58 protein-coding genes and 1 pseudogene (2 of these 59 only partly in view) are annotated in these 55,525 nt (G+C 66.5%); 18 read left to right on the top strand and 41 right to left on the bottom strand.

From position 1 onward, the window contains the following. The 4 genes from BLM15_RS28730 to BLM15_RS28715 form a co-directional block, all read right to left on the bottom strand. Positions 1-53, bottom strand: partial view of a DUF4164 family protein gene (locus tag BLM15_RS28730; protein ID WP_236846463.1) — the 5' portion only. It extends 256 nt beyond the left edge of the window; the window shows 53 of its 309 coding nt (coding positions 1-53); the start codon lies at positions 51-53; its stop codon lies off the left edge, out of view. 175 nt (positions 54-228) lie between these two features. After that, the gene (gene rcdA / locus BLM15_RS28725) at positions 229-756 is read right to left on the bottom strand and encodes a protease adaptor protein RcdA (RefSeq protein WP_126115949.1); all 528 of its coding nucleotides are present in this window, start codon (positions 754-756) and stop codon (positions 229-231) included. 364 nt (positions 757-1,120) lie between these two features. Beyond that, positions 1,121-1,417 (bottom strand): hypothetical protein, encoded by a 297-nt coding sequence (locus tag BLM15_RS28720; protein ID WP_126115948.1) that lies wholly within the window; start codon positions 1,415-1,417, stop codon positions 1,121-1,123. A gap of 294 nt (positions 1,418-1,711) precedes the next feature. Further along, entirely contained in the window at positions 1,712-1,912 is a 201-nt protein-coding gene (locus tag BLM15_RS28715; protein WP_126115947.1) for a DUF1192 domain-containing protein, read from the bottom strand. Between the two features lie 78 nt (positions 1,913-1,990). Between BLM15_RS28715 and BLM15_RS28710 the strand changes: the two genes are divergently transcribed. From BLM15_RS28710 to BLM15_RS28700, 3 genes are all read left to right on the top strand, one after another. Then, entirely contained in the window at positions 1,991-3,004 is a 1,014-nt protein-coding gene (locus BLM15_RS28710) for an NAD(P)H-quinone oxidoreductase (protein WP_126115946.1), read from the top strand. 148 nt (positions 3,005-3,152) lie between these two features. Continuing rightward, the gene (locus BLM15_RS28705; RefSeq protein ID WP_126115945.1) at positions 3,153-3,887 is read left to right on the top strand and encodes a DUF1013 domain-containing protein; all 735 of its coding nucleotides are present in this window, start codon (positions 3,153-3,155) and stop codon (positions 3,885-3,887) included. A gap of 37 nt (positions 3,888-3,924) precedes the next feature. Then, positions 3,925-4,809: an MBL fold metallo-hydrolase gene (locus tag BLM15_RS28700; RefSeq protein WP_126115944.1), complete on the top strand. Its 885-nt coding sequence runs from the start codon at positions 3,925-3,927 to the stop codon at positions 4,807-4,809. 15 nt (positions 4,810-4,824) lie between these two features. On the opposite strand, the gene BLM15_RS28695 is transcribed toward BLM15_RS28700, so the two are convergent. The 3 genes from BLM15_RS28695 to BLM15_RS28685 all read right to left on the bottom strand — a co-directional run bounded on the left by BLM15_RS28695 (position 4,825) and on the right by BLM15_RS28685 (position 8,851). After that, positions 4,825-6,519, bottom strand: coding sequence for a methyl-accepting chemotaxis protein (locus BLM15_RS28695; protein WP_126115943.1), 1,695 nt, complete (start codon positions 6,517-6,519; stop codon positions 4,825-4,827). After that, a complete protein-coding gene (locus BLM15_RS28690) occupies positions 6,516-6,839 on the bottom strand; it encodes a hypothetical protein (RefSeq protein WP_126115942.1) in 324 nt (107 codons plus the stop codon). Before BLM15_RS28690 ends, BLM15_RS28695 begins: the two co-directional genes overlap by 4 nt. A gap of 95 nt (positions 6,840-6,934) precedes the next feature. Beyond that, positions 6,935-8,851: a propionyl-CoA synthetase gene (locus BLM15_RS28685; protein ID WP_126115941.1), complete on the bottom strand. Its 1,917-nt coding sequence runs from the start codon at positions 8,849-8,851 to the stop codon at positions 6,935-6,937. 187 nt (positions 8,852-9,038) lie between these two features. Between BLM15_RS28685 and BLM15_RS28680 the strand changes: the two genes are divergently transcribed. Beyond that, positions 9,039-9,797, top strand: a complete 759-nt coding sequence (locus BLM15_RS28680) for a sulfite exporter TauE/SafE family protein (RefSeq protein ID WP_126115940.1) — start codon at positions 9,039-9,041, stop codon at positions 9,795-9,797. Positions 9,798-9,859: 62 nt separating this feature from the next. After that, complete coding sequence (locus BLM15_RS28675; RefSeq protein ID WP_126115939.1) at positions 9,860-11,488, top strand: acyl-CoA synthetase; 1,629 nt, start codon at positions 9,860-9,862, stop codon at positions 11,486-11,488. A 12-nt stretch (positions 11,489-11,500) separates the two neighbouring features. Here BLM15_RS28675 and BLM15_RS28670 read toward each other — a convergent pair whose 3' ends face one another. The 6 genes from BLM15_RS28670 to BLM15_RS28645 all read right to left on the bottom strand — a co-directional run bounded on the left by BLM15_RS28670 (position 11,501) and on the right by BLM15_RS28645 (position 16,628). Then, a complete protein-coding gene (locus BLM15_RS28670) occupies positions 11,501-12,403 on the bottom strand; it encodes a GGDEF domain-containing protein (protein WP_126115938.1) in 903 nt (300 codons plus the stop codon). A gap of 110 nt (positions 12,404-12,513) precedes the next feature. Continuing rightward, a complete protein-coding gene (argE, locus tag BLM15_RS28665) occupies positions 12,514-13,620 on the bottom strand; it encodes an acetylornithine deacetylase (RefSeq protein WP_126115937.1) in 1,107 nt (368 codons plus the stop codon). Between the two features lie 7 nt (positions 13,621-13,627). Further along, on the bottom strand, positions 13,628-14,575 hold the full coding sequence (locus BLM15_RS28660) for a DMT family transporter (RefSeq protein ID WP_126115936.1): 948 nt from the start codon (positions 14,573-14,575) through the stop codon (positions 13,628-13,630). A gap of 8 nt (positions 14,576-14,583) precedes the next feature. Then, a complete protein-coding gene (locus BLM15_RS28655; RefSeq protein ID WP_126115935.1) occupies positions 14,584-15,303 on the bottom strand; it encodes an alanyl-tRNA editing protein in 720 nt (239 codons plus the stop codon). A 68-nt stretch (positions 15,304-15,371) separates the two neighbouring features. Next, positions 15,372-16,217: a helix-turn-helix domain-containing protein gene (locus BLM15_RS28650; protein WP_126115934.1), complete on the bottom strand. Its 846-nt coding sequence runs from the start codon at positions 16,215-16,217 to the stop codon at positions 15,372-15,374. A gap of 222 nt (positions 16,218-16,439) precedes the next feature. Beyond that, the gene (locus BLM15_RS28645; RefSeq protein ID WP_110488658.1) at positions 16,440-16,628 is read right to left on the bottom strand and encodes a YdcH family protein; all 189 of its coding nucleotides are present in this window, start codon (positions 16,626-16,628) and stop codon (positions 16,440-16,442) included. Positions 16,629-16,859: 231 nt separating this feature from the next. Here BLM15_RS28645 and BLM15_RS28640 point away from each other — a divergent pair, with 231 nt between their 5' ends. The 5 genes from BLM15_RS28640 (at position 16,860) to BLM15_RS28620 (ending at position 20,225) form a co-directional block, all read left to right on the top strand. Further along, the gene (locus BLM15_RS28640; protein WP_110488657.1) at positions 16,860-17,078 is read left to right on the top strand and encodes a YdcH family protein; all 219 of its coding nucleotides are present in this window, start codon (positions 16,860-16,862) and stop codon (positions 17,076-17,078) included. Between the two features lie 102 nt (positions 17,079-17,180). Continuing rightward, complete coding sequence (purE, locus tag BLM15_RS28635) at positions 17,181-17,678, top strand: 5-(carboxyamino)imidazole ribonucleotide mutase (RefSeq protein ID WP_126115933.1); 498 nt, start codon at positions 17,181-17,183, stop codon at positions 17,676-17,678. After that, positions 17,675-18,775 (top strand): 5-(carboxyamino)imidazole ribonucleotide synthase, encoded by a 1,101-nt coding sequence (locus tag BLM15_RS28630; protein WP_126115932.1) that lies wholly within the window; start codon positions 17,675-17,677, stop codon positions 18,773-18,775. The genes purE and BLM15_RS28630 overlap by 4 nt, the downstream gene beginning before the upstream one ends. Positions 18,776-18,944: 169 nt before the next feature. Then, positions 18,945-19,199 carry a 30S ribosomal protein S21 gene (gene rpsU, locus BLM15_RS28625; RefSeq protein ID WP_126116403.1) on the top strand — a complete coding sequence of 85 codons (255 nt, stop codon included), beginning with the start codon at positions 18,945-18,947 and terminating at the stop codon, positions 19,197-19,199. 177 nt (positions 19,200-19,376) lie between these two features. Continuing rightward, positions 19,377-20,225 (top strand): tetratricopeptide repeat protein, encoded by an 849-nt coding sequence (locus tag BLM15_RS28620; RefSeq protein ID WP_236846462.1) that lies wholly within the window; start codon positions 19,377-19,379, stop codon positions 20,223-20,225. A gap of 10 nt (positions 20,226-20,235) precedes the next feature. Here BLM15_RS28620 and BLM15_RS28615 read toward each other — a convergent pair whose 3' ends face one another. The 9 genes from BLM15_RS28615 to BLM15_RS32250 all read right to left on the bottom strand — a co-directional run bounded on the left by BLM15_RS28615 (position 20,236) and on the right by BLM15_RS32250 (position 28,538). Continuing rightward, a complete protein-coding gene (locus BLM15_RS28615) occupies positions 20,236-21,090 on the bottom strand; it encodes an alpha/beta hydrolase (RefSeq protein WP_126116402.1) in 855 nt (284 codons plus the stop codon). A gap of 86 nt (positions 21,091-21,176) precedes the next feature. Then, entirely contained in the window at positions 21,177-22,583 is a 1,407-nt protein-coding gene (locus BLM15_RS28610) for an NAD(P)(+) transhydrogenase (Re/Si-specific) subunit beta (RefSeq protein WP_126115930.1), read from the bottom strand. A gap of 5 nt (positions 22,584-22,588) precedes the next feature. Beyond that, entirely contained in the window at positions 22,589-23,020 is a 432-nt protein-coding gene (locus BLM15_RS28605; protein WP_126115929.1) for an NAD(P) transhydrogenase subunit alpha part 2, read from the bottom strand. 25 nt (positions 23,021-23,045) lie between these two features. Beyond that, complete coding sequence (locus tag BLM15_RS28600) at positions 23,046-24,185, bottom strand: Re/Si-specific NAD(P)(+) transhydrogenase subunit alpha (protein WP_126115928.1); 1,140 nt, start codon at positions 24,183-24,185, stop codon at positions 23,046-23,048. 20 nt (positions 24,186-24,205) lie between these two features. Next, entirely contained in the window at positions 24,206-24,490 is a 285-nt protein-coding gene (locus tag BLM15_RS28595; protein ID WP_126115927.1) for an aa3-type cytochrome c oxidase subunit IV, read from the bottom strand. A gap of 238 nt (positions 24,491-24,728) precedes the next feature. Next, positions 24,729-26,093, bottom strand: coding sequence for an ABC1 kinase family protein (locus tag BLM15_RS28590; protein WP_126115926.1), 1,365 nt, complete (start codon positions 26,091-26,093; stop codon positions 24,729-24,731). Between the two features lie 74 nt (positions 26,094-26,167). Continuing rightward, positions 26,168-26,581 (bottom strand): OsmC family protein, encoded by a 414-nt coding sequence (locus BLM15_RS28585; protein WP_126115925.1) that lies wholly within the window; start codon positions 26,579-26,581, stop codon positions 26,168-26,170. A 68-nt stretch (positions 26,582-26,649) separates the two neighbouring features. Continuing rightward, entirely contained in the window at positions 26,650-27,525 is an 876-nt protein-coding gene (locus BLM15_RS28580; RefSeq protein ID WP_126115924.1) for a beta-keto acid cleavage family enzyme, read from the bottom strand. Beyond that, positions 27,522-28,538 (bottom strand): cupin domain-containing protein, encoded by a 1,017-nt coding sequence (locus BLM15_RS32250; RefSeq protein ID WP_126115923.1) that lies wholly within the window; start codon positions 28,536-28,538, stop codon positions 27,522-27,524. Before BLM15_RS32250 ends, BLM15_RS28580 begins: the two co-directional genes overlap by 4 nt. Before the next feature lie 203 nt (positions 28,539-28,741). On the opposite strand from BLM15_RS32250, the gene BLM15_RS28570 reads away from it, so the two are divergent. Next, entirely contained in the window at positions 28,742-31,099 is a 2,358-nt protein-coding gene (locus tag BLM15_RS28570) for a xanthine dehydrogenase family protein molybdopterin-binding subunit (protein ID WP_126115922.1), read from the top strand. A 167-nt stretch (positions 31,100-31,266) separates the two neighbouring features. Here the strand turns inward: BLM15_RS28570 and BLM15_RS28565 are convergent, their stop codons facing one another. The 13 genes and pseudogenes from BLM15_RS28565 to argH form a co-directional block, all read right to left on the bottom strand. Continuing rightward, positions 31,267-31,851 carry a GNAT family N-acetyltransferase gene (locus BLM15_RS28565; protein WP_206438584.1) on the bottom strand — a complete coding sequence of 195 codons (585 nt, stop codon included), beginning with the start codon at positions 31,849-31,851 and terminating at the stop codon, positions 31,267-31,269. A gap of 121 nt (positions 31,852-31,972) precedes the next feature. Further along, entirely contained in the window at positions 31,973-32,851 is an 879-nt protein-coding gene (locus BLM15_RS28560) for an alpha/beta fold hydrolase (RefSeq protein ID WP_126115920.1), read from the bottom strand. Positions 32,852-32,966: 115 nt separating this feature from the next. After that, positions 32,967-33,665, bottom strand: coding sequence for a hypothetical protein (locus tag BLM15_RS28555; RefSeq protein ID WP_126115919.1), 699 nt, complete (start codon positions 33,663-33,665; stop codon positions 32,967-32,969). Between the two features lie 63 nt (positions 33,666-33,728). After that, positions 33,729-34,391, bottom strand: a complete 663-nt coding sequence (gene trhA, locus BLM15_RS28550) for a PAQR family membrane homeostasis protein TrhA (protein ID WP_236846461.1) — start codon at positions 34,389-34,391, stop codon at positions 33,729-33,731. A gap of 144 nt (positions 34,392-34,535) precedes the next feature. After that, positions 34,536-35,150: a DUF4286 family protein gene (locus tag BLM15_RS28545; protein ID WP_126115917.1), complete on the bottom strand. Its 615-nt coding sequence runs from the start codon at positions 35,148-35,150 to the stop codon at positions 34,536-34,538. Beyond that, positions 35,147-36,151, bottom strand: a complete 1,005-nt coding sequence (locus BLM15_RS28540) for a zinc-dependent alcohol dehydrogenase (RefSeq protein WP_126115916.1) — start codon at positions 36,149-36,151, stop codon at positions 35,147-35,149. The genes BLM15_RS28545 and BLM15_RS28540 overlap by 4 nt, the downstream gene beginning before the upstream one ends. 10 nt (positions 36,152-36,161) lie before the next feature. Next, a complete protein-coding gene (locus BLM15_RS28535) occupies positions 36,162-37,142 on the bottom strand; it encodes a Bug family tripartite tricarboxylate transporter substrate binding protein (RefSeq protein WP_126115915.1) in 981 nt (326 codons plus the stop codon). 87 nt (positions 37,143-37,229) lie between these two features. After that, complete coding sequence (locus tag BLM15_RS32350) at positions 37,230-37,547, bottom strand: LysR substrate-binding domain-containing protein (RefSeq protein WP_442859474.1); 318 nt, start codon at positions 37,545-37,547, stop codon at positions 37,230-37,232. Positions 37,548-37,660: 113 nt separating this feature from the next. Continuing rightward, positions 37,661-38,083: pseudogene (locus BLM15_RS32345) on the bottom strand (LysR family transcriptional regulator); the annotation flags it as partial. Positions 38,084-38,202: 119 nt separating this feature from the next. Continuing rightward, entirely contained in the window at positions 38,203-39,033 is an 831-nt protein-coding gene (locus tag BLM15_RS28525) for an ABC transporter substrate-binding protein (protein ID WP_126115913.1), read from the bottom strand. Positions 39,034-39,077: 44 nt separating this feature from the next. Further along, positions 39,078-39,842 (bottom strand): amino acid ABC transporter ATP-binding protein, encoded by a 765-nt coding sequence (locus BLM15_RS28520; RefSeq protein ID WP_126116401.1) that lies wholly within the window; start codon positions 39,840-39,842, stop codon positions 39,078-39,080. 5 nt (positions 39,843-39,847) lie between these two features. Continuing rightward, a complete protein-coding gene (locus tag BLM15_RS28515) occupies positions 39,848-40,741 on the bottom strand; it encodes an amino acid ABC transporter permease (protein ID WP_126115912.1) in 894 nt (297 codons plus the stop codon). After that, positions 40,738-42,153 carry an argininosuccinate lyase gene (gene argH, locus BLM15_RS28510; RefSeq protein ID WP_126115911.1) on the bottom strand — a complete coding sequence of 472 codons (1,416 nt, stop codon included), beginning with the start codon at positions 42,151-42,153 and terminating at the stop codon, positions 40,738-40,740. The genes BLM15_RS28515 and argH overlap by 4 nt, the downstream gene beginning before the upstream one ends. A 93-nt stretch (positions 42,154-42,246) precedes the next feature. On the opposite strand from argH, the gene BLM15_RS28505 reads away from it, so the two are divergent. The 3 genes from BLM15_RS28505 to BLM15_RS28495 all read left to right on the top strand — a co-directional run bounded on the left by BLM15_RS28505 (position 42,247) and on the right by BLM15_RS28495 (position 45,654). Beyond that, positions 42,247-43,152, top strand: coding sequence for a LysR family transcriptional regulator (locus BLM15_RS28505; protein ID WP_126115910.1), 906 nt, complete (start codon positions 42,247-42,249; stop codon positions 43,150-43,152). A 55-nt stretch (positions 43,153-43,207) separates the two neighbouring features. Next, entirely contained in the window at positions 43,208-44,101 is an 894-nt protein-coding gene (rfbD, locus tag BLM15_RS28500) for a dTDP-4-dehydrorhamnose reductase (protein ID WP_126115909.1), read from the top strand. A 125-nt stretch (positions 44,102-44,226) separates the two neighbouring features. Beyond that, on the top strand, positions 44,227-45,654 hold the full coding sequence (locus tag BLM15_RS28495; protein WP_126115908.1) for an FAD-binding oxidoreductase: 1,428 nt from the start codon (positions 44,227-44,229) through the stop codon (positions 45,652-45,654). Positions 45,655-45,816: 162 nt separating this feature from the next. On the opposite strand, the gene BLM15_RS28490 is transcribed toward BLM15_RS28495, so the two are convergent. Both BLM15_RS28490 and BLM15_RS28485 read right to left on the bottom strand, forming a co-directional pair. Next, positions 45,817-47,490: a thiamine pyrophosphate-dependent enzyme gene (locus tag BLM15_RS28490; RefSeq protein ID WP_236846460.1), complete on the bottom strand. Its 1,674-nt coding sequence runs from the start codon at positions 47,488-47,490 to the stop codon at positions 45,817-45,819. Positions 47,491-47,535: 45 nt separating this feature from the next. Beyond that, the gene (locus tag BLM15_RS28485) at positions 47,536-48,705 is read right to left on the bottom strand and encodes an amino acid aminotransferase (RefSeq protein WP_126115907.1); all 1,170 of its coding nucleotides are present in this window, start codon (positions 48,703-48,705) and stop codon (positions 47,536-47,538) included. 152 nt (positions 48,706-48,857) lie between these two features. Here BLM15_RS28485 and BLM15_RS28480 point away from each other — a divergent pair, with 152 nt between their 5' ends. Next, positions 48,858-49,325 carry an Lrp/AsnC family transcriptional regulator gene (locus tag BLM15_RS28480; protein ID WP_126115906.1) on the top strand — a complete coding sequence of 156 codons (468 nt, stop codon included), beginning with the start codon at positions 48,858-48,860 and terminating at the stop codon, positions 49,323-49,325. A gap of 37 nt (positions 49,326-49,362) precedes the next feature. Here the strand turns inward: BLM15_RS28480 and hpaD are convergent, their stop codons facing one another. Genes hpaD through BLM15_RS28465 form a run of 3 tightly spaced genes read right to left on the bottom strand, consistent with a single transcriptional unit; the run spans position 49,363 to position 52,319 of the window. Then, positions 49,363-50,343 carry a 3,4-dihydroxyphenylacetate 2,3-dioxygenase gene (gene hpaD, locus BLM15_RS28475; protein ID WP_126115905.1) on the bottom strand — a complete coding sequence of 327 codons (981 nt, stop codon included), beginning with the start codon at positions 50,341-50,343 and terminating at the stop codon, positions 49,363-49,365. Positions 50,344-50,388: 45 nt separating this feature from the next. Then, entirely contained in the window at positions 50,389-51,927 is a 1,539-nt protein-coding gene (hpaE, locus tag BLM15_RS28470; protein ID WP_126115904.1) for a 5-carboxymethyl-2-hydroxymuconate semialdehyde dehydrogenase, read from the bottom strand. Then, on the bottom strand, positions 51,924-52,319 hold the full coding sequence (locus BLM15_RS28465) for a 5-carboxymethyl-2-hydroxymuconate Delta-isomerase (protein WP_164547676.1): 396 nt from the start codon (positions 52,317-52,319) through the stop codon (positions 51,924-51,926). The genes hpaE and BLM15_RS28465 overlap by 4 nt, the downstream gene beginning before the upstream one ends. 113 nt (positions 52,320-52,432) lie before the next feature. Between BLM15_RS28465 and hpaR the strand changes: the two genes are divergently transcribed. Next, positions 52,433-52,948 (top strand): homoprotocatechuate degradation operon regulator HpaR, encoded by a 516-nt coding sequence (gene hpaR, locus BLM15_RS28460; protein WP_442859408.1) that lies wholly within the window; start codon positions 52,433-52,435, stop codon positions 52,946-52,948. Positions 52,949-52,966: 18 nt separating this feature from the next. Here the strand turns inward: hpaR and BLM15_RS28455 are convergent, their stop codons facing one another. Then, positions 52,967-53,881 carry a dihydrodipicolinate synthase family protein gene (locus tag BLM15_RS28455; protein WP_126115901.1) on the bottom strand — a complete coding sequence of 305 codons (915 nt, stop codon included), beginning with the start codon at positions 53,879-53,881 and terminating at the stop codon, positions 52,967-52,969. 96 nt (positions 53,882-53,977) lie between these two features. Between BLM15_RS28455 and BLM15_RS28450 the strand changes: the two genes are divergently transcribed. Continuing rightward, on the top strand, positions 53,978-54,724 hold the full coding sequence (locus tag BLM15_RS28450) for a FadR/GntR family transcriptional regulator (RefSeq protein ID WP_126115900.1): 747 nt from the start codon (positions 53,978-53,980) through the stop codon (positions 54,722-54,724). Continuing rightward, a protein-coding gene (locus tag BLM15_RS28445; protein ID WP_126115899.1) for a tripartite tricarboxylate transporter substrate binding protein crosses the window boundary here: on the top strand, positions 54,721-55,525 show its 5' portion. 164 nt of this gene lie beyond the right edge of the window; the window shows 805 of its 969 coding nt (coding positions 1-805); its start codon is at positions 54,721-54,723; the stop codon falls past the right edge of the window. The genes BLM15_RS28450 and BLM15_RS28445 overlap by 4 nt, the downstream gene beginning before the upstream one ends.

Raw genomic sequence — 55,525 nt, 5'->3', positions numbered from 1 at the left:
CCGAGCGCGCTTTCGAGGCGCGACAGGGCGTGATCCAGTCCTGGAGACGCCACGCTTCTTCCTCTGCAGGCCGGCTGGAGCCGGCTCATCCGATTCGGAAGCCTAGTTTAACAAATATGACCGTGGAAAGCGCTTTGGGCGCTTTGCGCCCCGCGCAGCGGTCTGCGCAGTGGATATCCGGGGCAAGCTTGGCGCAGCCGGCCACCTGAATGGCGGCCAAGGCGGCTCTCAGCGCAGCAGGCCGAGCCGCGCCTGCAGGCTTTCGAGCTGGCCGCGCACCGGATTCGCCGCGACGGGTCGGCCCGTGCCGGACATCTGCTCATCGAGATTGCGGATGCGCTCCTGCAAGCGGACCGAACGGGCGACGAGGTCGCGCAGGCGCTGCGGCAGGCGTTCGGCCTCGGCGCTGGTCGGCTGCAGCATCGACTCGGCGATGCGCACCTTATTGTGCTCGTTGCGCGCCTGATCGGCGCTCATCTCGCCCTCGGCAACGGCGCGCTGCACCAGAAGCCAGGATGCGATCTGCATCAGACGCGTCGTCAGGCGCATGCTCTCGGTCGCATAAGTCAGCGAGACCTCGCGCGGCAGCGCCGCCGACTCGGCCCGCCCGTCGCCATCGAGATAGGAAGCGGTTGCCTCGACCAGCCCCATCCCCTCGCGGAACAGCTGCATGAACGCGTCCGATTTGACGAAGCCGCGCGCAAACGAGATCGCGCCGTCCTCGGCCTCGGGCCTCAGCATGGTCAAATCGGTCATACCCTGTCTCCAATCGGCACAATGGCGCGCGATCGAAAGACGCGACGCCGACTCCTGCCGGGACATCGCAAGGATAACGCCACAGCGTTGTCTGCGCCGCGGTAACGTGTCGTTAAGGTTAACGGTGCCATGGTCCGGCCCGGTGACGCCCTCGCCTCGCCCGGAAATCCGGGCTGAGGCAAAAAAAAGAGCCGCCCCGAAGGCGGCTCGAAGGTCAACAGGGAGGCGTCAAACAGAGTGGGCAGGAGCCACTCGACATCCAGACAAACTGGATGATGCGATTCATACTTTGGAATCGTTAAGCGACCGTTAACACCGCCCGAAAATGCGACAAATTCGAACGATCCTGACCCGAATTTGGATGCTAGCGCGTGACCGTCAGCCTCAGGCCGAAACGCTCGCTCACGAAGCGCTCGCCGAGCGAGTAGCGATAGGTCCCGCCAAGGCTGATGCTGGGCGCGAGCTCACGCCGGATCTCGATGCTGTGACCGCCAAGCACCGCGACCGGCACCTGCATGACCACGACGGTCTGCGGCCAGCGCAGCTGCAGGGCGGCCAGCGGCTTTCCGCCGTCCTCGCGCAAGCCGAGATTGGCGATGTCTTCGTCAGCGAAAGCTGGAGCGGCGGCGAGCAAGGCAATGGCGAGCGCGACGAAGCGCATCGTCTCTCTCCTGTCGAAAGGCAGGCGCGCCACCCGGGCAGCGCAAGCTGTCGCGTCGGCATCCTCCACCTGCTGTCATTGTCGGAAGTGGCCCGGCCGAGGCATTCGCATCGACACTGGGGAGCAGCACCTCGCCGCCTTCTGTCCACGTCCTCAGGATAGGCGCTTCGGCTCTCGACGCGAAGATGAATATCCGTTCATCGGCTGGCGCATCTTGTCGCGTGGCATGAAAGACTCAACCGCCCGCCAAGTGCTGCCGGCCCTGCCTTCGCGGTTGACGGCCGCGGTTTCGCCTCAGGCCTTCGCCTTGAAGAAGGCATCGGCAGCGGAGCGTGACGCCGCCTTCTTCTCCCGCGCTTCGTGCAGCCGCGCGACCTCCGCTTCAAGGATCGCGATACGCTCGTCGAGCTCGGCGACGGCGAGCTGCGACAGGTCCTGCCCGATCTCGTGAGCCCGCTTCGGCACCGGGCGGTCGTCGTCGAGAAATCCAGCCATCGTAGCCTCGCCTTGCATCCTCCGGATACGCGAGCTTAATCGGAGGCGAACGCCAGCACCACAGGCGAGGAGATGCCCATGACCACCCAATCGACCGCCACCCTGCCCGCGATGATGACCGCCATCGGCTTCGATGCCCCCGGCGGCCCGGAGGTCCTTAAAGCCCAGCAGCGCCCGGTGCCGCAGCCGGGTCCCGGCCAGATCCTGGTCCATGTCGCGGTCGCCGGCGTCAACCGGCCCGACGTGCTGCAGCGCATGGGCGGCTATGCTCCGCCCCCCGGCGCCTCCGACATTCCGGGCCTTGAGATCGCCGGCCGGATCGTCGCCCTCGGCGAAGGCGTGTCGCGCTACGAGGTCGGCGATCAGGTCTGCGCGCTCGTCGCCGGCGGCGGCTATGCCCAATATGCCGTGGTCCATGAGGACAATGCCCTGCCGATTCCCGCCGGGCTGTCGCTGGAGGAAGCCGGCGCGATCCCGGAGACCTATTTCACTGTCTGGACCAATGTTTTCCAGCGCGGCGGCTTGAAGAAGGGCGAGAGCTTCATGGTGCATGGCGGCACCTCGGGCATCGGCACCACGGCGATCCAGCTCGCCAAGGCCTTCGGCGCGACCGTGCTGGCCACCGCCGGATCGGACGAAAAATGCACCGCCTGCCGCGACCTCGGCGCCGACCACGCCATCAATTACCGCACTGAGGATTTCGTCGCCGCAGCGAAGGCCGCGACCGGCGGGCGCGGCGTCAACCTGATCCTCGACATGGTCGGCGGCGACTACATCAACCGCAACTACGATGCCGCCGCCGAAAGCGGCCGCATCGTCCAGATCGCCTTCCTCAACGGGCCGAAGGCCGAGGTCAATTTCAGCCGCCTGATGATGAAACGCCTGACCCATACCGGTTCGACCCTGCGACCGCGCACGATCGCCGAAAAAGCTGCGATCGCGCGTGAGCTCGAGGAGAAGGTCTGGCCGCTGCTGACGGAAGGGCGCTGCAAGCCGGTGATCCACGCCCGCTTCCCGCTGGAACAGGCCGCACAGGCGCACGCGCTGATGGAGAGCAACGCCCATATCGGCAAGATCGTGCTGACTGTGTGATAACAGCCCTTCTGCTTTCCATGGACAGCGATCACGGCTTTGCCTATAAGGCGCGCCATCCTCCTCATCGTCGATGATTTGGATGACCGGCCGGGGCGGCCGGTCGGCGCCTGAGAGCTATTGCCCGCGACATTCCAGGAGACGGCCCGTGTCACAAACGCCGCTGATGCCGAAAGCCACTGCGGTCTGGCTGGTCGAGAACACCTCGCTGACCTTCGAGCAGATCGCCGAGTTCTGCAAACTGCACCCGCTCGAGGTGCGCGGCATCGCCGACGGCGAAGTCGCAGCCGGCATCAAGGGCCTCGACCCGATCACCTCCGGCCAGCTCACCCGCGAGGAGCTCGAGCGCGCCGCCAAGAACCCGGCGCATCAGCTCAAACTCGCCGAGCGCAAGGTCAAGGTGCCGGAGATCAAGCGCACCAAGGGGCCGCGCTATACCCCCGTCTCGAAGCGCCAGGATCGGCCGAACGCGATCCTCTGGCTGCTGCGCAACCATCCCGAGCTCAAAGACGCGCAGATCATCCGCCTGATCGGCACGACCAAGACGACCATCGCCCAGATTCGCGACCGCACGCACTGGAACGCCCAGCAGCTGCAGCCTATCGACCCGGTCAGCCTCGGCCTGGCCTCGCAGATCGATCTCGATTTCGAGGTGGGACGCGCCGCCAAGGATCGTCCGGCCATGGTCGTGCAGGACACCGGCTCGACCCTGCTCCCCGCCGAGGTCACGACCGCGCCGGAGCCGGCGCCCGCCTCGCAGCCCTTCGCCGATATGAGCCGGCCGAAGCGCGAGGAGGAGGAGAAGATCGACGTCGACTCCGTCTTCGCCAAGCTGAAGCAGCTCAAGCGCCCGGCCGACGAGGACGACGACGGCGGCTACTGAGTTCTGCTGACCGGACCAGAGCTGAAGGCGAGTGACTGTGACCACTGATCTCGCCTTCACCTTCCTTGGCACCGGAGCACCGCCGGTCAGCCTGCGCCGCGCCGGCCCGGCTCATCTCGTCGAGGCGGGTGGTGTCAAGGTTCTGATCGATTGCGGTTCCGGCGTCAGCCAGCGCCTCGTCGCCGCCGGCCATGCCGGGGCGCAGATCGATGCGCTCATCGTCACGCATGAGCATTCCGACCATCTGGTCGATTTCTACCAGCTCGTCATCTCGTCCTGGCACCAGGGTCGGAACCGACCCTGGCGGGTGATCGCGCCGGAGCCGGCGCTCGCCAATATGCGCGGCCAATACCAAGCCTTCGCCCGCGAGCGCGCCTTGCGCATCGCCTTCGAGAAACGTCCGGATGCGACCGGCCTCGAGGTCGTCTTCGAGGAATTGCGCGAAGGCCCGATCGCGGGACTGGGCGCTCTTGCGATCGAGGCCTTCCTCGTCGATCACAAGCCGGTCGAGCCAGCCTTCGGATTGTCATTGTCGGCGAACGGCAGCCGCATCGTCTTCTCCGGCGACACCCGCCTGACGCCCTCGCTGAAGCAGGCCGCCCGGGATTGCGACCTCCTCGTCTGCGAGGTCTTCATCGACAGCCAGATGCCCGTCACCGCCGGTGTCCGCTCGGCCGAGACCGTCGCTTCGGTCCAGAGCTATCACATGACGCCGGCGGTTGTGGCTGGCCTTGCCGAGCGCGCCGGCGTCAAGGCGCTGGCGCTGACCCATATCGTCCCGCCGGGAGCCGATACGGCGGCACTCTTCGCCGAGGTTCGCGCTGGCGGCTATGCCGGGCCGCTGATCGTCGGCGAAGACCTGATGCGGCTGGAGTTGCCGGCGCGGCTGCTGCGCTGGAACGGCGCCGCGCTGGGGTTCTGATCGCGGACGCGCCGCTCAGGCGGCCCGGCGCACTCTTGCGTGATCCTGCGCGCCGCCGAGCCTGAAGCCCCCCGCCAGTTTTGCGACCGCCTCGGCCGCCTCGGCCATGCCGCGTCCGGCCGCAGCGGTGCGCGCCGCCGCTTGGGCATTGTCCTGGGTGGCGGCATCGATCTCGACGAGCGCTCGCTCGATTGCGCCAACGCCCTGCGATTGCTCCGCCGTCGCCTGGCTGATCTCGCCGAAGGCCTGAGCGACCTCCTCGACCTCGCTGGAAATGGTGGTGAGGCTGGCGCCTGCCTCGCGGACCAGCTTCACGCCCTCGTCGACATGGACCTTGGTTTCGCTGATCAGCGCCCGGACATCGCGCGCCGCATCCGCGGATTGCTGGGCAAGCCGTCGCACCTCGGTCGCGACCACCGCAAAGCCGCGCCCGCCCTCGCCCGCCCGCGCCGCCTCGACCGAGGCGTTCAGCGCCAGGAGATTGGTCTGGAAGGCGAGCCCGTCCATGACCTCGACGATATCGACGATCCGGCGCGCCTGCTGGTCGATCCTGTCGATCGCCTCGACCGCGCGGCCCGCGACAGCGACGCCGGCGCCGGCATCATCGGCGGTGGCGCGAGCCTTGCGCGCCGCCGTCTGGACGATGTCGGAGGTCTGGCGCACCGTCGCAGCGATCTCCTCGATCACGCTGGAGGTGTCCTGGATCGCATTGGCCTGGCTCTGCCCGCGCTGCGACAGGTCGAGCGTCGCCGAGAGGATGTCCTCGGCGGCGCTGCGCGTCTGCACAGCATTGCTCGCCACCGCCGACAGCGCTCCGGCGAGAGCCTCGGCCGAGCGGTTGAAATTGCCGGCAACGGCCGCCAGCCGCCCCTCGAAGCCGGTCGACATCCGTGTGCCGAGATCGCCGTCGGCCAGCGCCGAGAGCGCACGGTCGGCCTCGTCCAGGAAGGATTCGCAGGCCTGCGTCAGTTCATCGATGCCGCTCACCAATGTACTGAAGCGGCCGAGATCGTCGGTGCGGATGGTCCGGGCCGAGAAATCGCCGCGCTTGGCCGCATCGACGACGCCAGCGACGGCTTCGAGCAAATGCGCTTCGATCGCGGCTCGCTCGGTCTCGCTCGCTTCACTGTCGTGCCGCAGCGTTTCCGCCCGCTCCTGGTTGAGCAGCGCCGTCGAGGCAGCATCATCGGCTTGGACGAGCGCAGCGGCGAGCCGGTGCGCGATCCAGATCAACGCGCCCGCCTCGGCCAGCAGGATGACCGCATGGACGACGACGCGGGCGAACTCGCTGCCATCGGGAAACACCGCCGCCGGATAGGCGAAATTGAGCACGAGGTGATGCACCGCCACCACCACCGTCGCCGCCAGGATCGAGCGCCAGCAGCACCAGGCCGTCATCACCGCGAGCGCGGCGAAGAAGGCCATGTGCAGGTCGATCTGGTAGCGCGTGCCCTCGGCGGCAAAGACCAGTAGCGCCACCTGCCCGTTGATCGCGATGGTCGAGATCACGCGGGTCGCAAGGCCGATCCCATCAGAGCGCCAGGCCAGCATCGTCGCTGCAGCCAGCAGGGTCGAGACCAGCCCGATCGCGATGAGCGCCGGATGACCGGCAAACCAGGCGACGGCGCAGGTCGCCGGCACCAGCAGCCACTGCCCTGTCATCAGCGGTGCGGCGAACGCCCGGCGGAACGTCTCGAGGCTCTGGCTCATGGGGACCGTCTCGCTGAGATGAGGGGATCGCGCGCTTGGCCGGAACAGCCACCGCCCAGCCCTGCCAGGACGAGCGCGGCGCCGGAGCTGTAGAGGCGCGTCGAAAAGCCGGGAGATTGCGAACGCGCCAGCAGTCCGAAACGGCCAACCGGTGCGAGGATGACACCGTCAGCAAGGCTCACCGCCTCCGCGGCTGCGGCAGAGCTTGCGGCGAGGACGAGAACGGTCGCGCCGTCGCGCGGCGCAAGGACGACGCCGATCGGCGCGAGCAGCGCACCGATCGCCAGGGCCAGCAGTCCGATGCGTGGGCGAAACGCCATCGTTTAAATCCGGCGGGATAAGCGCCTGCGATCCTGAACGATTCTATTTAAAGCAACGTAAAGTTGTACTTTCGTCGAACTGCGCGGCGGCGCCTTCAGCCCAGCCCCCTGCCCTTCAGCACCACGCCGATCTCAGCCAGCACCGCCGGATCCTCGATCGTCGCCGGCATGGCGTACTCCTCGCCATCGGCGATCTTCTTCATCGTCGCGCGCAGGATCTTGCCGGAGCGCGTTTTCGGCAGGCGCGCCACGGTGATCGCGAGCTTGAAGGCGGCGACGGGGCCGATCTTGTCGCGCACCAGGCCGACCAGTTCCTTCTCGACCTCGGCCGGCGACTGCGTGACGCCCGCCTTCATCACGACGAAGCCGCAGGGCTGCTCGCCCTTGAGCACGTCCCTGATGCCGACCACGGCGCATTCCGCCACGGCCGGATGCGAGGCCAGCACCTCCTCCATGCCGCCGGTCGAGAGCCGGTGGCCGGCGACATTGATGATGTCGTCGGTGCGGCCCATGATGAAGACATAGCCGTCCGCGTCGATGAAGCCGGCATCCGAGGTGTTGTAGAAGCCGGGATAGGTCTCGAGATAGGCGCTGCGGAAGCGGGCATCGTCATGCCAGAGCGTCGGCAGCGCGCCGGGCGGCAGCGGCAATTTGGCGACGATCGCGCCCATCGTGCCGGCCGGAACCGGCTTGCCGCCCTCGTCGAGGCACTGGATATCGTAGCCCGGCAGCGGCACGCTCGGCGACCCATGCTTGATCGGCAGCAAACCGAGGCCAACGGGATTGCCGACCATGCAGGAGCCGGTCTCGGTCTGCCACCAATGGTCGACCACCGGCACTCCGAGCACGTCCTCGGCCCATTTCAGCGTGTCGGGATCGGCCCGCTCGCCGGCGAGGAAGAGCGTGCGGAACTGTGAGAGGTCGTAATTCTTGAGATAGGTCGCCTGCGGGTCCTCCTTGCGGATCGCCCGGAAGGCGGTCGGCGCGGTGAACATCGCCACCGCCTTGTGCTCGGCGATGACCCGCCAATAGGCGCCGGGATCGGGCGTGCCGACCGGCTTGCCCTCATAGAGGATCGAGGTCGCCCCCAGCAGCAGCGGCCCATAGACGATGTAGCTGTGGCCGACGACCCAGCCGACATCGGAAGCGGTGAACATCACCTCGCCCGGCTTGACGTCGTAGAGCTGCGTCATCGTCGCCAGCAGCGCGACCATGTGCCCGCCATTGTCGCGCACCACGCCCTTGGGCCTTCCGGTCGTGCCGGAGGTATAGAGCACATAGAGCGGGTCGGTCGCGGCAACCTCGACGCAATCGGCCTTGCGGCCATTGGCGCGAGCGGCGGCGAGCAGGGTCCGCCAGTTCTTGTCGCGCGTCACGTGCATCGAGGCGTCAACCTGCGGCCGCTGCAGCACGATGCAGGCATCGGGCTTGTGCGTCGCAAGATCGATCGCCGCATCGAGCAGCGGCTTGTATTCGACCACCCGCGTCGGCTCGATGCCGCAGGTCGCGGTCATGATCAGCTTCGGCGTGGCGTCGTCGATCCGCGTCGCCAGTTCCTTGGCCGCAAAGCCGCCGAACACTACCGAATGGACAGCACCGATCCGGGCGCAGGCCAGCATGGCGATGGCAGCTTCCGGGATCATCGGCATGTAGAGGATGACGCGATCGCCCTTGCCGACGCCCTGATCCTGCAGCACGGCCGCGAGGGTCGAAACCTCGTCGAGCATCTGCGCGTAGGTGAAGCTCGCCTTGGTGCCGGTGACCGGGCTGTCGTAGATCAGCGCGGTCTGCTCGGCACGGCCGTCGCGGACATGCCGATCGAGCGCATTGAAGCAGGTGTTGCAGCTCGCATCGGGGAACCAGCGGCCATAGATGCCAGCGCTTGCATCGAAGATCGCCTGCGGCGGCTTGATCCACTCGACACCTTCCGCGATCTCGGCCCAATAGGCTTTCGGGTCCCGCTGCCAGGCGGCATAGGTCTGCGCATAGCGGCTTGTATGGCTGGCAGTCATCAAAAGCGTTCCTCTTCGCCTGCTATCGGCCTAGAGCTGCACTCTGGGCTGGCCGTCTGCGGGCCGGATTTGGCGCGGGATCGTGCCCATGTCCGTCGCTTGCGTGCAAGCGTCTGTCCGTCAGACTTTCAGCGCAACCGCATGGGCTGTGCTGCACAACCGGCTCAGCCGGCAGCCGCGCGGGACGATGACCTTCGACCTCACCTTCTTCGCCGTCATGGTTCCCGCCGTCGTCCTGATGGGGCTGTCCAAGGGCGGCTTCTCGGGCCTCGGCCTGCTCTCGCTGCCGCTGATGGCGCTGCTCGTCTCGCCGGTGCAGGCAGCGGCGATCATGCTGCCGATCCTGATCATCCAGGACGTCGTCACCGTCTGGTCCTATCGCCGCGAGTTCGACCGCCGGAATCTCGCGACGCTACTGCCGGGCATGCTGCTCGGCGTGCTCGCCGGCTATCTGCTGGCGGCGAAGGTTTCCGATGCCGTCGTCGGCCTCGCAGTCGGAGTGATCTCGATCGGCTTCGCGCTGCGCCGGCTCCTCGCCGGCAAGACCGCGGCCCAGCCGGTTACGCAGGCGAACTATGCGGCCGGGACGGTCTGGGGCGTGATCTGTGGCTTCACCAGCATGATCGCCCATGCCGGAGGCCCGCCCTTCCAGATCTATGTGATGCCGCAGCGCCTGCCGCCGGCCGTCTTCGTCGGCACCGGCGCGCTGTTCTTCGCGCTGATGAACTGGATCAAGGTGCTGCCCTATTTCGTCCTCGGCCAGTTCAGCTCGCAGAACCTGCTGGCCTCGGCCGCGCTCGCGCCGGTCGCGATCCTTTCGACCATCGCCGGCGTCTGGCTGGTCCGACGTGTCCCGGCCGAGCGCTTCTACACCATCATCTACTGGCTGCTCGTCGCGGTCGGCGTGAAACTCGTCTTCGACGGCCTGCGTCCGCTCTTCAGCTGATTGCCCGCAGCGGGCAGCGCTTCTAGGCTTGTCGGCAACAACAGCCGGGAACGCCGAACGCCATGCCGATTTCGCCTTACGACACCGATCTCGATCGCAACCCGGCGAACTTCCAGCCGCTCTCGCCGCTGCCCTTCCTCGAGCGCGCGGCGAGCGTCTTCCCGAACCATGTCGCCGTCATCCATGGCCCGCTGAAGCGACCTTACGCCGAGCTCTACGCCCGCACCCGCCGCCTCGCCTCGGCACTGAAGCAGCACGGCATCGGCAAGAATGACACGGTGGCGGCGATGCTGCCGAACACCCCGGCCATGCTCGAATGCCATTACGGCGTGCCGATGTGCGGTGCGGTGCTCAACACCCTGAACACCCGTCTCGACGCCGCGATCATCGCCTTCTCGCTCGACCATGGCGAAGCCAGGGTGCTGATCGCCGACCGCGAGTTCTCGAAGACGGTCAAGGAGGCGCTGGCGCTCTGCACGGTGAAGCCGCTGGTCATCGACTATGACGACCCCGTCTATGACGGGCCGGGCGAGCGCCTCGGCAGCGTCGAATATGAGGACTTCCTCGCGCAGGGCGACCCCGATTTCGACTGGATTATGCCATCGGACGAGTGGGACGCGATCGCGCTGAACTACACCTCCGGCACGACAGGCGATCCCAAGGGCGTGGTCTACCACCATCGCGGCGCCAATCTCCTGGCGACCTCGAACGTGCTCACCGGCGGCATGGGCCGGCACCCGGTCTATCTCTGGACCCTGCCGATGTTCCACTGCAATGGCTGGTGCTTCCCCTGGACGATCTCGCTGCTCGCCGGCACCCATGTCTGCCTGCGCCAGGTCCGGGCCAAGGCGATGTACGACGCCCTCGCCGACCATGGCGTCACCCATATGTGCGGCGCGCCGATCGTGATGTCGGCGCTGCTGAACGCCCCCGATGCCGAGCGCCGCAGCTTTGCCCAGAAGGTCAACTTCTTCACCGCCGCCGCTCCGCCACCCGAGGCCGTGCTCGCCGGCATGGCGCAGGCCGGCTTCAACGTCGTCCACCTCTATGGGCTAACCGAAGTCTACGGCCCCGCTGTGGTCAACGAATGGAACGGCGCCTGGGACGCGCTGCCAAGCGGCGAGCAGGCGGCGCTCAAGGCACGCCAGGGCGTGCGCTATCCGGCGCTCGAAGGGCTCGATGTCCGCGATCCGGAGACACTGGAGCCAGTGCCGCACGATGGGCAAACGTTGGGCGAGGTGATGTTCCGCGGCAATGTCGTGATGAAAGGCTATCTCAAGAACCCGAAATCGACGGCAGCCGCCTTCGAAGGCGGCTGGTTCCATTCCGGCGACCTCGGCGTGATGCATCCCGACGGCTATATCCAGCTCAAGGACCGCTCCAAGGACATCATCATCTCCGGCGGCGAGAACATCTCCTCGATCGAGGTCGAGGACGCGCTCTACAAGCACCCGTCCGTGCAAGCCGCAGCCGTCGTCGCCCGCCCCGACGAGAAATGGGGCGAGACACCCTGCGCCTTTGTCGAATTGAAGCCCGGCCAGAGCGCGACGCAGGACGAGATTATCGCCTGGTGCAAGACGCTGCTCGCCTCGTTCAAATGCCCGAAGACGGTGGTCTTCACCGAGGTGCCCAAGACCTCGACCGGGAAGATCCAGAAGTTCAAGCTCAGGGAGATGGCGCGGGCGCTGTGATGGCGCCTGTCCTCAAGCCGACATCTGCCGGCCACGACCGCCGATCTTGGCATCGTAGAGGGCAGCGTCAGCGCGGTGATAGACGTCTGCGAGCGTATCGCCGGGCCGGATCTGCGTCAGGCCCGCCGAGAATGAATAGTGGAAGCCAGGCTGCGACGGTAGCGATCCAAGCCGGCCGACCGCTCTGAACAGACGCTCGATCAGAAGCTCGGCTGCCGCCGGCCCAAGCTGCGGCAGGATCAGCAAGAACTCTTCCCCACCGACGCGGCCGAAGCTGTCGGCAGGACGCAGATTCCTCTGCACGCTCTTGCCGAAATCGATCAGCACCGCGTCGCCGAACTGATGGCCGAAACGGTCATTGATCTGCTTGAAGCGATCGATATCGAGCAGCGCGACGCAGGTTTCGCCGCCTTCGCCACGGCTCGCCTTCGCAATGGTCTCCTGCAGCACGCTCATGCAATAGCGCCGGTTCGAGATGCCGGTCAGCTCGTCGGTCTGCGAGGCCTTGCGCGCGCTGTCCCGATCCTGCCGCAGACTGCGTTCGCCCGTCCGCAGCTCGGTGATGTCAGATGCGATGCACAGCATCCAGCCGGTCGGCGACACCGTCTCGGTCATCCAGAGCCAGCGGCCATCGGTGACGTCGGTCTCGAAGGCGCGGTATGGGCTCTTCCCGCGGCGGGACCGGGCAGAGGTCAGCCAGTGCTCGAAATCCTCGGTCGCGACGGCGACGCCACGGCGCTCCTCGAAATTGCGCCGCAGGATCTCGGCCCAGCTGATAGCTTCGTCGACGGCGACGCCATAGGTCTCACGATAGGCTGCGTTCGACCGGCGCAGGATGTCCTGTGGATCGAAGAGAGCCACAAGCGTGCCGCTGGTCTCGAAGAGACTCTCGGTGATCTCGCCGAACAACGCCATGTGCGCCGCACTCCTGACAATACGTTACGCAGGAGTCTTTAGCGGCGGGTAAAACTGTGCCGTCGAAAGTGCAATGTCGGCTATGGCCTGGTTTGCGGGTGGTTTTCGCCTCAAAGTTCCGCGGCTGCCCAGTCTCCAACACGCACGAGGAAGCGATCCGCAGCCTCCAGCTCTACACCCGCGATCCACTCATTCGCCTGATGCGCCTGCGCGATCGAGCCGGGACCGCAGACCAGCGCCGGGATCCCGGCCTGCTGGAAAAAGCCGGCTTCTGTCCCGAACGGCATCGCAATCGGCGGCCACAAGCCGCCGAGCTTGTGCGCCACTGCGACGGCAGGGCTGTTCGCCGCGCAGTCGAGCGGCAGCACGCGCGCCAGCGGCGTCGTCTCGACACCCACCCCGCGAGACAATCCAGCTATGAGGCTCTCCACCTCGGCGAGCACGGCGCCGGCGCCGGCCTCGTCGGGCGGCCGGAACTCCCAGATGACCTCGCAGCGCTCCGGAACGATATTGATGGCGCTGCCGCCGGCGATCTTGCCGATGTTGACGGTGGTACCGCTTCGCTCGCCACATTCCGCCTTGCCGAAAGAGGCAAGCGTTGCGACGAATGCCGCCGCCGGCTCGATTGCGCTGGTGCCGAGACGCGGATCGCTCGAATGGGCCGCACGGCCATGGAAGACGCTGCAATAGCCGTAGAAGCCGCGATGGCTGAGCCCGATCCGCATCTGGGTCGGTTCGCCGATGATGGCGAGCGCCGGAAGCGGGCAGTGCGCGAGCATGTCGGCGATCAGGAGCGGGACGCCGAGACAGCCGACCTCCTCGTCATAGGACAGAGCAAGGTGGATCGGCCGCCGCAGCTCGCGGGCCCGCCAGTCCGGAACAGCTGCCAGGCAGGCCGCGACGAAGCCCTTCATGTCGACAGCGCCGCGGCCATGCAGGCGCCCATCCCGGCTGGCGAGCGCAAACGGGTCGCTCTCCCAATCCTGATCGTCGACCGGAACGACATCGGTATGCCCGGAAAGAACGAGGCCGCCCGGTGCATCGGGGCCGATCGTCGCCAGGATATTGGCCTTTTCGCCCGAGGCGTCGCTGGTCAGGCGCACCCGCGCGCCTGCATTTTCGAGATAGTCGGCAGCCCAGTGGACCAGATCGAGATTGGAGCGTCGCGATGTCGTGTCGAAGGCCACCAGTTTGTGCAGGATCTCGAGCGTATCCATGACGTCCTCAGAGCCGGGAGGCGCCGGATTGCCGCGCCGGCCGCAGCCGGGCGCCCATCCAGTTCCCGGTAGCGAGGAAGAACCCGGCGAGGATCAGCGCCATGCCCACCAGATGAAAGCCGCGCACCGGCTCGCCTAGGATCGCGACTGCGAGCAGGGCCGTGAACAAAGCCACGAGATGGAACGAGACGCCGGTGACACTCGGCCCGAGCGTCGCGACGCAATGCCCCCAGAGGATGAAGGCCAGCAGCGAGGCGAACAGGCCGATATAGAGCACGGCGGCGATCGATCCCGTATCGGTCGGAATGCGCGCACCCTGTGCGAGCTCGAAGGCCCAGAACGGCGCCAGCACTAGGAGACCGGTAGCTATGGTGGCGGCCAGGAAGACGAGCGGGCTCAAGGCTGCCGGCTTGCGCCGAAGCAGGACGGAATAGATCGCGTAGTTCGCAACCGCGATAAGCACGAGGAGCTCGCCACCATCCACCCGCAATCCGCCGAGCTGCTGCAGATCGCCGCGCGCGACGATCCAGACGACGCCGGCGAAGGAAACCACAATGCCGGCGAGCGTCCGGCCGGAGACGCGCTCGACCCCGAGCGCGAAGGCTGCGAGCGGCACCATTAATGGCAAAGTCGAGTTCAGGAAGGCGACGCTGGCGGCAGGCGTCGTCCGCAAGGCGAGATAGCCGAGTGCGTTGTAGCCGGCGATGCCGAACGCGCCGCAAGCGACGATCAGGGCAAAGTGCTGCCGCAGCAGCGCCCGCTCCCGCCAGGCCTGCCGGCCGATGAAGGGGGCAAGGCAGGCCAGCGCCACGAGCCAGCGCCCAACCGCGAGCGAGACAGGTGGAAAGCTCGCGCCGAGCGCGCGGCCAAGCACGAGGTTCCCCGCCCAGAACAGCGGCGGCAGCCAGAGCAGCAGGAGCGGACGCGCCCAGAGACCTTTCAACAGCGCGGACATGACTGGAGTCACGCGCCGTCGAGACCGATGCGAAGGCGCCGGTTGTGTCGGCCCTTATTGTCGATCTTGAGAATCCGCACCGGCCTGGACGCTCCGGTCGTCGCCAGATGCGTGCCGCCGCAGGCCTGGCGATCGAGCCCGGCGATCTCGACGATCCTGATCCGGCCATCGGCCGTCGGCGGCGGCGTGACGGAGCGCGAGCGGATCAGGCCGGGCTCGTCGAAAGCCTCGCCCTCGGTGACATAGGTTTCCCGAACCGGCAGATCCTGCCTGATCATATCGTTGATCGCGCCTTCGAGGATGCGCAGGCGTTCATTGTCGGCTTCCGGCAGGTCGAAATCGATCCGCGCCGTGCCGTCATCGTTCATCTGCACGCCGGTGACGAGGGCCCCGTCAAAGCCCTGATAGACGAGCGCATTGACGATGTGCAGATCGGTATGAAGCTCGCGCATCAGCTGCCGGAACGGACGATCGACCTGCGCAACCACGGCGCCCGAGGGCAGGACCGGCTCAGCCAGCAGGTGCCAGACGCCGTCGGCTTGCGTCTCAAAGCCGGCGAGCGCGACCTCGCCGCCCGACCATTGCAGCTTGCCCCTGTCGGCGAGCTGGCCGCCGCCGCCCGGGTAGAACGGCGATCGATCTAGCAAGACGCGGCCCGGCTCGGCGGCCACGACGGCGGTTTCGAGGTCGAACACCTCCGGCTCGTCCAGGCAGAAATAGCGCGTCACCCGAAGACTCCTTTTCCATGAGGAGTCTGGCGATCTGGCTCAACGCGGTATTGGCGGAAATTGATCGATCAGCGGGCTGCGCCGACCGCACCCGCCCGCTGGTACTGCAAGGGTGTGATTCCGAACGAGCGCTTGAAGTGCCTTGTCAGCGCGCTCTGGTCATAGAAGCCGCTGGCCAGCGCCGCTTCGACGATGGGCGCGCCGGCCTTCAACTGCCGAATCGCCGACTTCAGCCTGATCTGGGTCAGATAGGCGTGAGGCGTCAGGCCGACCGTACGCTTGAACAGGCCGATGAGCTGGAATGGGGTCATGTCGACCCAGAGGCCCATCTCGCTCAGGCTGAGCCCGCTTTCGGCATGCTGCGAGGCCATCTGCCTCGCCACCGATGAAACCGCCGCCTCGTCTCGCGGCGCGATCGGGATGGATCGGGCGCCGTCGCCATGCCGGCGGAAGAGTTGGCCGAAGCTGTCGACGAGGAGTTCGCGCTCTTCGAGCGGGTCGTGGCCATCCTCGAGGGCATGGTGCAGTCGCGCGAACGCCGCGATCAGATCGGCATCACCAACGACATTGCGCATAAAATAGCCCGGCCGGGCGATCCCGAGATCGGCGGTGACCTGATCGATCGCGGGCTGCGTCAGATAGAGCGAGCGATAGCGCCAGCGCTCGCTCCGGCCCATGCGGCCGGAATGAGGCTCGGCAGGATTGAAGACCAGCAGCACGCTCTCCCGGGCTTCGTCGCTGCGCCCACGGCTTTTGAATTCTGAGCCGCCGCTCTCCGTCACGGCGACGACGAAGGCCTCGTGCTGGTGAGGCGCATAGTCATGCGTCGTGAAGTCGGCGTGAAGGCAGCTGAGGCCATCGATGCCGGGCGCGTTCCAGTAGCGGGTGGTGTTGCGTGGATCGACACGGGGCAACGGTGCGTCCCTCTCGGTGGGGCAGATTCTTGCACGATCGGTGGAGCGCTTCCAAGTCCCTGCCCACCGCCGCCCGTGGCGCCATCCTCGGTGCCAGCCCATCTCATGACGCGCGAGCTTGCGAAATATCCCGGGCCAGCGCGCAAAAAACCGGCCCCTTTCGGGGCCGGTCATCCGCATATTGCGTGAGTTCGATGCGGGCCGCCGCGGCCCGCTGTCATTTTAGTGTAGTGTCGGTGACGGCATGGTCAGCCGCACCCGCTCGATCTCATCCTTCAGCAGCAGCTTCTTTCGCTTCAGCTCGGCCACGCTGAGATCGTCTGACGAGGGGCTCAATACCGCCTGGGCGATAGCTTCCTCGAGCTGGCGATGCTTGCGTTCAAGCTCGGCGAGATGTGTCTGCAGCGACATCTGGATCCTCCTGATGAGCGTTCTGGCAGGGTCAACTCTGACACAGAGCCGGCTTCACGTCTGCGGGGCAGACGTGCACCGCACCATGAGTTTCTGTGATCCCTTCCGAGACCTTTCCCGAGGCGCGTGAATGCGAGCGAGCCGGCCCGCATCTGTACGGTCAGCGCCCTTGCCGCGCCGCCCGTGCCTGCGCATAGTCGCGCCCGATCGCGGCGATGATGAGACGGCTTCATGGGATTCGAACTGAGCCCGGAGGAGATCGAGGTCCTGGAGGCGGAGCTGGCGCGACTGCGCGAGGAGCATCGCGACCTCGACAGCGCGATCGACGCCCTTGAGCGGCTCGGCCCGGTGAACCAGATCCAGATTCAGCGCCTGAAGAAGCGCAAGCTCTATCTGCGCGACCGCATCTCCTACCTCGAAGACCAGCTGACGCCGGACATCATCGCCTAGCGCACGGGAATTCCGGAAGAATCCTGATTCGGCCCTTGCCTGTGACGCTGCGGCCGGTCTAGATCGCGCGCTTCCTCCCTCCTGCCGGGAAGCGCGTATTTCATGGCCGAGCCGACCCCTCCCGTCGCCATCATCATGGGCAGCCAGTCTGACTGGGCGACGATGCGCCACGCCGCCGAGACGCTTCGTGAGCTCGGCATTGCCTTCGATGCGCGCATCATGTCGGCTCATCGCACGCCCGACCGGATGTACACCTTTGCCAAGGGCGCAAGAGCGGAAGGCTTCAAGGTCATCATCGCCGGCGCCGGCGGCGCCGCGCACCTGCCGGGCATGACGGCTTCGCTGACGCCGTTGCCCGTCTTCGGCGTGCCAGTCGAATCCAAGGCGCTCTCCGGTCAGGACAGCCTGCTCTCGATCGTGCAGATGCCCGGCGGCATTCCGGTCGGCACGCTCGCCATCGGCAAGGCCGGCGCGATCAACGCTGCCCTGCTCGCCGCTGCCGTCCTGGCGCTCTCCGATTCCGACCTCGCCGAACGGCTCGACGCCTGGCGCGCCAGGCTGAGCGGCGCCGTCGCCGAACGCCCGAAGGACGAGGCATGAGCCAACCCGATCCGCGCGGCCTCGGTCCAGGCGCCATCCTCGGCATTCTCGGCGGCGGGCAGCTCGCCCGCATGCTGGCGCTGGCTGCGGCCGATCTCGGCGTGCGCGTGCACATCTTCGCGCCGGACGCCGATAGCCCGGCCTATGAGGTCGCCGCCCGCCACACCATCGGCGCCTATGAGGACGAGGCGGCGCTCGCCAGCTTCGCCGACGCAGTCGACGTCGTGACCTACGAGTTCGAGAACGTGCCGGCTGCGACCGCAGCCTTCCTCGCCGCCCGCACCCCGCTGCATCCCGGCGCCCAGGCGCTTGCGGTGACGCAGGATCGCCTCACCGAGAAGCGCTTCGTCGCTGGGCTTGGCCTCGCGGTCGCCCCGTTCGAGCCGGTCGATTCGCTTGCCGACCTCGAGCAGGCCGTGGCTAGGCTCGGCCGCCCCGCCGTGCTCAAGACGCGGCGCTTCGGCTATGACGGCAAGGGACAGGTCAAGATCGCCGAAGGCGTCGATCTCGCGCAGGCCTGGGACGAGATCGGTCATTTTCCAGCGATCCTCGAGGGCTTCGTGACATTTTCGCGCGAGGTCTCGGTCGTCGCAGCCCGTGCCGCCGACGGCTCCTTCGCCGCCTTCGACGTCTGCGAGAACGAGCATCGCGACCACATCCTGGCGCTGACGCAGGTGCCCGCGCGCATCAGCCCGGCCGCCGCCGACGCAGCCATCGAGGCGGCCCGGCGTATCGGCGAGGCGCTCGGATATGTCGGCGTCTTCGCTGTCGAGTTTTTCCTGGTCGAGGGTGAGAGCGGCGAGCAGGTCGTCGTCAACGAGATTGCCCCGCGTGTGCACAATTCCGGACACTGGACCAGCGAGGGCGCGCAGACCTCGCAGTTCCACCAGCATGTCCGCGCCGTTTGTGGTTTCCCGCTCGGCGCGACGGCGCGGCGCGGGCGCGTCACCATGGAGAACCTGATCGGCGCTCAGGCACAGGACTGGCGCGCACTTCTGGCGGAACCCGGCGCGCATCTGCATCTCTACGGCAAGCGCGAGGCGAGGCCCGGCCGCAAGATGGGCCATGTCACCCGCGTCGTCCCCGAAGCCGGCTGAACGGAGAACGCCCAAAACCTACCAAAACCGCGCATTTTCGGCGGCTTTGCCGCGGTGCGGCGTGGACAGGTCGCGGGAATTCTGGTATCCGCACCAACTTCGCGGCGATCTTTCCCTGGAGAGGTCGCCGCCCGGATTCCGGACCACCGACAACGACGGACACTACGACGTGCAGGTTCTTGTTCGCGACAACAACGTCGATCAGGCGCTGCGGGCGCTGAAGAAGAAGATGCAGCGCGAGGGCATCTTCCGTGAGATGAAGCTCCGCGGCCATTACGAGAAGCCGTCCGTAAAGAAGGCACGCGAGAAGGCTGAGGCCGTCCGCCGCGCTCGCAAACTGATCCGCAAGAAACTGCAGCGCGAGGGCCTTCTGCCCGCGCCGGTGAAGCCGAAGCGCCCTGAGCGTCCCGCTCGGCCGGTCTGATCAGCTAGCGCCAGAACCGCTCTGGTATCCATCCGCGCTCGGAGCTTCTCCGGGCGCTGTCATTTTTGTAGGGTCGTTAACCAAACTTTGTCAGGGCTTGGGCGTTTTGGAGGACGGGCGGCACACCGGGGCGGTCGTGCCGCATGGCAGGCGAGAGCTTGAGCAATGGATAAGAACATGGTCACAAGCAGGAACTGGCTGATCGCGACGAGCCTCGCGCTCGCGCTCGCAGGCTGCGATACGGTGAGCATGGGCTCCGGCGCCGGCATCGCCGAGCTCCAGACCGAGAACACTGAGGCTGCAAGCGTCAATATCGGCTCGCTCAGCGAGGTGGTCAGCCGCAACCCGAACGACCCGCAGGCCTATAATACGCGTGGCGCGGCCTATGCCCGCGTCGGCCGCTACTCCGACGCCATCTCTGACTTCACCAAGGCGGTGCAGATCGATTCCAATTTCGCGCCGGCCTACACCAATCGTGGCCTGGCCCTGCGCCAGACCGGGCGCAACGACGCCGCGCTGCAGGATTTCAATCGCGCGACCACGGCCAATCCGAACTACGCCCCGGCCTATATCGCTCGTGCCAATCTGCTGCGCGTGCAGGGTAACAGCCAGCAGGCGCTGGCCGATCTCAACAGCGCGATCCGCCTCAACCCGGAAGCGGCCGAGGCCTTCCATGCCCGCGGATTGGTCTACCAGAAGGAAGGCCAGCACCAGCATGCCGTCACCGATTTCGACTCGGTGATCGACCGCAACCCCTACACCGCCCCGCCCTATATCGCCCGCGGCGAGAGCCTGAACGCGCTCGGCAAGTACGACTCCGCGCTCGAGGACTTCACCGCCGCGCTCAATGTCGACAACCGTAATGCCGCTGCCTGGGCCGGCCGCGGCTTCGCCTTCGAGAAGCAGGGCAAGAAGACCGAGGCGAGCGAGGCCTATCAGCGCGCCCTCGGCCTCGACGGCAACAACCAGATCGCCCGCGCCGGCTCAGCTCGCCTCGGCGGCGGTGGCGGGATGTTCCGCTTCTGAGCCGCTCGGTTTACCGCCTCTCCGCCGTCACCGTCTCGCTGCCGGCCAGGCGGCCTGTGTTCAGATCGGTGAGGAAACGCCGGATTTCCGGCACCGAGCCGTGTGCCGGCAAATTCTCATGATCGCCTTCCGGGAAGCGGACGAAGCGCTTCGGCGGATTGGCAAGCGAAAATAGCGCCTCGCCCTGGCTGAACGGAATGACCCCGTCGCGCTCGCCATGCAGCACGAGCAGCGGCGCCTTGACCTTGCCGATGACTTGGTCGGAACGGAACTGGTCATGCATGACCAGGCCAACCGGGATGAAGGGATAAAGCTGCTGCGCCACAGCGGCAGTTGAGAGGTAAGGCGCTTCGAGGATCACAGCCTTGAGCGGGGCCTCCGCGGCGAGCTTCAGCACCACGCCGGTGCCGAGCGACTCGCCATAGCCCACCAACCGGTCAGCGCCAAATCGCGCCACGGCCGCGGCATAGGCGGCGCGTGCGTCCTGCGCCAGCCCGTCCTCAGTGGGCGTGCCGGTCGAGCCGCCATAGCCGCGATAGTTCACCGCAAACAGGCCAGTCCCGTCCTCCGTCAGCGCCCGGAAGCGCGTCTGCCGGATCGATCTGCCGAAATTGCCGGCATTGCCGTGAAAGAACAGCAACACCGGCTTGCCCTCGCGTGGCGGCACCACCCAGGCGATCAGCTTCTCGCCGTCGGCCGTGGCCAGCTCCGTCTCCTCGGCTCTGGGTAAGTTCGCGCTCGCGATCTCGGCGCGGGCCGGATTGCGCGGATACAGCAGCTGGCGCTGCTGGACATAGAGCAACACCAGCACCGCGACATAGGCACTCAGCGCCCCAATGGCGAGAAGCTTCAGGATCCTGCGCATCACCGACGACCTTCAGGCTCAGCCCGAAACAAAAGGGCCGGCATCGAGCCGGCCCTTTGCGACGTTCCGATGACGGATGGCCGTGCTCAGTGCGCCATCGCCTTGACGATCTCGTCGGTGACCTTCTTGGCGTCGCCGAACAGCATCATCGTGTTGGGCCGGAAGAACAGCTCGTTCTCGACCCCGGCATAGCCGGCGGCCATGCCGCGCTTGATGAAGAGCACGGTCTTGGCCTTCTCGACGTCGAGGATCGGCATGCCGTAGATCGGTGAAGCCTTGTCGGTCTTGGCAGCCGGGTTGGTGACGTCGTTGGCGCCGATGACGAAGGCGACGTCGGCCTGGCCGAACTCCGAGTTGATATCCTCGAGCTCGAAGACCTCGTCATAGGGAACGTTAGCCTCGGCCAGCAGCACGTTCATATGGCCAGGCATGCGGCCCGCCACCGGATGGATGGCGTACTTCACCTCGACGCCCTCCTTCTTGAGCAGGTCCGCCATCTCGCGCAGCGCGTGCTGCGCTTGGGCCACTGCCATGCCGTAGCCCGGCACGATCAGGACCTTGCCGGCATTCTTCATGATGTAGGCGGCATCATCAGGCGAGCCCTGCTTGACCGGGCGAGCCTCGACCGCGCCGCCCGCGCCGGCCGCAGCATCATCGCCGCCAAAGCCACCGAGGATGACGGAGATGAAGCTCCGGTTCATCGCTTTGCACATGATGTAGGACAGGATCGCGCCGGACGAGCCGACGAGCGCGCCGGTGATGATCAGCGCCATGTTGCCGAGCGTGAAGCCGATGCCCGCCGCGGCCCAGCCGGAATAGGAGTTCAGCATCGAGACGACGACCGGCATGTCCGCGCCGCCGATCGGGATGATCAAGAGCACGCCGAGCGCGAAGGAGACCAGCACGATCAGCCAGAAGACGAGATGGCTTTCCGTCTTCAGGAAGATCAACAGCATTACCAGAAGCGCGATGCCGAGGCCGATATTGATGCCATGGCGCTGCGGCAGCATGATCGGCTTGCCGCTCATCCGCCCGTCGAGCTTGAGGAAGGCGATGATCGAGCCGGTGAAGGTGATCGCGCCGATGGCGACGCCTAGCGCCATCTCGAACAGGCTGGCGCCCTTGATCTTGCCGACCTGGCCGATGCCGAACGCCTCAGGCGCATAGAGCGCCGCCGCTGCCACAAGCACGGCCGCAAGGCCGACAAGCGAGTGGAAGAAGGCGACGAGCTGCGGCATCTGCGTCATCTGCACGCGCTTGGCCATATAGGCGCCGAAGCCGCCGCCGATCGCGATGCCGAGGATGACGAGCAGCCAGCCGGAGAAGCCGGCCGGCGGGTAGAAGATCACTGTGGTCAGCACGGCGATCGCCATGCCGATCATGCCGTAGCGGTTGCCCTGGCGCGAGCTCGTCGGGTGCGACAGCCCGCGCAGGGCCATGATGAACAGGACGCCGGAGACGACGTAGAGAAGGGCGGCGAGATTGGCGGCCATGCGCGTCAGCCCTTCTTCTTGTACATCGAGAGCATTCGCTCGGTGACGAGGAAGCCACCGAAGATGTTCACCGAAGCCAGGATCAGCGCGATGAAGCCGAAGACCTTGGCCCAGAGCGGCCCGTCGCCCATCGCGGGCGCGGCCTGGACACCGACTGCCAGCAGCGCGCCGACGACGATGACCGAGGAGATCGCGTTGGTGACCGACATCAGCGGCGTGTGCAGCGCCGGCGTCACCGACCAGACGACGTAGTAGCCGACGAAGACGGCGAGCACGAAGATGGCAAGGCGATAGACCGTCGGGTCGACGCCGGTCGCGGCGCCGGCCGCCGCAGCGGCCTGCTCGGCGTATTTCTCGGCGAGCTCGGCTGCCTGTTTCGCCAGTGCCGCGGCGGAGCGGGCCTGTTCGAGCGCCTGTTCGGGTGTCGGATTAGCCATGACGTGACACTCCCCTTTGTGCGCTTCAGGCCTTGGCCACGAAATTCGGGTGGACGACGGCGCCATCCTTGGTCAGGCAGGTCGCCTTGACCAGCTCGTCATCCCAGTTCACCGCGAGCTTCTTCTCGGCCTTGTCGATCAGCGTCTCGACGAAGGCGAAGAGGTTCTTGGCGTAAAGGCTGGAGGAGGTCGCCGGCAGGCGGCCCGGCACGTTGAGATGGCCGACGATCTTGACCCCGTTCGGCGTGGTCACGACCTCGCCTGGCCTGGCGAGCTCGCAATTGCCGCCGCGCTCGACCGCAAGGTCGATGATCACCGAGCCGGGCTTCATGCTCTCGACCATCGCCGCAGAGATCAGCTTCGGCGCCGGGCGGCCCGGGATCAGCGCGGTGGTGATGACGATGTCCTGCTTGGCGATATGGCTCGCCGTCAGCTCGGCCTGCTTGGCCTGGTACTCCTTGGACATTTCCTTGGCGTAGCCGCCGGCGGTCTGCGCCTGCTTGAACTCCTCGTCCTCGACCGCCAGGAACTTGGCGCCGAGCGACTCGACCTGCTCCTTGGTGGCCGGCCGCACGTCCGTCGCGGTGACGATGGCGCCCATGCGACGCGCGGTGGCGATCGCCTGCAGGCCGGCGACGCCGACGCCCATGATGAAGATCCTCGCCGCCGGCACGGTGCCGGCCGCGGTCATCATCATCGGCAGCGCGCGGCCGTATTCGGCGGCGCCGTCGATCACAGCGCGATAGCCGGCGAGGTTCGCCTGCGAGGACAAAACGTCCATGACCTGCGCGCGGGTGATGCGCGGCATGAACTCCATGGCGAAGGCCGCGACATTGGCCTTGGCGAGCGCCTCGACCTGCGCCTCGCTGCCATAGGGGTCCATGATGCCGACGACGAGCGCTCCGGCCGGCAGGCCCGCGATCTCATCTTCACCCGGGCGGCGCACCTTCAGCACGATGTCGGCGCCCTTGAGCGCGTCCTTGGCGCTCTTGGCGATTGTCGCGCCGGCCGCCTCGTAATCGCTATCCGTAATCCCGGAGGCGAGGCCCGCCCCCTTCTCCACTGCGATCTCGGCCCCGAGGCCAATGAACTTGCGGACGGTTTCCGGCGTCACGGCGACGCGGGTCTCCGCCCCTTGCGTTTCGGCTGGGACAGCGATGCGCATGGAGGCCAGGCCTTTCGGGCTTAGTAGAGGAGGAGCGCGAGCAGCATCAGAACGAAGGGAACGAGCGTGGCGCGCCAGCCGATCGACGGGGCGGCGATGCCGACGCCGGTGCCGACCAGGGTCAACAGCGTGCCCACGATAGCGGTACCCCAGGCATGCTTGGTGCCGCCGACGGCGAGCGCAGCGACGATTGCGAGGCAGGCCACCGTGCCGACTTCGGCGAAGTGGATGAAGCCCGTATAGGTGCGCTCATGCTCCGGGTAGTCCATCTCCGGAATGTCGGCAGCGTGTCCGTGGTCGGCCATGAAAAGAGTCCCGAGTTCAATCCTATTCTTACGCCCTGTACCGCACCTGCCAAGGGTCGGCAACGGAGCGCCGGAACGACTACGCCCATTTTCTAGGCAACAGCGTCATGCCGCTAAGGAAAAACCGCATCGGCCATGATTTAAATCGATTTAAATTATGATATCAAGCGTAACTTATGGCAGCGACCCCGGCGAAACATGTGGTGCCGCGTCACAACTGTATTGACGATTCCGATCGTCAGGAACTGCCGAGACCAGCCGCCGCCAGCGCCGCGCCTTGCTCGCTCGCCACGCGCGCGACGCTGAAATCCGCGATCTCCTGCTCGAACAGCCGGTGGAAATTCAGCTCGGCGTCGAGATGCAGGAAGACGCCCCCTAAGCCGATCGCGGCCCGGTCCATGAAGACGAACTCGCGCGGCACGGTCACCGGGCCCCGCGCCTTCAGCGCCGAATGGACTTGGAAAGCCTGCTTGCGGCCGTATTCCGACGGTTTTACGCCCTCGGCGATGCGGCGCGTGCGATCCTCCAGCAGCGGGCCGTAGATGAACTTCGCCCAGATGTTGAGAGTATCGATCAGCTCCTTGTTGAGCCCCTTGAAGCCCCAGACCTCATAGGCGTGGACGACGCGGGCCTCCTCACCTGTAAGCAGGCCGCGATAGAGATCGACCACGCCGCCGACGAAACTCGGCGGGAAGATCCGGATGCAGCCATAGTCGAGCAGGTTGATGCCCCCTGGCTCGCCGCCGTCCTGGAAAACCGTGTAGTTGCCGAGATGCGGGTCGCCATGGATCACGCCGTGATGGCTGAACGGCCGCCACCAGGCCCGGAACATCGCGGTCGAGATCCTGTCGCGGACCTCCTGGCTCGCCTGCTTGTGGTTGAGGATCTTGTCGCCCTCGAGCCAGCCCATGGTCAGAAGGCGCCGCGTCGACAGCTCCGGCACGACATTGGGCACGCGGACCTCCGGCGTTGCAGCCAGCATGTTCTGGTAGAGCGCGACATGCTTAGCCTCGCGGCGATAGTCGAGTTCCTCGCGGACGCGGGCGCTGATCTCCTTGGCGATCTCGCTGGTGTCGATCACCGCGCCCATGCGTCGGTGCAGCCCGAACAGGATCTCAAGCTGGGAGATATCGGCCTCCACGGCCGACTCCATGTCGGGGTACTGGAGCTTGCAGGCGAGCGGGGCGTCGTCGAGCGAGACCGCCCGATGCACTTGCCCGAGCGAGGCGGCAGCCGCCGGCTTCAAATCGAACTCGGCAAAGCGCTCGCGCCAGGTCGCTCCGAGTTCGGCCTGCATGCGGCGCTTGACGAAGGCCGCTCCCATCGGCGGCGCTTCCGATTGCAGCTTCTGCAGTTCGGCGGCGTATTCCGGCGGAACCACGTCGGGAATAGTGGCGACGAGCTGCGCCACCTTCATCAGCGGGCCCTTCAGCCCGCCGAGCGCCTTCGCCAGCGCCTCCGCATTGGTGGCGTTGCGGCCTTCCAGCCCGAACAGCTTGGTGCCGGCGATGCGCGCCGCCACGCCGCCGACATTGGCGCCGACGCGGGCATAGCGCGCCGCGCGGGCGGAGAATCGGTTGGCTTCGCTATCGCGTTCGGACATTGAGGCTCGCGGCGCTGTGATGGCTGCTACCCGATGTAGGCGCTCCGCCGGGGAAAGCCAGCCGACACGCTGTCTCAGGCGCCCCCGGCCTGCTCGATCGCCACCGGAAAGCCGCGGCCGAGCGAGTTGGCGACCATGCAGATCGCCTTGGCCTTTTCGATGACAGGCGCAGCGTCTGAGCTGTCCTGCATCTCGCACGCGACGTTCATCGTCGCCGCCGTCGTCAGCAGCGGGCTGCCCTCCAGTTCGACCGTGACCGAGATGGCGATCCGCCCGAGCGCGACCCCGAGCTCATCAGCGGCATAGCGCAGATCGTTGCAGAAGCAGCCGCCAAGGGCGAGCGCGAGCAATTGCGCGCCGTTGAAGCCGAGCCCCATGCCGCCAGCCCTGCCGTCAGGGCGATCGACGACGACGGTATGCGCGCCGGCCCAGCCTATCGCGGCCTGCGTGCCCTCGACATTGCGCAGTTCGATCGTCACCGACGCCATGGCGTTCCCCTCGCGTACCGGAAACACGAGAGGCTAATCGCTGACGCCGATCGCCGCCACTGTCCGGGTCAAGCCGCTAGGCTCGCCCTGACCTCCGCCACACTCGCGGGCCGGCCGCCGGCAACCTCCACCTTGCAGACCATGTCGGCGATCAATTGCGCGTTCGTACGCGTTTCGCCGAAGGGCGCATCCTCCAGCCCGGCGCGGACATGGACGCCGCGCGCGACCGCCGGGGCGACGATCTCCGTGAGGTCGACGCCGAGCCCCGCGATCATCACGGGAGCTTGGCGCGCACAATCCGCTAGCAGCGCAAGATGCGCTTCGAGCGCGTAGGGCTTCGGTGGAAAGCCCCAGGCGAAGGCATCGGAGAACATCAGCCGGTAGATCGGCGTCGGCATGCCCGGATAGGCCTTGGCCAACGCAGCTCCCAGCCGGGTGAAGCCGGGCTCGTAGATCGCATAGCTCGGATGGATCTTGTGGCGCTGCGCGACGTCCATCCCCTCGCGGATATGCTCGCCGGGGTTCTGGTAAATGAATCCGGCCTCGCCCTCGGGAATGCCGGCGAAGGTCGTCCAGTTGCACGAACCGGGATCGAGCACGCCCCATTCGACCAGGCCACGCTTGGCCAATTCTTCCAGATGCGTGTAGCGGCCCGAGCCGATCATGTCGCCGGCGTAAGCAGAGCCGAGGATGGGGATGGTCGGATAGACGATCACGTCGACCTTGGCTCTGATGCCCTCGATCGCCTGCGCATAGAGCTCCCAGTCGTCGCGCTGGCGGCCGGTCTCGACGTCGTAGACATGCAGATGGACGATCGCCGCGCCGGCCTCGACCGCCGCGATCCCGTCCGCGACGATGTCAGAGATCGTGATCGGAATGCCGGGCTGGCGCTCCTTGCCCCAGGGGCCATTGATCGCAGCCTCGATCCAGATCGGTGTAGTCATGCAGACGCATCCTTCGTCGGTCCAATCTCAAGCACGACGACCTCACAGACCTCTTCGAGCGCAGTCGGACAACGTTCGACGCCGTGCGGCACGACGATGAACTCCCCTTCTTCGATGACCTCATCCCGGTCGCGGAACTTCATCAGCAGCCGGCCCTTGTGAACGAAGAAGACCTCATCCTCGCGGCTGTTGAAATGCCAACCGGCCTCGCCCTCGAATTTCGCGAGCTTGATCTGCAGATTGTTGACGGATGCGGCAAGCCGGGGAGGCCAGCTGTCGGAAAATCGTCCGAAAGCACTCTCCAGATTCTCCTTGCGGAACGGTGAGATGTGCCGGTTGAGCATCGCGACATCACGGATGATCGTCTTCAGCTGGCTTGGCACGTCGCTGCCATGGGCCGGATATTTTCCATCGAGCGCGGCCGTGCCAATGGTGAAACCGGCGGCCCCGGCCTCCTTCAAGGCTGCGATGCGACCCGGGGTGTCGATCGATCCGGCCACATAGACGGGCTTCGACACCGCGGAGCAGACGGCTTCGATGAGCGCCGGGACGTTCTCGTGCGAGCGATAGGCCAGGAGATCGAGGCCGTGCACGCCGTCGCGTGCGGCCATGGCCTGCGCGCTGGCGACGATTTCGTCGATGCTCCCCCTCAGCACGCTCGGATGTCCGGAGATCGTGCCCGGGAACGGGCAGTACTGGATCGTGGTGCCGGCGATGATCGGCAGCACATCGTCGACCCTCGTCCCGCCAAGCAGAATGTCGATGCCGATCTCGACCGCAGCTTTCGCAGACGCGATCTCGCTGTCGCGATCGAGCGAGACGACTTCGAGATAGGAGGTTGCGCCGCCGGCCTTGATCGCCGCGTTGAGCGCTTTCAGCGTGTCGAGCGGCAAGCCGATGTCCTTGAAGCCGATATGCCGGACTCCAAGAGCCAGAGCCGTCCGAAGCTGCTCCATCGCATCGCTGACCGTCCGGTCGTTGCGGGTGAGCATGAAGATGAAGCGTAGGCCCATCAGGACACCTGTTCCGTTCCGTTCGTCCGGTCTGCGCGGCGACGAGCCGCCAGGCGCTGGCGACTATGCTGGCTCAGCCAGCGCGTTTCGCAACCGCTGGGCGCTGGGCGGGGCTGCAGTCGGCGCTCTTTCAGCGGATCGGACTGCCGCCCTATCAAGGGTATCCTGATATCCCTGTCTTGTTTGCCCACGGCCGGTCCTCGATGAACCCAAGCGATTCCCGTGACAGCGATCTCATGGCCTCGGTCGGGATCGGTCAACCTGTGCCGCGCAGGGAGGATGCGATCCTCGTGCAGGGGCACGGGCGCTACACGGACGATCTTAGCGTCGAGCGGCAGCTCTTCGCAGCCTTCGTCCGCAGCCCTCATGCCCATGGCCATCTGCGTGATCTCGATCTGGCAGAGGCCCGAGCGATGAAGGGTGTCGTCGCGATCTACACCGCGGCGGACCTCGACGGCCACGGCTACAACCCGATCGCGACGCCGATCGCTGTGCCGGGCCGCGATGGTGCGCCGATGAAAAGGCCGCAGCGGGCGGCGCTCGCTGCCGACAAGGTCCGCTTCGTCGGCGATCCCGTCGCGATGGTGGTCGCCCGCACCGCCGATCAGGCCCGGAGCGCCGCGGAGGCGGTCAGGCTCGACATCGATATCCTGCCTGCGGTCACCGATGCCGAGCAGGCGCTCGGGGCCGACGCCCCGCAACTTTATGACGATGTCGCCGGCAATCTGATCGTCGATTTCCAGTCCGGCGACGGCGAGAAGGTCGCTGCGGCCTTTGCCGGAGCCGCGCACATCGCCCGGGTGCGGATCGTCAACAACCGCGTCGTGGTCAACCCGATCGAGCCGCGCAGTGCCATTGCGAGCTTCGATGGCAAGTCGAAGCGCTACACGCTGCACGCTCCAAGCCAGGGCGCCTTCGGCATGCGCAACAACCTGGCCGCGGCCATGGGGGTGAAGCCTGCCGGCTTGCGCTTGGTCACGGGCCATGTCGGCGGCTCGTTCGGCATGAAGGCTTCCGTGTTTCCCGAATACGTCACTCTCCTCCACGCAGCCCGCATGTTGAAGCGGCCGGTCAAATGGACCGATCAACGATCGGAGAGCTTCGTCTCGGATCACCATGGCCGCGACATGGTTTTCGAGGCCGAGCTGGCGCTGGACGCTCGCGGTCGCTTCCTTGCGACGCGCTTCACCGGCGTCGCCAACATGGGCGCCTATCTCACGCCGGTCGGAGCCATGATGCCGACGGCGAATATCGGGAAGAACTCGGTCGGCATGTACCGGACGCCCCTCGTCGAGGTCCGGACGCGTTGTGCGGTGACGAACACCCCGCCGATCGGGGCCTATCGCGGCGCGGGTCGCCCGGAAGGCAACTATTTCATGGAGCGCCTGATCGATACGGCGGCGCGCGATATGGGCATCGACAGCGCGAGCCTGCGGCGGCGCAACCTGATCCCGCCTGCCAGACTGCCCTGGGCCACGCCGGTCGGGACGGTCTACGACAGCGGCGATTTCCCGGCGCTGTTCGAGCGAGCCCTCGAAGCATCGGACTGGAAGGGATACACTGGGCGATTGCGGGCGAGCCGGAAGGCGGGCTTGCTGCGCGGGCGCGGTATCGGCTGCTATCTTGAGGTGACTGCGCCACCGACGAACGAAATGGGCGGGATCCATTTCGAGCCGGATGGCAGCGTGAGCATCGTCACCGGCACGCTCGATTATGGCCAGGGACATTGGACGCCCTTCGCCCAGCTCCTCACCAGCCAGCTCGGCGTTCCCTTCGCGGCGATCAAGCTCGTCCAGGGCGACAGCGACCGGCTGATCGCCGGCGGAGGCACCGGCGGCTCAAAATCGCTGATGGCGAGCGGCTCGGCGATCATCGAAGCGAGCGAGCTCGTCATCGAAAAGGGCAAGTTGCTCGCCGGTCATTTCCTCGAGGCCAATACCGCCGATATCGAGTTCGCGAACGGCCGCTTCACCGTCATCGGTACCGACCGCTCGATCAAGATCATGGACATCGCGGCGAGGCTGCGTGGTGGCGCCGCGGTGCCACCCGACCTGCCACAGTCGCTCGACGTCGATCATGTCTTCAAGGCAGCGCCTTCAGCCTATCCCAATGGCTGTCACGTCGCCGAGGTCGAGATCGATCCCGAGACCGGACATGTCGAGGTCGCGCGCTATGTCATGATCAATGACTTCGGAACCGTGGTGAACCCGATGATCGTCGAAGGGCAGCTCCATGGCGGCGTGGTACAGGGCATCGGCCAGGCGCTGTTCGAGCGGACGGTCTATGACGACAGCGGCCAGCTCCTCACCGGGTCGTACATGGACTACGCATTGCCCCGGGCAGCGGATGTCCCGTTCTTCTCGTTCGTGAGCCGGGGTGTGCCGACCCTCAATAACCGAGTCGGTGCCAAAGGTTGCGGCGAAGCCGGTTGCGCCGGCTCGCTGCCTTCGGTCATGAACGCAGTGGTCGACGCCCTGGCGCCGTATGGCATCACGCATCTGGACATGCCCGCGACGCCTCAAGCGGTCTGGCGGGCGGTTCAGTCCGGGCGGATCGGATAGGTAGCTTACGCCAGTGGGCGGTGGCTTCCTGAACAGGACGATCGCATCCTGATTGCGCTCATGATCAAAGGCCGCCGGCAGGACATGGGCAATGCCAGCGCAGAAACGCGAACCATGATGAGCGCACCCAGGATAGGTTCGGCGCCCCGCCCTACTGCCCCCGGGACTCAACGCGATCGCCGCAGCATCGGGACGAGCGTCGGCGACGAACCGACCTGAATCTCGCCGAGCGCTTCGAAGCCGTGACGCCGGTAGAGAGACATGTTGCGCGGGTTCGAGGATTCCAAATAGGCCGGCATGTGATCGCGGTCACATTGTGCAAGCGCGTACGCCATCAAGGCATCGCCGTGACCTTCGCCTTGATGCGCCGGGTCGACGCTGATCAGGGGCAAATACCAATGCGGCTCGGTCAGATGGTACTTGGCCATCTGCTCGAATATCGCGGTGGTTTCGGCGGCAAGAGAGGGCGCAACCGTGCTCTCGACCACCGCACCGAGCTCTTCCTCGTCAGGATGCACCTTGGGGGGGAGCCACAGCGCGACACCGGTGTAGTCGTCGGTGTAAAAGGCGCTTCCGTTGGAGAAGGCCTTGCTCCCGAACGCGCGGGCCATTCGCGGCATAGCCGCAAGATACTGGTTTGCCCGCGGCCAGGTCCATCTCGCCATGGGATCTGTTGCAAACGCCAGCACGACGATTTCGACCGCCGAAGCTTCATCGGCCGCGGTCATGACTCTCACTGTCGGTGATTTCACGCTGACTGACCTCCAAGTGGCGCAGGTGGTTCGACGAAGCGCTCCGTCGTTGGCCCCGGCGACGCAGCGGTGGATCACGCCGCGCCCTGAAACGGCTCCAGGATAGCTCGCGGACGTTCTCTCAGGGAATCTGCCTGCATCTCTCCTGTGTTCGCGTGATGAACTCCATCATGAGGGAGAGTGCTGGCTCGGCGTGCGTTTCGAGCAGGAAATGCCCGCCGTCGAAAATATGCGCTTCCATGCGCGGCAAATCCTGCAGCCATGACAACGTTTCAGCGATCTCGAAGAATGGGTCGTGACGGCCCCACAGCATGAGCGCAGGCGGTTGCCATTTCTTGAGATGGGCGGCGATCGCATCGAAACGCGCAGCGTAGTTCTTGTAGTCGGCGATAAGCGCACGGTGGGTCTCCATGCGGCCGGGAAAATTCATCACCCGCCAGTCCTCGACCCAGGGTTCGCCTCTGATCGTGGCCGCGACGTCCTCGGGCAGGTCACCCGTGTATTGCTCGCGCGTGAACTCGAAGGTCAGGTGGACGGTTGCGGCCGCTTCGTTCTCCTTTGTCGGTTCCGACCAGAACTTCAACGTGGCGTCCCACAGGGGGCCGAAGCCGGTTCGATGTGCGTTGGCGTTCTGGATGATCAAGCCCGAGACAAGCTCGGGCGCCTGCATGGCGATGTGCAGGCCCGCAGGTGCGCCCCAGTCGTGCAGGTAGATGTAGCGGCGACCAATCCCGAGATGGGCCAGCAATTCTGAAACTGCATCGCTGAACGCTGCAAAGGAGGGTGTCGGCGGAACATCGGACTGGCCATGGCCCGGAAGATCGGGCGCGATCACATATGCTTTGCGCGCCAGTCCCTGAAATACGTCGCGGAATGTATGTGCCGAGCTGGGAAACCCGTGCAGGAGGAGCAAGGCGGGGCTGGATAGATCGCCCGCGGTAAAATAGGCAAGCTCGGTTCCACCGGAGAGACGCAGTCGGCTTGGCGCGGGCAGACTCATGCCAGGATCTCGTTTTGCCCTCTGGAGATCGAGTTCAACTCAACCCAGCGGCGCGAGTTCCCGATGTTGCCGAAATCGCAACTTCACGAGCGCTAGCGTTCTCCCCGCCGCAGCGTCATCGCGCTCCGACGGAAGCGTCGTTATCCGCCCCATGATCACTCAACATGTGGTCAGCCAAGCTGTAGCAGTGGCTCGCCTGATAGGCGTTCCGGCCCCGGTTCATATGCGTCAGATTGAACGTCCGGATGGCCTGCAACGCATCGCGCTCCGCGAGGAATTTGCCGATCGAAGAGAAGCCGCGGACCTTGATGCCGAAAATGTCCTCGCCGCGGGGGAAGACATAGCTGACGTCTTCCGGCGTCATCACGCAGCGCTCAAGGAAAGCTTCGTCCACCTGGTCCGGGTCGAGCGAATGGTCCCTGGTAAAATCGGAAAGATGCACCAGAAACAGCGCGCGGATACCCTCATCGTCCGCATAGAGCGAGAAAAGCTCCATCCAGCTCGCATTGACGCGAATGAGCGCCTTGCCCGGAGTCGAGGGCAGGCAGGAAACCGACCAGTAGTGCCGTTCGGTCCGGCGCGGGATCGGGATGCAGTCGCGGCCGTAGTCCCGGAGAATTTCCAGAACGTCTCGAGCCTGCGGCCGGCACAGCAGCTTCCCGAACCGTGCGACGTATTTGAGACGCAGTTCCAGAGACTCGCAGCGCTCGTCGGCGTCGAGCAGGATCGTCTTGCCTTGTATCCAGTCGCGCTGCTGCTCGAGATCCAGAAATCGACGCAGACCGGTGATGCTCGGGCGGCGAGACGCGTTCACGTCAGGTACCCTGTTGGCCCAGTCGGTTCGGATGGGCAGTCAGAAATTCGATCCGCCTCGCCATCAGGTCGACCGAGCAACCGCATAGGCCTGAAACACGGCTCCGTAGAAACAGCCGGAAGCGACAAGCACGAAGGCGTGCCAGATGGCGTTCTGGAACGGAAGGGCCTGCCAGACGTGGAAGACCACGCCCAGCGTGTAGAGAAGGCCGCCAGCCGATATCAGCCACAGGGCGATGCTCGGCAGCTGTGCGATGCTTTCCCACGCCAGGACACCGCTCCAACCGATGAGAAGATAGAGCGCGATCGAAAGGCGGTCGAACCGGCCGGGTAAAGCAACCTTGAGCACGACGCCGACACCCGATGCGATCCAGACAACGACGAGGAGGATATGCGCTACGGCGCTTTCGCCCAGTCTCATCAGGAAAGGCGTGTAGGTTCCCGCAATCAGGATGTAGATGGCCGAATGGTCGAAGCGCCTGATCAGCCACTTCACCGGGGAAACCGGCCACATGTTATAGATGGCGGAGACGATGAGGACGGCCATCAGCGCGAAGCTGTAGATCGCAACTGGCACCAGATCAGGCAGCGGGGCTACTGCGAGCACTTGCACGATCAATGCCGTGACGGCGCAAAGCCCCAAGGCTACGCCGAGCACGTGAACCACGCCGTCTGCCCAAACCTCGGCGCGGCTGAAATCGAAGCGTCCATGGGCTGGTTCGAGCAAGCTGTATCCTCTCGCGGTCGTGCCAAGGGTGCTTGAATCCATCCCGGAATGCAAAGCGTCGCTGCGGCCGAGCCGATAGATGGGGAGTCGACGACGAACGCTTCGGCCTTGTTGCGCCAGGCTTTAGCTCACCGGTGGCGCCGGTCAGGGAAAGCTCTCGATCCGCTCATAGATCAGGCCCGAGCCGGGAGCTGACAGGATCTCGACCTGCATTGCATCCCGCATGCCTTCGGCCATCGCTCGAACCGCCTCAGATGCTGCGGCGAAGACGAGCGCGACTGCCTCCTGCGGCATGCCCGCCTGCCCCATGATCGGATGCCCGCCGGCATCGGGCGCGGTCCTGCCGAGCCTCACTGTCGCCGAGGCCTGGCCTGCGAGCCATTCGGCCACCTGCGCCGCGCTCACATCGGGCATCCGCAGCATGATGAGGAGCTCGCCATGCGAGCAATCGGCGGCGACGAGAGAACGGCAGGCGAGCCGCAGCGGATCGCGCAGATAGGGGCGCATCGCCTGCGTGACCACATCGGGCTGCTCGGCGAGCCGGCGATAATCAGGCGAAGTGAGCACCGCGATATCGGCGAGGTCGTAGACCGTGAGGTATTCCGGCGAGCCGCCGCTCGTCCGATAGCGCGTGGCGCGCAGGATGCCCGGCACCGTCAATCGCTGCGGGACATGGTGGCCGCCATGCCAGCTTTCATAGGCCGCACGCTGCTCGGGCACGACATCGTTGGCGAAGATGAGAAAGGCGCTGCTTCTCATGGCTGCAGCATCACCTTGATCGCGGCGCGGCTGCGCATCAATGCGAAGCCGTCGAGTGTTTCGCTCAGCGGCAGGCGATGGCTGATCAGCTTGCGAAAGCGCTCCGGCGCCGCCGCGATCGCCGCGACCACCTCGCCCCAGCGCGCCACCGGCGCGCGGTAGGAGCCGACGACGCTCTGTTCCGACCGCACCATCGAGGTCAGGTCGAAGCTAGCTGGCCGGGCATGGATGCCGCAGATCACGAGGACGCCGCCAGGCGCGAGCAGGCGCTGCGCCGCACTCGCGACCTCCGGCACCCCGGTCGCCTCGAAGGTCACATCGAAGCTGCCTGGCGCCAGCGGCCGGTCATCGACGAGCGCGTCCCTAATGTCGGCGAAACCGAGTGCGCGGGCGCACGCCAGCCTCGCCGCATCGTCACGCCCAGCGATCGTCAACGCGGCCGCTCCGGCTCGTTCGGCGAAGAGTGCGACGCCCAGTCCGATTGGCCCTGGCCCGAGCACCAGGACGCGCTTGCCTTCCACAGTGCCCGCACGCGCCACGGCTTGCGCCGCGACGGTCAGCGGCTCGGTCAGCGCCGCAAGCTCAGGATCGAGCCCCTCAGGCACGGCGACGCAATTGCGCGCCGGCACGCTCGCCAGGCTGGTGAACCCCCCATCACGGCGGATGCCGATGCCGGTCCGCGCCGTGCAGCCATCCTCGCCACGCTGCCGGCAGCCTTCACAGCGCCCGCAGGTCACCGAGGGCCTGACAACTACCCGCCGCCCGAGCACTTCGGACGGGCCGCGCTCGACTCTGCCGGCGAATTCATGGCCGAGCGTCACCGGCATGGCGCTCGCCATCGCCTCATAACCCGGCGTCCAGTCGGCGATGTGCAGGTCGGTGCCGCAGATGCCGGCCGCCTCGACGCGGACCAACACCTCGTCGTCGCGGCCGAGAGCTGGCGCCTCGACCTCATGGCAGACGAGCCCCGGCTCCGGCGCGGCCTTGCGGATTGCGAGCATGACCGCGCTCTTACGGGTCGACCTTGACGCCGGCGTCCTTGACGACCTTGCTCCAGATCTCGCTTTCGCGCTTGAGAAAGCCGTCGAAGTCGAAGCCGACAGCCGCAGGGATCGAGCCGCTGGCCGCGAGCTTGCGTTGCAGTTCGGTGTCGCCCAGCGCCGTCGCCAGCGCAGTACGCAGCTTCTCGGTCACAGCCGGCGGCGTGCCCTTTGGCGCCATCAGGCCGACCCAGGCCGAGACGTCGAAATCGGCATAGCCCTGCTCGGCAACGGTCGGCACCTTCGGCAGCAGCCCGGCGCGCTCGCTGGTGGTGACGCCGAGCGCCTTCAGCGAACCGCCCTCGACCTGCCCTGCGACCGCCGCCAGCGTCGCGAAAGTGACATCGAGCGCCCCGCCCGCTACGTCGGCGAGCGATGGCCCCTCACCTCGATAGGGCACATGCTGCATCTTGCTGCCGGTACGCATGGCGAAGAGCTCGCCGGCGAGATGGGCGACGGTCCCGGTGCCGCCGGACGCAAACAGAATGGGTTCGGGCCGCTTCTTCGCCAGCGCCTCCAGGTCCTTCATCGTGTTCACCGGCGAATCCGGCCGGGTCACCACGACGAAGGGCAGCTTCGCCATCAGGCCGATCGGCATGAGGTCGCTGCGCCAGTCGAAGGGCATGCTCGCCCGCAGCGCCGGGTTGATCACCATCGTCGTCGGCGCCGCCAGCAGCATGTAGCCGTCGGGATCGGCCTTGGTCACGGCCTGCGTGCCCGTCATCGTCGCGCCGCCGCCGCGATTGTCGATGATGACGCGCTGGCCGAGGATCTGGCTCAGCGACTCGGCGATCAAGCGCGCCGTGACATCGACGCCGCCGCCGGCCGCGAAGGTGACGATCAGGGTGACGGGCTTGGCCGGGTAGGATTGCGCCAGCGCCGGGCAGGCCAACGTGGCCGCCATGCCGGACAGGACGAACCGCCGGCTCACGGCCGGCTGACGCTTCTGCATACTGAAATCCTCCCTGGATTTTTCTGCGCGCACTCAAACGGAGCCGGCCAGCCGATTCAAGCGACGTTGTATGCCGAAGCTATAGCCTTAAGGCATACGACCAGCTTGCAGCTCATCCTTCAGGCAATGCTCGAACTGCTGAATTACCTTGCCACCCGCTGCGAGCGGGCGATGCAGATAGGCCTCGTAGCGCCGGCTCGTCGGCACCGGCAGGCAGCGCAAACGCGACATGTCGGCGGCGCGCGCCGAAAATTCGTCGACGATGCAGACGCCGATCCCGGCCTCGACCAGCGCGACCGCCGTCTCGGCGAAGCGCACCATATGCGTCCGGGCCGGCCGCAAGCCATGATCCGACAGGATGCCGGCCGCCATGTCGCCATGGACGGAGCGCGGCTGGAAGACGATCCAGGCCTGGTCGGCGAGGCTGGTAAGGTTTGCTTCGCCGGGGGCACATCGCCCATGCCGGCCGGCATCAGCAGCACCGGCCGGCCACTGCCGACGGCCGTGCTGACCACCTCGTGGTGCATGACCGGAAACAGCGTTACCGCCGCGTCGGCAGAACCATCGAGCAGATAGGGCAGCACCTGGCTAACGGTCAGGATGTCGAGTTGCAGCGAGACCGCCGGCATGCGCGCGAGCAATCGCGCCAGCGCCGCCGGAACCAGCCCGCGACCGATACTGGGCGAGGCGCCGCAGCGGAACACGGCGCGTTCCGGCAGCGCCGCCTGCGCCGCCCGCTCCACCGCCGAACGCATCTGCTCGAAGGCGCGGTCGATCTCGGCCAGGAAGCGCGAGGCCTCCTGCGTCGGCGTCAGCCGACCACGGACCCGGTTGAACAGCCTGGCGCCGAGCTGATCCTCCATGCGCAGGATCATCCGCGTCACGGTCGGCTGCGCGATGCGCAACTCGCGGGCGGCGCCGGCCAGGCTGCCGCACGCCATCACTGCCCTGAACACCTCGATCTGGCGGAAGGTCAGCACGCTATCCCCGCAGGCGTTCCGGCGAGGAAGTCGCCGGCATCGACGGCAACGAAGCCGCCGAGGCCGGCAGGGTCAAGCGATCACTCGCCCTTGTTGACCGAGATCGGCTTCAGCACGTTGCTCGGCTGGACATACTTGGCGACCAGCGCGTCATAGGTGCCGTTCGCCTGCAGGCGCTCCAGCGCGCCCTTCACCGCATCGCGCAGCTGGCCGCCCTCGGCCGTCTTCGGGAACGGGATGCCGGTGAGCGAACGGGTGAAGGGCTCGCCGAGCGGGATATAGGTGTTCGGCTCGAGCTTCTGGAAGTGGGTCATCGTCTCGCTGCCCTGGACGCCGCCCTGCAGGCGCTGCGTCTTGAGCTGGGTACGGGCATCGACCGAACCTTCCGTGCCGACCACGGTGATCGCCGGCTTGCCCTTGGCGACGCAATTGGCATCGCTCCACTCGCCGATCTGCTTTGGCCAGTTGGTCGAACGGCTGGCACCGACGCTCTTACCGCAGAGGTCCTCGACCGACTTGATCGTCGAGGCGAAGGCGGTGACCGTGTAGAACTGCGCGCCCGAGACCATGTAGTCGACGAAATCGACCGTCTCACGCCGCGCCGGCAGGTCGCTCATCCCGGCCATCACCATGTCGACGCGGCCGGTCGTCAGCGAGGGCAGCATCTGAGCGAAGGCGGTGTCCTGCCACTCGGCCTTGACGCCGAGCTCCTTGGCGATCGCCTCGCCGAGCTCGTAGTCGAAGCCGGCCATCTGGTTGGTCGCCGGGTCCTTGTAGACGATCGGCGCATAGTTCGGCTGGGTCGCGATGACGATCTTGCCCGCGGTCTTGATCCGGTCCGGCAGGGCCTGGGCCTGGGCGGCGAGCGCGGTGCCGGCGAGCAGCGCGGCGGCGAGCGAAAGGCGAAGCATGGTAGTCTCCCTCTTGTCTTTGCTTGGTTCGACTTGGTCTTGGGTCACTTGAGGACGGCGGCGATGAAGTCGCGGGTGCGGGCCTGGCTCGGCGCGACCAGCACCTGCTGCGGCGGCCCCTGCTCGACGATCTCGCCCTTGTCCATGAAGACGACGTCGTTCGCGACCTCGCGGGCGAAGCCGAGTTCATGGGTGACGACGATCATGGTCATCCCGGAGGCGGCGAGGTCGCGCATCACGTTCAGCACCTCGCCGACGAGCTCGGGATCGAGCGCCGAGGTCGGCTCGTCGAACAGCATCAGCTGCGGCTTCATCGCCAATGCGCGGGCAATCGCAATGCGCTGCTGCTGGCCGCCGGAGAGCTCGATCGGATAGGAATCGCGCTTCTCGGAAAGGCCCACACGATCGAGCAGCGCCATCGCCTCGGCGATGATCTCGCGCCGCGGCCGCTTCAGCACCGTGAGCGGCCCCTCGATGATGTTCTGCAGCACCGTCATGTGGTTGAACAGATTGAAGCGCTGGAAGACCATGCCGGTCTTAAGCCGCTGGCGCGCGATCTCGACGTCGCTGAGCTCATGCAATTCGTTGCCGACGCGGCGATAGCCGATCAATTCGCCGGCGACCGTGATCGCGCCGGCGTCGATCTTCTCGAGCTGGTTGATGCAGCGCAGCAGCGTCGACTTGCCCGAGCCGGATGGGCCAATGATGCATTGCACCGCGCCCGGCATGACCGAGAGCGAGACATTGTTCAACGCCTTCAAGGGGCCGAACTCTTTGGTGACGCTGGCGGCGACGACGATCGGGGACAAGGCGGTCACGCTGCGGCCTCCTCGGCGACCTGCGGCTTGGCGCGGCGCTCGCCCCTGCCCTTCGAAAAGGCGCGTTCGAGGAAGAACTGCCCGATCTGCAGCAGGGTGACGACGAGCAGGTACCAGCCGGCCGCGACGATCAGCAATTCGATGACGCGGGCATTGGCGTAATAGACATTCTGCGCATTGCGCAGGATCTCGGAGAACTGGATCACACTGGCTACCGAGGTCAGCTTGACCATGCTGATCACTTCATTGCCGACAGGCGGGATGATCACGCGCATCGCTTGCGGCAGCACGATCCGGCGCAATGTCGTGAGCCGGGTCATGCCGATCGCCTTCGCGGCTTCGGTCTGGCCGAGATCGACCGAGAGGATGCCGGAGCGGACCACCTCGGCGGTATAGGCGCCCTGATTCATGCCGAGGCCGAGCAGCGTCGCCATGAACGGGCCGATGATGTCGATGGTGCGCCACTCGATGACGCCGGGGATGCCGATCGTCGGGAAGACCAGCGCCAGATTGAACCAGAGCAGCAATTGCAGCAGCAGCGGCGTGCCCCGGAAGAACCAGATGTAGAACAGCGCGACGCCGCGCAGCACCGGGTTCGGCGACATGTACATGATCGCGAAGACGACGCCGAGCACGATGCCGAGCCCCATGGCGCAGGCGGTCATGATCAGCGTGTTGACGAGGCCGGCGAGAATGGCCGGCGCGGTGAAGAACTGCGCCACCACCGGCCAGGCGATCTGCCCCTGGGCGAAGGCCTTCACGATCCAGGCCAGCACGAACAGGATCGCAGCAGCGGCGACCCAGCGCCCGTAGAAGCGCTTGGGAACGATGGTCAGGCCGGCGATCTCGGCAAGGCCGCGATCCGGCATGGTCTGGGCTGCACTGCTCATGCCGCGCGCTCCCTCGTCCACTGTGCGAAGCCGGAAAGCCAGCCGCGGAAGCGGCCGATCTGCTCGACGACCCTGGCCGGCGCCGTGCCGCCATGACCGCGGCGCGCCGCCACTGCCGCATCGAGCGTCAACACCTTGAGCACGCTCTCGTCGAGACGAGGATCGATCGCACGGAGTTCCACCGGCTCCAGCCCTTCGAGCTCGCGGCCCATCTCTTCGCAATAGCGCACCAGCGCCCCGCTGATCTCATGCGCTTCGGCGAAGGGCACGCCCTTGCGGGCCAGATGATCGGCGACTTCGGTCGCGAGCGCAAAGCCGGCACCGGCCTGCGCCCGCATCACGTCAGTGCGTGCCTCCATCGTCTCGATCAGCCCGGCGAAGGCCGGCAGCACTTCGCCGAGCACGTCGACCGCGTCGAAGGCGGCGCGCTTGTCCTCGGCGAGGTCGCGGTTATAGGCCAGCGGCAGCCCCTTCAGCGCGCCCAGCATGGCCACGAGATCGCCGGTCAGGCGCGCCGCCCGGCCGCGCGAGATCTCCGCGATATCCGGGTTTTTCTTCTGCGGCATGATCGAGGATCCCGTCGCGAAGGCATCGTCGAGCACGACCCAGCCGAACTGGCGCGAGGTCCAGAGCGTCACCTCCTCCGCCAGCCGCGACAGGTTCGTCGCCAGCATCGCCGCAACGAACAGGAATTCCGCGACATGGTCGCGCGCGCCGACGGCATCGACCGAGTTCTCGCAAGGCCCCTCATAGCCGAGCGCCCTGGCGCTGAGTTCGGGCGTCAGCGCGATCGCAGAGCCGGCGAGTGCAGCTGCACCCAGCGGCGAGAGCGAGGAGCGCTTCTCCCAGTCCTGCAGGCGGGATGCGTCGCGCGACAGCGCCTGGCCATGCGCCATCAGCCAATGACCGAAGGTGACGGGCTGGGCGCTCTGCAGATGGGTGAAGCCCGGGCAGACCGAGGCTGCGTGCTGCTCCGCCTGGCTCGCAATCGCATCGAGCAGCTCGGCCAGCATCGCGCCGACGGTCCGCGCCTCGGCGCGCAGATAGAGCTTGAGGTTGTTGGCGGCCTGGTCGTTGCGCGAGCGCCCGGCCCTGAGCTTGGCGCCGGTGGCACCGATCCGCGCGGTGAGCACCCGCTCGATGAAGGTGTGGACGTCCTCGTCGCTCTCGTCCGGCGCCAGCGCCCCGGCGGCGAGATCGGCGGCAATCGCCTCAAGCGCTGCAACGATGGCCTTCGCCTCGTCCTCGCTGAGCAGCCCGGCGCGTTCGAGCTCGGCCGCATGCGCCTTGCCGCCGGCAATGTCCTGCGGCGCCAGCCGGGCATGGGCGCCGGCCGCGCTCGACAGCTTCATCATGCGCGGATCCGGCGGCTTGCGGAAACGGCCGCCCCAGAGACGCGTATTATGGTTCATGATCTTCTCCCCTGCCTAAAACACTGCCCTCTTGACCGCACAACCGGCAAACGAAACGATCTCCTCCAGGGTAGTCGCTGAAGGAATATCTGTTTGGCCAGCCGCAACCTCCCGCCGTCGACCACGGCACTCCGGGTTTTCCTCGCCGTCGCTCGCCTCGGCTCGACGGCAAAGGCGGCCGGCGAGGTGCACCTGACCCAGAGCGCCGTCTCCAAGCAGATCCAGGCGCTGGAAGACCATCTCGGCACGGAGCTGTTCGAACGCAGCCCCGTCGGGCTGAAACCGACCGAGGCCGGCACGATCTATCGTCCTTATGCCGAGGCTGCGATCGAGCAGATGGAGCGCGGCGCCCGCCGCCTCGCCGAGCGTGCCGCGATCGGCCGGCCGATCCGGCTGCACATGATCGCCATCGCCGGCGAGCGCTGGCTGATGGAACGCTTCCCGGAATTCGCTCAGGCCCATCCCGAGATCGACGTCCAGTTCACCAATTTCGTCAGCGAGAAGGAGATCGAGGAGGCCGACCTCGAGATCGTCCACGGCCTCGGCCCGTGGCCGGATCGTGAATCGCATTACCTGTTCGGTCGCCAGGTCGCGCTCGTCGCCGCGCCTGCGGCACTAGAGCGCCTCGGCGGCTTCAATCGCGCCGCCGACATCCAGAAGATGACGCTGCTGCAGCATTTCCAGATGCCGGCCTTCTGGGCCGAGTTCACCGAGGCGCATGGTCTGCGCGGCGCGGTCCCTGCCCATACCGTGCGCTATGGCTATTATTCCGTGATCATCCGCGCTGCCGTCGCCGGGCTCGGCGTCGCGCTCGCCCCGCGCTGCTACGTCGCCGAAGAACTGGCTTCGGGCGCACTGGTCAATCCGCTCGGCCTCGATTTCGACAGCGCGACCGGCTGCTGGCTGACGGTCAATTCGCAAAGCGAGCGCAGCCCGGCCCTCGACACGCTGATCGCCTGGCTCTGCGAGGAGGCCCGCCGCTTCGAGGCCGCGGGTTGAGCCCACAGTACGCATGCTCTAGACCGACCGTCATGCTTCCGATGGCGAAGGCCCGATGCGCATAGCCGTGACCGGACGGACCGGGCAGGTCGTCCAATCCCTTCTCGCCCGCGCCGAGACAGCAGGCGTGACCGTCATCCCGGTCGGCCGGCCCGAGCTCGACCTGGCGCAGCCGGAAGGCGTTCGGCAGGCGCTCAGCGCGGCAAGGCCCGACTGCATCGTCAATGCCGCCGCCTACACCGCCGTCGACAAGGCCGAGACCGAACCCGAGCTCGCCTTGCGCATCAATAGTGAAGGCGCCGGCGCGGTCGCTGCCGCCGCTGTGGCGCTCGGCGTGCCGCTGATCCAGATCTCCACCGACTATGTCTTCGACGGCATGGCGCCGCATCCCTGGCGCGAAAGCGACGCCACCGCCCCGCTCTCAGCCTATGGCCGTTCGAAGCTCGCCGGCGAGGAAGCCGTCATAGCTTCCGGCGCCGACTGGACAATCCTGCGCACGGCATGGGTCTACAGCCCCTATGGCGCCAACTTCGTGAAGACCATGCTGCGCCTCGCCGAGAGCCGGGACGAGATCGGCGTCGTCTCCGACCAGCTGGGATCGCCGACCAGCGCACTCGACCTAGCAGATGCGATCATCGCCGTGGCGAAGGCACTGGTTGCCCGCCCCGACGATGCCTCGCTGCGCGGCGTCTTCCATGCCGCCGGCACCGGCGAGGCAAGCTGGGCCGATCTGGCCGAGACCGTTTTTGTCGCCTCGGCGGCTCTCGGCGGGCCGAGCGCCGCTGTCAGGCGCATCACGACTTTGGACTACCCTACCCCCGCCCGCCGGCCGACCAATTCCAGGCTCGACTGCAGCCTGCTCATTGAGCGCCACGGCCTGAGCCTGCCGCTTTGGCAGGCCTCGGTGAAGAGCTGCGTCGCCACGCTGCTCGCGCAACCACGAAGCTGAGGGCGCTCGGTACTTCCGCTGCCGGTGCAGAGCGCTCATGCTGCATCGGCTGTGGCCGAAGGCAGCATACCAGTCGAGATTGCAGCGCAGCCGCGCCAAAGACGTGCACGAGGATCGAAGACCCAATGAACGCCCCCGCCACCACGCCCGGCACCTCTCGGCACCCTGCCCTCGATAGCCTGACCGCCTCCCTGCGCGAGTTGCTCGGCCCGCGCTGCTCGACTTCGGACAGTGAGCGCGAGCATCACGGCCATGGCGAATCCTATCACCCGACCAAGGCGCCCGATGTCGTCTGCTACCCGCAGACCACCGAAGAGGTCAGCCAGATCGTGAAGCTTTGCCATCAGGCGAAGGTGCCGGTCATTCCGTTCGGCGCCGGCACCTCGCTCGAAGGCCATGTCGTCGCGCTGCATGGCGGCGTCTGCATTGACCTCTCGCGCATGAACGCGATCACCGAAGTCAACGCCGAGGATCTCGACTGCACGGTCGAGGCCGGCGTCACCCGCAAGCAGCTCAACGAGCATTTGCGCGACACCGGCCTGTTCTTTCCGGTCGATCCCGGCGCCGACGCCACGCTCGGCGGCATGACCGCGACGCGGGCGTCGGGCACCAATGCCGTGCGCTACGGCACGATGAAGGACAATGTGCTGGCGCTCACCGTGGTGCTCGCCGACGGAACGATCGTGAAGACCGGCGGCCGCGCCCGCAAATCCTCGGCCGGCTATGATCTCACCCGCCTCTTCGTCGGCTCGGAAGGCACGCTTTGCGTCATCACCGAGATCACGTTGAAGCTCTACGGCATCCCGGAGGCGAGCTCCGTCGCGGTCTGCTCTTTCCCGGATATCGCCAGCGCCGTTACCTGCGCCATCGAGACGATCCAGTGCGGCATCCAGGTCGCCCGCGTCGAACTGCTCGACGAGACCTGCATGCGCGCGATCAACCGCCACAATAATCTGAGCTATCCCGAGACAGTCGCCCTCTTCCTCGAATTCCACGGCACGGACGCGGCAGTGGTCTCGCAAGCGCAGATGGTCGAGGCGCTCGCCGAGGGCCATGGCGGCGAAGGCTGGCGCTTTGCCGCCAGCGCCGAGGAGCGCAGCAAGCTCTGGCAAGCCCGGCACAACCTGCATTACGCACTGCTCGCCTTGCGCCCCGGCGCCAGCAGCTGGGGCACCGACACCTGTGTGCCGATCTCGCAGCTCGCCACCTGCATCACCGAGATCAGGGAGCACGCCAAGGACGCGCCCTTCCCGGTGACGGCGCTCGGCCATGTCGGGGACGGCAATTTCCACATGGGTTTCCTGATCAGGATGGATTCGCCTGACGAAATCCGCGAGGCCGAGCGGCTGAACGGGCTCCTGGTCAACCGCGCCATCGAGCTCGGCGGCACCTGCACCGGCGAGCACGGCGTCGGCTACGGCAAGGCGAAGTTCCTGCGCCGCGAGCATGGCGACGCCGCCGTCGAGGTGATGCGCACGCTGAAAGCAAGCCTCGACCCCGACAACATCATGAACCCTGGCAAGGTGCTGCCGCCGGCGCTCGATCGGGCGTAAAGCCGCGCCCGCCGTTGCTCAGAACTCGTCACGAAACTCGCTGCGGCGCGCCAGATGGCGGTGGTTTCAAGAACCGGAGCGCAGCGGACATGGGTCCGTGAGCGCCGGAAGCGCAGAAAACGCCGCTAGATGGCCGCCGCAGTAGAGTTTCGTGACGGGTTCTCAGTCGAACCTTGGATGGATGAACGGCCAGGGCGAGGCCTCCGAACCGCGCTCGACCTCGACGACAATCAGGGTCGGCTCGTTCGAGGCGATCGCCTCGGACAGAACCGGTCGCAGCGCCGCCGGTGACCTCATGCTATGCGCCTTGACGCCGAAGCTCTCGGCCAGCCGGATGAAATCGGGGTTGACGAGCGCCGAGCCGATCTCGCGACCGCCAAAGTTGTTGGTCTGGTCGCGCAGCACGTTGCCATAGGCGTTGTTGTTGAACAGGACCGTGACGAGGCCGATCCGCTCCTGCACCGCCGTCGCCAGTTCCTGCACGGCGAACATGAAGCCGCCATCGCCGGTGACCGAGACCACGGCGCGATCGGGATGGGCGACCTTGACGCCGAGCGCCGTCGGGAAGCCGAAGCCGAGCGTGCCCTGATAGCCCTCGCTGACATAGGTGCGCGGCTCGTAGACCGGGAAGCCGAAATAGGAGGTGAAGCCCACCTGGCAGAGTTCCCCGACGAAGAAGCTGTCGCGCGGTAGCACCTCGCGGATCGCATCGAGATAGGAAAGCTGCGGCTGGACCTGCTCGGTCTCCGACCTAGCCGAGGCGCGCAACTGCTGCAGCTCGGCTTTTCGCTCGGGCGCAGAGGCATTACCGCCGAGGCGACGCACGGCCGCAAGCAGCGCCGAGACGGCCGCGTTGGCGTCGGCGACGATGCCGATCGTCGGCACCAGTCGCTCCATCTCAGCCGGATCGATATCGATGCGGATGAGCTGGCGTGCCTGGCCAGGATCCTGGACATAGCTCATCGGATTGGCCCAGCGCATATAGGGCGCCTCCAGGCGCGAGCCGATGCCGAGCAAGAGATCGGTCTTGGCCCAGCGCTTTGCTGCGGCATAGGAGGACAGGCTGAAGGAGTGGTCTTCCGGCACGGCCCCGCGTCCGCCACGGAAGGCAGCTACGGGAGCGCCGACAGCCTCGGCCAGCGCGGCGATCTCGGCGCCGGCATCCTGCGCCCCGGTGCCCAGCATGATCAGCGGCGAGCGGGCTGCGAGCAGGGCCTGCGCCGCCGCCTCGATCGCAGCTTCATCCGCGACCGGAGCAGCATCTTGCTTTGCCATAGGGAAGCGCTCGGGCGTCTTCCCCGGCCCGGCCATCACGTCCCAGGCCATCTCGACGGCGACCGGGCCAGGCCGCCCGCTCAGCATCTGCCGGAAGGCCTCGGCGAGGACGGCGCCGGTATCCTCGACCCGTTCGATCCGCGCGGCCCATTTGGTCACCGTGCGCAGCGTCGCCAGCTGGTCCGGCAATTCGTGGAGATGACCCCGACCCCGCCCGATGAAGGCGGACGGCACCTGGCCGGTGATGCAGAGCACCGGCGCATTGCAGCCGAGCGCGGTCGAGAGCGCTGCGGTGGTGTTGAGCATGCCCGGCCCCGGCACCACCGAATAGACACCCGGCCGCCCGGTCGAGCGGGCATAGCCGAAGGCCATGTAGCCGCAGGCCTGCTCGTGCCGGGCGCCGAAGGTCCGGATCGCGTCCGAGCGCTGCTGCAATGCGTCGAAGAACGCGTACATCTGCGCGCCCGGCAGGCCGAAGACGGTGTCGACCCCATTGGCGATCAGCGCCTCGACGATCGCGGCACCGCCGGTCATCTGCTGCGGAAGAACAGATTTCAGCATGATCTCTGGCATCCTTGGCTCGGCTGGAATGGGGTCGGTGAGAAGTCAGGCCCGGGCGAGGACGCCGGTGGCGACCAGCGCCTCGACGAAGCGTGGCGCATCCTCGCTGCGCAGTCCGGCGAGATTGATGCGCCCGCTCGGCACGAGATAGACCGCGCGCTCGGAGCGCAGCGCCTCGGCCTGCTCGCGCGTCAGCTTAAGGGTCGAGAACAGCCCGCGCTGCCGGGCGATGCCGTCGAGAGCCGGATGCAGGGCGGCAAGCGCCGAGCGAACCGAGTGGATGCGCTCGGCCATGCCGGCGAGCTCGTTCCGCCAATTGGCGGTCAGCGCCTCGCTTTCGAGGATCGCGCGCACCACGGCCGCCCCGTGGTCGGGTGGCATCGACCAGCTCACCCGGGCCGCCGCCGCCATGTTGCTGGCGACCGCCGCGGGCGTGCGTGACTTGACGTAGAGCGCGCCGGTCCGCTCGCGATAGAGCCCGAAATTCTTGTCGCAGGAATAGGAGACCAGCACCTCGGGACAGGCCTCGACGATGCGCCGCGCTCCGGCAGCGTCCAGATCCAGCGTCTCTCCCAAGCCCTGATAGGCGAGATCGACGAAGGGGATGAGGCCGCGCTCGAGGCAGAGCGCCGTCACCGCCTCCCACTGCGCCGCGTCGAGGTCGAGCCCGGTCGGGTTGTGGCAGCAGCCATGCAGCAAGACGACATCGCCGCTCTGTGCCGAGGACAACGCCGCCATCATCGCCTCGAAGGACAGAGTTTGGGTCGTCAGGTCGGCGAAGGCGTAGTCACGCACTGTCAGCCCGGCGGCCTGGAAGATCGGGGCATGATTGGGCCAGCTCGGCAGTCCCAGCCAGATCTGCGCCTGCGGCCGCGCCGCGGCGATCAGGTCGGCCCCGAGCCGCAACGCGCCGCTGCCGCCGGGGGTCTGGAAGCCGACGATGTCGTCCTGCGGAATACGCTGGCCGAAGACGATCGGCCTCAAGAGATCGACGAAGACCGGGTCGCCCTCGATACCGAGATAGGACTTGCTCGGCTGCTCATCGAGCAGGATGCGCTCCGCCTGCTTGACCGCTGCGAACACCGGCGTGCGGCCCTGCTCGTCGCGATAGACGCCGACGCCGAGATCGATCTTGCCGGGTCGCTGGTCCGCTTTGAAGGCCGAGATCAGGGCAAGGATCGCATCTGCCGGCTTCGGCTTCAGGCTCTCGAACATGATGGTCTCCCGATTTCAGTGAGCGTAGCGCGCATCGGACGCAATGTCCGCGCTTTCCGCGTGATGGAGCGAGCCGTCGATGCTAGCTTCCAGCATGAATGGAGTATTCCGTGCGCGAAAGTCGCACAATGCTTGCTGCCGGGGTATCGCACATGCTCGACGCTTATGACGTGAAGCTCCTCTCCGCGCTCCAGCGCAAGGGCGACGCCGCCCATGTCGAACTCTCCGAAAGCGTGCATCTCTCGCCGAGCCAGTGCGCCCGGCGTATCGAGCGGCTGCGCAAGCAGGGCTATATCGAGAAGGTCGTCTGCCTGCTCGATCCGGCGGCGCTCGGCCTGCAGGTCATGGCCCATTCGCTGCTCAGCTTGCGGGCGCATGACGCCTCGCAGAACGCCGCGTTGCAGCAGTTCCTGCTGGACTCGCCGGAGGTGCTGGAGTGCCATGCGCAGACCGGCGATGCCGACATGATCCTGAAGATCGTGGCGCGCGACCTGTCCCATCTCAGCGACTTCATCGACCGGCTGATCGCCGTCACCGGCGGCCTTGCCTCATTGCGGACCGGCGTGGTGCTGAAGTCGATCAAGACGACGACGGAACTGCCGCTGCCGGCCGTCAGCTGACCGGAAGTCCGTCGTCCGCTGATCGGACCACCCGCCCTCAGGCGGCGATGATCGGAGAAGCGGCGTAGGCCGGCTGACGGACCGGCACACCCTCGAAGGCGGTGCCTTCCTCGAACCAGCTCTTCGGCGCCGGAGCCCCCCACAGCGTCTGGCGTTGCGGATCGCGCAGGTCCCAGCGGATCGGCTCGTGATCGGGATCTATCGTCTGATAGTCCGAGCAGTAGATCTCGATGCGATGGCCGTCAGGGTCTCGGATATAGAGGAAAAAGGCGTTGGAGATGCCGTGGCGACCCGGCCCGCGCTCGATATTGCCGACATAGCCGGTGGTCGCCATCAGATCGAGCAGGTCGATGATGTTGAGCGGCGTCGGCACCCAGAAGGCGACATGGTGCAGGCGCGGGCCGACTCCATGGGTGAAGGCCATGTCGTGCACGCCGCCCTTGCGATGCATCCACGCGGCCCAGAGCCGGGTCCGGTCCTCGTTCTCGGTGTATTCCGTGACCCGGAAGCCGATCTCATTGTAGAACGCGACCGAAGCGTCGACATCGTCCGAGAAGCAGTTGAAATGGTCGATGCGTAGGGGCTTCACGCCCTTGTAGAGCGCGTATTTCTGGTGAACCGACGGCAGCTTGTCCATGCGGAAGTAGAATTCCAGCGGCACGCCAAGCGGGTCGGTGGTTCGCAAGGTTCGCCCTTGATAGGGCTCCTCGACGAACTCCGCCTTCAGGCCCTTGGCGCGGAAGAAGTGCTGGGCCCTGTCGAGATCCTCCTCAGAGAAGACCTTGAAGCCGAGATGGCGGGCGGTGGGCTCGGCCCCCTTCTCCAGCACGATGCAGTGATGGCCACGCTCTTCCATGGCCCGGAAGTAGAGCCGTTCCGGCGTCTCCTGCGTCAGCTGCAGGCCGAGCGTGTCGCCCCAGAACGCCTTGGCGGCGGCGAGATCACGGACCGTCAGCACGACATGGTTCAGCCGCACGACGTGGAAGGGCGGGTTGAGGACGCTGGACGGGACAGGCATGGTTCCTCCTGGAGATCGTTCTTTGCTGTCTTCTTGGCCGCGGCGTCAGGCTCCCAGCCGCGGCACCTGGTGGGTATCGAAGGCCACGGCGACGTTCTTCGTCTCCATGTAGAAGTCGAAGGAATAGTCGCCGCCATCGCGGCCGATGCCTGATGATTTCACCCCGCCGAACGGCGTCGGCAGGTGGCGGACATTCTCCGAGTTGACCCAGATCATCCCGGCATCGAGATCGCGCGCGACGCGATGGGCGCGGCCGACATCGCGGGTCCAGATATAGCCGGCGAGCCCGTACTGGACGTCGTTGGCGATCGCGATCGCATCCGCCTCGTCGTCGAACGGGATCATGGTCAGCACCGGCCCGAAGATCTCCTCCTGGGCGATCCGCATGCCATTGCTGGCACCAAGGTAGAGCGTCGGCTCGACATAATTGCCGGCCCCGTCCAGGGCGCGGCCACCGCCGCAGGCGACACGGGCGCCCTCACCCCGCGCCAGGGCGGGATAGGACAGCACCTTCTCGGCATGGCGCGGATGGATCAGCGGCCCGATCTCGGTCGCCGGGTCTAGCGGATGGCCGACGCGCAGGCGCTTCACGCGCTCGGCGACCTTGGCCGAGAAGGCGTCGTAGATCGAACGCTGGACGAGGGCGCGCGAGGACGAGGTGCAGCGCTCGCCATTGAGCGAGTAAATCATGAACAACACGGCATCGAGGGCGCGGTCGAGATCGGCATCCTCGAATACGATCACCGGGTTCTTGCCGCCGAGCTCGAAATGGACGCGCTTCAGCGTCTCAGCGCCCTGGCGCATGATGTGCTGGCCGGTCGTCGTCTCGCCGACGAAGGCGACCGCCTTGATGTCCGGATGCTCGGTCAGCGCCTTGCCGGCGCTCTCGCCGAGGCCGTGGACGACGTTGACCACGCCCGCCGGAAAGCCGTGCGCGCGGATGGTCTCGTCCATGATCTCGCCGAGCAGCGTGGCGGACAGAGGCGACCATTCCGCCGGCTTGTGGACGACCGTGCAGCCGGCGGCGAGCGCCGGCGCGATCTTCCAGGTCGAGAGCATGAACGGCGTGTTCCAGGGCGTGATGACGCCGACGGGGCCGATCGGCTGGCGCAGCGTGTAGTTGATGTGCCCCTCATCCGGCAGCGACAGGCCGTTGCTGGCCTCCGGCGCCCGGTCGGCATAGAAGCGGAAATTCTCGGCCCCGCGCAGCGCCGCCTTCGACATGAAGCGGATCGCCTGGCCGGTGTCGCTACTCTCGACGAGGGCGATCTCCTCGGCCCGCGCTTCGATCGCATCGGCGATCGCGTGCAGCACGGCGCGGCGCTTGGCACCGGAGGCCTTCTTCCAGGCCGGGAACGCCTCCCGCGCCGCCTTGGCCGCCCGGTCGATCTCGGCCTTGTCGCCGGCGGCGACCACCGACTGGCGCTCGTTCGTGGTCGGGTCGAGCGTATCGAAGGTCGCGCCCGAGGCCGAGAGGACGGCCTCGCCTGCGATCAGATGCGGCACGGTGCCGGTCGTGAAGCGCTCCATCGCCTGGCGCGCCTTGGCGAGGTTCGCGGTCAGCTTCGTATCGGTCGCGGTCATGGCTTCGCCCTCGCTTTCAGGCGTTCGTGCAGATTGTTGGTCTTCAGCGACGCGGTTCCGTCGATCTCGGAGACGTCGAGGCTGAGCGCCAGACCCCGGCGCTGGAAGGTCTCGGCCGTCTCGCGATCGAGTGCCGCCATCAGCACCTCGGCGACGCGCCGGCGGGTCGGGGCGTCGCGCCCCTCGCCGATCCGCACATTCACGGCGATGAATGCGTTTTCGGGGTCGCCGTCAGCGACGAGGTAGAGATCTCGCCGCACCGCGCGGGTTCGCAAGCCCGCCAGCGGAAACACGCCCGTCTCCAGCGCGGCTGCGTGCAGTGCCTCGACCAGCCGCATCGGGCGAACCTCGTCCTCGATATTGGCGGAGTATTCGATGACGATATGGGGCACGCTGCTCCTCCGCATCCAAATTAGATAACATGTTAAATTTATTGTCGCAAGCGCGTTTGGCCCAGACCACCGCCTGGGCTAGGGTGACGCAAATCTCAAACAGGTTTCAAGGTTTGACTGACGATCCGAAGACCACAGCCGCTACGAACCCGGCCGCGACCCGGCTCCGGCTGCGCCATTTCTCGAAATCGCTGCCGATGTCCCTGCTGCGGGCGCGTGAATCGGTGATGCGGCACTTCCGCAAGTCGCTGCGCGAATTCGGCGTGACCGAGCAGCAATGGCGCGTGCTGCGCGCACTGAGCACCATGCCGCAGATGGAGGTGGCGGAGCTCGCGCGGGCGACGTTCCTGCTCGGTCCCAGCCTGTCGCGGATCCTGGCGGATCTCGACCAGCGCAAACTGATCGTCCGGACGGCCGACCCGGCCGATCTGCGCCGCTGGATGATCTCGCTCAACCCCGCCGGTACCGCCCTGATCGACACGGTGACCCCGGTTTCGGAGGCGATCTATCGCGAGATCAGCCAACGCTTCGGCGCGGACAAGCTGGCCGATCTGCAGAGCCTGCTCGCCGAGCTCGAACAGGCCATGGTCGGCATCGGCAGCGACACACCGGATGCGCCTACTGATTGAGCGGACGAACGGTTGGGCTCAACCACGACCGGCAGCCGGCGTCCCCGGGAAGACACCGAGCTTCGCGACATGCTGGCGAACGAGTTCCTCGCCGAAGGTGGTCGGGCGCATGGCAGGCGCACGGTCATGGATCGCGATGCCCGCCCGCGCTCCGAAGATGCGCTTGCCGTAGCAGATCAGGCTCTCCAGCGACTGCATCATGAACACGATCACGGGCAGGATATCACGATAGATGCGCTCTGCCTCGGCCTCGTCGCCAGCGACGAAGCTGTCATAGGCCCTGGTCGTGAAGTCGATGATCTCGGGCGCGAGGATCATGCCGACGCAGCCGGCGCGCAGGTTCTCGATCAGCTCGAGCCCGCCGCGCCCGTTCATCACCGGCAGCCTGCCTTCGGTCGTCTCGATCAGCTGCCGAATCTCGGTCGCCGGCCCCTCGCCCTTCACCAGCCTGATGTTCGGATGCTGCGCGACGAGGCTGCGGATATCCTCGGCCGACAGGCCGCGGCCCATATAGGCCGGCGCGTTCTGGATCGCGACCGGGAGGCTCGTCGCATCCGCGATCCGGCCGAAGAAGCGGATGTATTCAATTGCAGCGAAGCTGCCGACCATTGGCGGCTGCAGGATGACCCAGTCGGCCTTCGCCGCCTCGGCCGCCTTGACCAGTTCGATCTGCTCGCCGACCGAGGTCCCGTAGATGGTGAAGCCGAGCGGCTTGCGTCCGCCGACATCCTCCGAGGCCCACTCCATCACCGTGCGCCGCTCGGGCACCGTCAGCTTGGAGACCTCCGTCGCGAGGCCGAGCGCGGCGATGCCGTGGGCGCCGTGCTCCAGGCAGATCTCGACCTGCCGCCGCATCGCCCCTCGGTCGAGCCGCTCCTGCGCATCGAACAGTGCATAGAGGATCGCATGGATGCCGGTGAATGCTGTGGTCATGACGTCGCCTCCAATGATCAGATGTTAAACATCAGATGAATGCTTGCGCGCAAGCCCTGACCGTGACAGTTTCCTGCCACGGGAGGCGAACAGGGCATGCAGCGCGGCAGCAAGCCAGGAAAGATCGGCGCGATGGTTGCGGCACTCGGGGCTGCGATCGTGCGTGGCGAGATCGCTTCGGGAACCGTGTTGCCGGCTGAACCCGAGCTGGCCGAGCGCTACGGTGTCGGCCGCAGCGTCGTTCGCGAAGCCGTCAAGATCCTCGTCGCCAAGGGCCTGCTCACCGTGCGGCCACGCCACGGCACGCAGGTGCGCCCCCAGCACGACTGGGCATTGCTCGACCGCGAGGTGCTCGGCTGGATGCGCAGCGAGGACGGGCTCGACCGTGCGCTGCTGCTCGCTCTGGAAGAGACGCGCGAGATCATCGAGCCGGAGGCTGCGGCCCTGGCAGCGATCCGCGCCACGCCCGCGGATCTCGCCAGCATTCGCGCGGCGCTGGCCGCTATGGAAGCCGGTCAGGACGATCCGCAAGCCGCCATCGCCGCCGACAAGCGCTTCCATCTCGCGATCCTCGACGCCACCAACAACCCGATCCTGCGCAGCTTCCGCGGCGCGATCGATACGATCCTCAGCACGATGTTCGATTTCACCGTCGACGTCTTCGCCGGCAACCTCGCCAACCATGCCGCGGTCGTCGAGGCGATCGCCGAGGGCGATGCCGAGCGGGCTAACCAGGCGATGCGGCGCGTCCTCGGCTACACGAGCCGCCACATGCTCTCCAACCCTGCTTTGGCGGGTGGAACCAACCCAAACAAAAAAACCGAACCGGGAGAAACGCCATGAAACTCGCAAAACTGCTGCTCGCTGCTGCCGTCGCGGGCGTGTCGCTGCCCGCCTTCGCCGCCTGGCCCGAGCGCCCGGTCACGCTGGTCGTGCCCTGGGCCGCAGGCGGCGGCACCGATGCCGTCGCCCGCATCCTCGCCGCCGGGCTGGAGAAGGAGCTCGGCAAGCCGGTCAATGTCGTCAACCGCACCGGTGGCGGCGGCGTGGTCGGCCACACCGAGATCGTCAATGCCAAGCCGGACGGCTACACGATCGGCCTTGCCACGGCCGAGGTCACGACCTTCTACTGGTCGAACACCGCGCCCTTCACCTATGAGAAGCTCACCCCGATCGCGCTGGTGAACTTCGATTCCGCCGCCTTCAACGTCGCGGCGAACTCGCCCTGGGCCGATCTGCGCGCCGCGCTCGACGACATCAAGAAGCAGCCGGCCGGCAAGTACAAGCTTTCCGGCATGGGCGCGGGAGCGGCCTACCACCTCGCCTTCGCCGGCCTGATGCAGCTCGAAGGCATCGATCCCAAGGCGGTCGTCGTCGTGCCCAGCCAGGGCGCGGCTCCCGGCTTCCAGGAACTGGCCTCGGGCGGCGTCCAGATCGTCCCCTCCTCCCTGCCCGAGGGTAAGCCGATGTTCGATGCCGGCCGCGTCAAGTCGCTGGCGGTGATGTCGAAGGAGAAGATCGGCGCCTTCCCGGCCGTGCCGACGGTCAAGGACGCGATCGGCAAGGACTATGAGGGCGGCACCTGGCGCGGCCTCGCCGCCCCGGCCGGCCTGCCGGCCGATGTGACGGCCCGCCTCGTCGAAG

Source organism: Bosea sp. Tri-49, assembly GCF_003952665.1.
Classification (GTDB): Bacteria; Pseudomonadota; Alphaproteobacteria; order Rhizobiales; family Beijerinckiaceae; genus Allobosea.
This window is presented reverse-complemented; position numbering and strand designations above follow the sequence as displayed.

Coding starts and splice junctions, on each gene's coding strand:
- rcdA (WP_126115949.1), bottom strand. CDS start 756: ATGACCGATTTGACCATGCTGAGGCCCGAGGCCGAGGACGGCGCGATC.
- BLM15_RS28720 (WP_126115948.1), bottom strand. CDS start 1,417: ATGCGCTTCGTCGCGCTCGCCATTGCCTTGCTCGCCGCCGCTCCAGCT.
- BLM15_RS28715 (WP_126115947.1), bottom strand. CDS start 1,912: ATGGCTGGATTTCTCGACGACGACCGCCCGGTGCCGAAGCGGGCTCAC.
- BLM15_RS28710 (WP_126115946.1), top strand. CDS start 1,991: ATGACCACCCAATCGACCGCCACCCTGCCCGCGATGATGACCGCCATC.
- BLM15_RS28695 (WP_126115943.1), bottom strand. CDS start 6,519: ATGAGCCAGAGCCTCGAGACGTTCCGCCGGGCGTTCGCCGCACCGCTG.
- BLM15_RS28690 (WP_126115942.1), bottom strand. CDS start 6,839: ATGGCGTTTCGCCCACGCATCGGACTGCTGGCCCTGGCGATCGGTGCG.
- BLM15_RS28685 (WP_126115941.1), bottom strand. CDS start 8,851: ATGACTGCCAGCCATACAAGCCGCTATGCGCAGACCTATGCCGCCTGG.
- BLM15_RS28680 (WP_126115940.1), top strand. CDS start 9,039: ATGACCTTCGACCTCACCTTCTTCGCCGTCATGGTTCCCGCCGTCGTC.
- BLM15_RS28675 (WP_126115939.1), top strand. CDS start 9,860: ATGCCGATTTCGCCTTACGACACCGATCTCGATCGCAACCCGGCGAAC.
- BLM15_RS28670 (WP_126115938.1), bottom strand. CDS start 12,403: ATGGCGTTGTTCGGCGAGATCACCGAGAGTCTCTTCGAGACCAGCGGC.
- argE (WP_126115937.1), bottom strand. CDS start 13,620: ATGGATACGCTCGAGATCCTGCACAAACTGGTGGCCTTCGACACGACA.
- BLM15_RS28660 (WP_126115936.1), bottom strand. CDS start 14,575: ATGTCCGCGCTGTTGAAAGGTCTCTGGGCGCGTCCGCTCCTGCTGCTC.
- BLM15_RS28645 (WP_110488658.1), bottom strand. CDS start 16,628: ATGTCGCTGCAGACACATCTCGCCGAGCTTGAACGCAAGCATCGCCAG.
- BLM15_RS28640 (WP_110488657.1), top strand. CDS start 16,860: ATGGGATTCGAACTGAGCCCGGAGGAGATCGAGGTCCTGGAGGCGGAG.
- purE (WP_126115933.1), top strand. CDS start 17,181: ATGGCCGAGCCGACCCCTCCCGTCGCCATCATCATGGGCAGCCAGTCT.
- BLM15_RS28630 (WP_126115932.1), top strand. CDS start 17,675: ATGAGCCAACCCGATCCGCGCGGCCTCGGTCCAGGCGCCATCCTCGGC.
- BLM15_RS28620 (WP_236846462.1), top strand. CDS start 19,377: ATGGTCACAAGCAGGAACTGGCTGATCGCGACGAGCCTCGCGCTCGCG.
- BLM15_RS28615 (WP_126116402.1), bottom strand. CDS start 21,090: ATGCGCAGGATCCTGAAGCTTCTCGCCATTGGGGCGCTGAGTGCCTAT.
- BLM15_RS28610 (WP_126115930.1), bottom strand. CDS start 22,583: ATGGCCGCCAATCTCGCCGCCCTTCTCTACGTCGTCTCCGGCGTCCTG.
- BLM15_RS28605 (WP_126115929.1), bottom strand. CDS start 23,020: ATGGCTAATCCGACACCCGAACAGGCGCTCGAACAGGCCCGCTCCGCC.
- BLM15_RS28600 (WP_126115928.1), bottom strand. CDS start 24,185: ATGCGCATCGCTGTCCCAGCCGAAACGCAAGGGGCGGAGACCCGCGTC.
- BLM15_RS28595 (WP_126115927.1), bottom strand. CDS start 24,490: ATGGCCGACCACGGACACGCTGCCGACATTCCGGAGATGGACTACCCG.
- BLM15_RS28590 (WP_126115926.1), bottom strand. CDS start 26,093: ATGTCCGAACGCGATAGCGAAGCCAACCGATTCTCCGCCCGCGCGGCG.
- BLM15_RS28585 (WP_126115925.1), bottom strand. CDS start 26,581: ATGGCGTCGGTGACGATCGAACTGCGCAATGTCGAGGGCACGCAGGCC.
- BLM15_RS28580 (WP_126115924.1), bottom strand. CDS start 27,525: ATGACTACACCGATCTGGATCGAGGCTGCGATCAATGGCCCCTGGGGC.
- BLM15_RS32250 (WP_126115923.1), bottom strand. CDS start 28,538: ATGGGCCTACGCTTCATCTTCATGCTCACCCGCAACGACCGGACGGTC.
- BLM15_RS28570 (WP_126115922.1), top strand. CDS start 28,742: ATGAACCCAAGCGATTCCCGTGACAGCGATCTCATGGCCTCGGTCGGG.
- BLM15_RS28560 (WP_126115920.1), bottom strand. CDS start 32,851: ATGAGTCTGCCCGCGCCAAGCCGACTGCGTCTCTCCGGTGGAACCGAG.
- BLM15_RS28545 (WP_126115917.1), bottom strand. CDS start 35,150: ATGAGAAGCAGCGCCTTTCTCATCTTCGCCAACGATGTCGTGCCCGAG.
- BLM15_RS28540 (WP_126115916.1), bottom strand. CDS start 36,151: ATGCTCGCAATCCGCAAGGCCGCGCCGGAGCCGGGGCTCGTCTGCCAT.
- BLM15_RS28535 (WP_126115915.1), bottom strand. CDS start 37,142: ATGCAGAAGCGTCAGCCGGCCGTGAGCCGGCGGTTCGTCCTGTCCGGC.
- BLM15_RS28525 (WP_126115913.1), bottom strand. CDS start 39,033: ATGCTTCGCCTTTCGCTCGCCGCCGCGCTGCTCGCCGGCACCGCGCTC.
- BLM15_RS28515 (WP_126115912.1), bottom strand. CDS start 40,741: ATGAGCAGTGCAGCCCAGACCATGCCGGATCGCGGCCTTGCCGAGATC.
- argH (WP_126115911.1), bottom strand. CDS start 42,153: ATGAACCATAATACGCGTCTCTGGGGCGGCCGTTTCCGCAAGCCGCCG.
- rfbD (WP_126115909.1), top strand. CDS start 43,208: ATGCGCATAGCCGTGACCGGACGGACCGGGCAGGTCGTCCAATCCCTT.
- BLM15_RS28495 (WP_126115908.1), top strand. CDS start 44,227: ATGAACGCCCCCGCCACCACGCCCGGCACCTCTCGGCACCCTGCCCTC.
- BLM15_RS28490 (WP_236846460.1), bottom strand. CDS start 47,490: ATGCTGAAATCTGTTCTTCCGCAGCAGATGACCGGCGGTGCCGCGATC.
- BLM15_RS28485 (WP_126115907.1), bottom strand. CDS start 48,705: ATGTTCGAGAGCCTGAAGCCGAAGCCGGCAGATGCGATCCTTGCCCTG.
- BLM15_RS28480 (WP_126115906.1), top strand. CDS start 48,858: ATGCTCGACGCTTATGACGTGAAGCTCCTCTCCGCGCTCCAGCGCAAG.
- hpaD (WP_126115905.1), bottom strand. CDS start 50,343: ATGCCTGTCCCGTCCAGCGTCCTCAACCCGCCCTTCCACGTCGTGCGG.
- hpaE (WP_126115904.1), bottom strand. CDS start 51,927: ATGACCGCGACCGATACGAAGCTGACCGCGAACCTCGCCAAGGCGCGC.
- BLM15_RS28455 (WP_126115901.1), bottom strand. CDS start 53,881: ATGACCACAGCATTCACCGGCATCCATGCGATCCTCTATGCACTGTTC.
- BLM15_RS28450 (WP_126115900.1), top strand. CDS start 53,978: ATGCAGCGCGGCAGCAAGCCAGGAAAGATCGGCGCGATGGTTGCGGCA.